The following is a 54,847-nucleotide window of genomic DNA, read 5'->3' on the forward strand; positions in this document are numbered from 1 at the left end:
ATTGCGAGCCACGGGTTTTTCCTGATCATCGACATGCGTAGTGAACACATGGTGAATGGTTGACCCCAGCTGAAGGGTGCACAGGTGAAAGAGACCGTGGCCTTCAATGGACGTTTCCTCTTGCAGCTCCCGCGCAGCCGCTGCAACAGGCGACTCGCCCGGTTCGATAGCGCCGCCGGGGAAGTTCCACTTCCCGCTTTTTTTTCGTACCAGCAAGATCCTGCCACTGCGCAGGCAGAGGACCGTTGCCCTGTCTTTGATCTTGGCTCCGCGCGCCTTCTTGTCCCGCATACACACACTCAGCTCGTCAGTAGGTCCATGTCCGTATCGGTGCAGCCAATAGAGACTTGCTTCCTGAAGACTCACTTCGGTGACGACTCGTTCACCCTGAACGGCACAAATCACAGGCTGAGCACGTTATTTTCACCTCATTTTCACGCCTGCAGAGGGACAATTAAGCCATCCCCATGTGAAACACCTCTAGCCCGACTAGCAGCGGGCTTTCTTTTGCCTCCAAGAAATAGAAGTCGCGGGCCTTGCTGGCATGGCGTGCCCTGAGGTGATCCAGAAGCGTCAGAAACGAACGAGGTATGATCACTAACCTTGTACGTGCAAGCGACGAATAGAGCTGATGCACAATGGCTGGCCATTGCAGAGGAGACAGCATCATGAGGCCATGGATCGGGATCATCATCGCAGCGATGATAAGCGGATGTGGAACCGTGCGTACGGTATCGAATGAGTCAAAGGCAGTGGGCGATCTGGCTGAGTGGAACTCCTATTGCCCAGCCATTCCACGGATGTATAGCGGTGTAGCCTACCAATTTTGCAATTTGACTGGCCCTGAGAGAACTGGAGCCCATTCAGATCCGTACCAGATTCTGGTCGATATGGCGATGTCGGGCATTGCGGACACCGTTATGCTGCCCTACACCAGTTACCAGCAATACAAACTCGGCAACATGGTTGTGCCTAGCATAAACCCACAAATGCCCCAGGCACCGGCTCAAACCAGCCTTGCGCAGGAGTGAGCGGTGCGCCAGGCGAACGGCCGTAGTACAACACTGCGGCCATCTCGACGCTGGATAGATCAGGATCTGCCGCGGATGGCCTCGAGGCGATCCCGACCAGCCTGTGTGATGGCGTTCTCCCCTTCATCGCTGATGCGATACCGGCCAGACGCCATCTTGGCGATTGTGAACTGGACCAGACCGCTTTCGGATAGGGCTTCGCCCGCTTCGAAGCTCATCGCCTGTTCCAGGTCGAAGATTTTGATTTCTCCGATTTTGTAGCGGGCGAAGGCTACCAGAGCGTTATCCAATGCTTGTTGGCTGATCTTTCGAGCGACTTCCATTCGACCTCCCAGGTCATGAGAGTCCCGGTCCGTGGGATTGGCGACAACGCACCGGGGGGGTTGTTGAAGGCGGACCGTACTATGCAACCAGGGAAGTCGCTACTGGCTTTCCATCCATGCTGGATGGGTGGGCAGGTCATGGAGCACAACGGGCTGTCAAAGCAATACATCGGCTTTTGTGCCGAACGAATGCCTGTAGCCCCGGCAGAACGCCCCCCACTCTTCGCCATCCCAGCCTGACCGACGCTTGACCTGCCGCAAGTCATGGCGGGCGGCCTGTTTGGCGCTGAAGCGCTTTCTGGCCTTTTCCAGGTCTAGCAAGGCGACAGCCACGCCTGGCGCCCTGAAATCGACGAAGACATGTTTCAGATACAAGCAACCGTGCTGCCACTTTCCAAGATTCAGCTTGCCAAGTGCTCGGCCATAGGCTTCAAGAATTTCGAGATAGCGATGATGCCCTAGCGTTTTTTCCAGCTGCCGGGCACGGAAGTCTTCGAGCGACACATAGCCCTCCAGCGCCGCCGTGACCATCACGGCCTGCCACTCTCCCTGGTGTTTATGAATATGGCTGTACACAAGCTCGGGCGTACCAACCCCCAGCGCTGTGGCAGCACGCACAGCCTTTGCCTCGCGTGCAACGGTTGGGTGGCCGAAAGGGTGGCGCAGGCTTCGATAGACATGCCCGACCTGCTGCTTTTTGTAGAAGGTCAGCCCACCCAGCTCCACCCGCAATACACCGCTCTCACCTCCCCTGCGGACATTAGGCGGCTCTACCCACACGCCTGGAGCGTTGAGAACATCAGCCAGCAGTAACTCGCCAAGCTTCACATCGGTTGGATTTGCAGTCACGGAACACCTTAACGCCTGGCGCCAATTTGGCTGAAATATCTTGAAAACAACAGTGAAAGTATATGGAAATCGAAGGGAAATCAGGGTGGCAGAACTGACACAACACCTATCCATTCGGCCAACACTTACGAGCTGCGGCTGGAGAGCTCGTGGCCTGTGCAGCATGCGCTTGCTTGCGAGCGATGAAGCCAGACCAGGCCCTGGAGGTTCGATCGCGGCCAAATCACATCGTTCAGGTGGCGTGCCTATCCGATCCGCCTCGCATCGCGGCGCACGGCTTGCGGGGGCACACCAAAACCTCGGATAAATACCTCACGCATGTGTCGACGATCCCTGAACCCGGTTTCCCTTGCGACCGTGTCCAGGCTGTGGCGACTCTGTTCGATCATTAGCCGAGCGGCCTCCAGCCGTAGGCTTTCCACCGCTTTTGCAGGGGACTGCCCGGTTTCGGCGGTGAACACCCGGGTGAATTGCCTTGGGCTCAGGTGCGCAACCTCTGCGAGCTCTTCAACACTCAACGCCCTGTTCAAATGCTTGCTTGCATAGTCCAGAGCGCTTTGAATGCGATCAGACTTGGGCGCCAGGGCAAGCAACTCAGAGTGCTGGGATTGCCCCCCCGACCGGCGCTGGTGCATGACGAGCCTATGAGCTACCGACTTGGCAACCTCCGCCCCCAAATCCTTCTCCACCATCCCCATTGCCATGTCCAGACCTGCGGTCATTCCCGCAGAGGTCCAGACAGGGCCGTCCACAATGAAGATCCGATCCTCTTCCACCTCAATGCTCGGGTGCATGCTTTGAAGCGCTTTGGCATAGGCCCAGTGGGTAGTCGCGCGCCGGTTATCGAGCACACCTGCTTGAGCCAGGACGAAAGCGCCGGTGCAGATGCCCGCGATGCGCCTGGCGCTCTGGGCAAACCCCTGCACGCTCGACAGCACCTGGGCAGAGGGTGGCGTAAGCGGCGTGAGTGTCCCAGTGATCATCCAGCTATCTGCAAGCCCTGGGGCATCCAATGCCAGCGTGTCGATGTGCATGCCCAGGGAGGACCGAATGATCCCGCCCGATACCGAATAGTTCTGGATCCGGTACACAGGCTCGCCCGCGACCAGGTTCGCGAACTCAAAAACCGCCTGGGTGGCCAGTGACATGACCTGAAATCCGTCTGTGACCAAGTAGCCGATTCGATGCATGACCCTGCTCCATTAGCAATGTCCTAAAACATGACTATAAGCGTCATTTAAGACAAATCTGTTTTTTTGCATCATGGCTCCACACCCAACCCACGGAGCTGGACCATGACCCAGGAATACAAAGGCACCGCCCTGATCACAGGCGCATCCACCGGCATCGGCGCCATTTTTGCAGACCGCCTGGCCCAACGTGGCTATGACCTGGTACTGGTCGCCCGCAATCGTGACCGCCTGAACGCGCTTGCCAGCCGCATCACCAACCAGACTCAGCAGAGCGTTGAAGTCTTCCCCGCTGACCTGGCCAACCCAGCGGACCTGACGCGAGTTGAACGCAAATTGCGCGAAGACGCCAGCATCAACCTGTTGGTCAACAACGCCGGCATCGGCACACACACCCGTTTGCTGGACAGCGACGTCGAGCGCATGGCCGAGATGATCAGCCTCAACGTTACTGCACTCACTCGGCTGACTTACGCCACAGTTCCAGGCTTCATCGCTCGCCAACAGGGCGCGATCATCAATATTTCATCGATCGTCAGCCTGGCACCGGAAATGCTCAATGGCGTGTACGGCGCAAGCAAAGCGTACGTCACGGCCTTCACACAGTCACTGCACAAAGAGCTGGCAGACCAGGGCATCAAGGTTCAGGCGGTGTTGCCAGGCGCTACGGCTACCGACTTCTGGGAGATCGGGGGGCTGCCCGTCGAGAACCTTGATCCCAACATCGTGATGTCGGCAAGCGACCTGGTAAGTGGCGCCCTTCAAGACTTCGACAACGGTGTGCTGATCTCCATCCCGGCCATGCAGGACATACAGCATTTCGAGCGGTACGAAAGCAGCCGCACGGCGCTGTTCGGACACCTCTCCAGCAATAAACTCGCCCCGCGTTACGGCGTTTGATCAATCCATTGAAAGGAAACAAATCATGAAAACCAGCGCCAACACCCTCTTCATTACTGGCGGTACCTCGGGCATCGGCCGCGCGCTGGCCGAAGCGTTCCACCAGCGTGGAAACAAGGTCATCATCGCGGGCCGACGCCAATCGTTGCTGGATGAAATCGCCAGCTCCCATCCCGGCATCGACACCGTTCAGCTGGATATCAATGACCCCCAGCAAATCAAGGATGTGTCACAGGAGGTTATCCGTCGCCATCCCTCGCTGAACGTCATCATCAACAATGCCGGCATCATGCCTTTCGACTACCCAGGCTCCGGCGATCTTGACGATGAGCAGGCTGTACGGCTGCTGCAGACCAACCTGTTGGGCCCGGTGCGTGTTAGCGCCGCGTTTGTCGAACACCTCAAGCGCCAGCCTGATGCCTTCATCATCAACAACAGCTCGGTGCTGGCCTATCTGCCACTGGCGGCGACAGCCCTCTACTCGGCAACCAAAGCCGCGATTCACTCCTACTCGCTGTCGCAACGTTTTGCCCTGCGCGCTACCAGCGTCAAGGTGCTGGAAATAGCACCGCCGTGGGTCGACACCGATCTGATCCACAAAAGTGGTGATGAACGCGCCATGCCGCTGGACGACTTTATCCAGGAAACCCTGGAAAAACTGGAGACAGCAACAACCGAAGTACTGGTTGACCGCGTCGTGCCACTGCGCGCCAACCAAGGGCCAAACGAGCACGAACTGATCAACCAGTTCAACCAGGCGCTGGCCGACAACCCTATCCCTGTGGCCTGAACAGGCACGCATTGGACAACCTGGAAGGAAGCAAAATCATGACCCGAATTGCTGCTTTGCCCCTTGACCAAACGCCAGCCGCTGCGCGCACTGCCCTTCAGGGCATTGAAAAAGGCTTGGGTTTCCTCCCCAACGCTTTCGCTACCCTGGCTCACTCACCAGCAGCCTTGGCAGGCTATCTCGCGCTGTCACAAGCGCTGAGCAGGAACAGCCTCACACCGGCCGAACGTGAAGTGGCGGCACTGGCGGCTTCTGAAGTTAATGGATGCGACTATTGCGTCGCGGCTCACAGCTTCTTCGGTGGGAAGACCGGACTGAGCGCTGATGACCTGCTGGCAGCGCGGGCCGGCACGCTGAATGCAGTCGCTGCACTGGCTCGGGCTACAACGCTCAGCCGCGGCCAAGTGAGTGACGAGCAGCTCTCGAACGCACGGGAAGCAGGGTTGGACGATGCAAAAATCGTCGACGTGATCGCGCAGGTCTCGCTGCTGACGTTGACGAACTACCTGAACAACGTGGCGCAAACAGACATCGACTTTCCACCGAAAGCGACCTGATCTGCCCCCTTACTCAAGCGACCTCTGCGCCCCCGCCTGAGGCGATCAGCCACTGCACCAAGGCTGGTTGCCTTACGCGCCCTCCCCCTCAGACACCGCCATGAAGCACGCACGCTCTACTGTAGGAGCGGCCTTGCGTCGCGACCGGACCGCAAAGCGGTCCCCGGCTCACCAGCCCCGTTCAGCAATGCCAAACTCAAGAAAAAAATAAGCACTCCTGACAAAATTTCCCCGTTCGCCTGCCAGCAATACTTCACCAAGCCAATCTTGCCGAAGGTTCACGGCTTTATCAGCGGCTCAATGCCGATCCATTTCTTCACCGGGTGATAACACAACTGCAGTGGCGGAATCGCCACTGTGCGCCCCTGCACCTGCAAACTGCCCAGGTGAATGGTCCACTTGGAATCAGCCTTCAGCTTGTCCGTCTGGAAGATCACATACGCCGAGCCGTAGCGGTTGTTGTTGGTGAGCTTGGGAATCATCCGGTGCACTTCATCGCTGTTGATGTCGTACGGGGACGGCCTGGCAGCCCGCTCATTCACTGAGGGATAGTCGTGGATATCGTTGAGGCCCACGTACACCTCGGGCCGCGCATTCAGACGCGAGCCGTCTTCGAAAATGATGTAGGCCTGGCGGCTGTCGTACAGCACCGGAATCGGCGATTCACCACGTTTTGAGTCGGTGGACGGGCGCTGGCGGTCCTTGTTGTAGGCGATCATCTGCACGAAGAATTCTGGGCGCGGGTATTCCTCGCCTGGGTACTGCACGTGCAGGCCTTGCTCGTAACGCTTTTCACCCCATTGTTCTTCGGTTCTGGCCTGGGCCGCGGCGCGCCGGTCGCGCTCAGCTACCTGCAGGCGGTAATCTGACAGTTCGGTTCGGGCCTCGGCCGTCTCGCCCTGGGCGACCACCACGCGGTACTGCTGTCCGCCAGCGACCAGCACCAGCGCGATCAACCACCAGCACCAGGCAGGCACAGCGGCCAGCCAGTTCATGCCAGCGCTCCGCCGAGCTCTACCCAGCGCTCGAGCAACTTGTCCAGGCGGTGCGGGTTTTGCCCATAGCTGTTGCCCGGAAAGCTGGCCCAAATGTTCGAGCACTTGGCGATCGCCTCCTGGATGCGGTCGGCTTTAACATCGTCGAGGGCGCGGCGCTCCCTGATCTGCTGCAGCGCTACCCGGTCCTGGTTTTCCGGAGCGAATCCGCCGGACAGCCTCAGGCTCACGCGGTAAGCGTCCCAGTAGCGCTCGAGCAACTGATACCGTCCGGCGGCCGTGCTGGTGACCGGCTTGCCGTTTATGGGAAAAGTCAGCTTGCGGCGCGGGTGATCGGCATAGCCTTGAAACAGCCCACCGCCGTACACCACGTTGTAGCCATCATCACTGCCTTTGACGGTAGAGGTGCTTTCTGAAAAGGCGATCAGATCCAGAAACCGGAGCACATTCGCGCCTCCGGCCTGGGATTCGGTGAGTCTGGCCATGGTTCTCCAAGCAAAAAGAAACCCGCACTTGGCGGGCATGAATGTGTCTTTTAGGCTGCTAAATCGTCAAATCTGCATTGACTTATGTGCGAGGCAGGATATGAAAAAAGGATTGTTGGTACTCGGGTTTGGGATCTGTTTGCTAGGCGGTTGCTCTCATTTCTCCAATAGCACTTATGGGAGCCCTACCCGCGCACACAATATCGCGTGCGATGACACCCCGCCGAATCAACCTGGTTGTTACAACCGCCAGTACCAAGAAGGCATTCTCAACAAGCTGGTTGATTCCTTTAGCGAAGGACGTTGATGCCTGCTCTATAGTTGATCTTGCGGCCGGCACACCCTGGGTTCGCTTCGATCAGGGTCCACGACTTGAAGCACCCTTTCGGCAGACGCCTGAAAGCAGCTGGTGTAACAGAGGAAGATCGGAAGTCGCTACCTGGTCACAAGAACGGAAGCGTGACCAGTCACTATTCTGGCGCGGAGCTGGGGCAGTTGATAGAGGCGGCAAACAAAGTTTCAGCGACGGACTCGCGTGGGCCGGTACTGACCATTTTGAAGAGGAGGCAGGCGTAAAAACCTGAGAAGTCACGCAAAAGTCACGCACATGAAAAAGGCCACTCCTTTCGGAAATGGCCTAAGTCATTGAAATATATGGTCGGGACGGAGTGATTCGAACACTCGACCCCTTGCACCCCATGCAAGTGCGCTACCGGGCTGCGCTACGCCCCGACTGGGCTTGAAGCATGTTCTCAATACTGCCGAGAACGTTGAAGAATGTACCCTAACCCTCTGATAAATGAAAGCTTTTTCTCAAAAAATTTTTCACTCACCCGAAAAGCCACAGCTCACTTCTTCAACACCACCAGCACATCCTCCAATTCGACAATCATCTGCCGGATCAGCTGCTTGTACTGGCTCGAATCATCTTTAGCCTCATCACTGGAGAGCCGCAACCGCGCCCCGCCAATGGTGAACCCCTGCTCATACAGCAGCGCGCGAATCTGCCGGATCATCAGCACGTCTTGCCGCTGATAATACCGCCGGTTCCCCCGCCGCTTCACAGGGTTGAGCTGGTCAAACTCCTGCTCCCAATACCGCAGCACGTGTGGCTTTACGGCACACAACTCGCTCACTTCGCCAATGGTGAAGTAGCGTTTGCCCGGTATGGGGGGCAGTTCGTCGTTATGGCTTGGTTCCAGCATAGGCCTCAACCCGGGCCTTCAACTTCTGCCCTGGACGAAAGGTGACGACGCGCCGTGCGGTGATCGGAATTTCTTCCCCTGTCTTGGGGTTGCGGCCCGGCCGCTGGCGTTTGTCGCGAAGGTCGAAGTTGCCGAAACCAGACAGCTTGACCTGCTCGTTCTCTTCAAGTGCGTGCCGAATTTCTTCGAAAAACAGCTCGACCAGCTCCTTGGCCTCACGCTTGTTAAGCCCCAGCTCCTCGTACAGCCTTTCGGCCATCTCAGCTTTCGTCAGAGCACCCATGCCGTTATTTCCTTAACGTGGTGTTCAACCTTTGTTCGAGCGAGGTGAGGATGTTTTGCAGGGTAGTGTTCACCTCATCGTCGTTAAGAGTGCGCGATGGATGCTGCCAGGTCAAGCCGACGGCCAGGCTTTTTCTATCAGGATCAATACCTTTACCCTGGTAGACATCAAACAGCCTGAGGTCTGTGAGCCATTCGCCTGCATTGTCACGAATTAATTCAAGCACCGCGCTGGCTGCTACGTCACGGCCGGCGATCAAGGCCAGGTCACGACGGGTTTCCGGGAACTTGGACAGTTCGCTGAATTTCGGCAGGCGGCCTTCGACCACGTCGCCCAGCACCAGCTCGAACAGGAACACCGGGCGGTCCAGGTCCAGGGCTTTGGCCAGCTCTGGGTGGATGGCGCCGAGGTAACCGACCAGTTTGCCGTCGCGCTCGATGGCGGCGGTCTGGCCTGGGTGCAGGGCTGGGTGCTTGCCGGCGCTGAAGGTGAAGTCGCTCAGGGCACCGGAATAACCCAGCAAGGCTTCCACGTCGGCTTTAACGTCGAAGAAATCGACGCCGTCGCGGCCGTTGGCCCAGCCTTCTGGCAGGCGGCTGCCGGTGACCACGCCAGCGATCATGGGCTGCTGTTGCAGGTCACCCAGCTGGCCGACGAAACGCAGGCCGCTTTCGAACAGGCGCACGCGGTCTTGCTGGCGGTTCAGGTTGTGCTGCAGGGCTTTGACCAGGCCCGGCCACAGCGAAGCACGCATGGCGGCCATGTCGCTGGAAATGGGGTTGGCCAGCAGCAGCGGCTCTACGCCCGGGCTGAACAGTTCGAACAGTTTCGGGTCGATGAAGCTGTAGGTGATGGCTTCCTGGTAACCGCGGGCAACCAGCAGGCGGCGCAGGGTCGGTAGGTCACCGCGGGTTTCCGGCTTGCCCTGTGGCGCCAGGCGCGCTTGCGGGTAGCGGACCGGCAGGTTGTTGTAGCCGTACAGGCGGGCCAGTTCTTCGATCAGGTCCACTTCCAGGCTGATGTCGAAGCGGTGGCTTGGCACGGTGACGGTCCACTCCCCTTCGGCTGCCTTGCTGGTGGTCAGTTCCAGGGCGTTGAGCAGTTGCTCGACCTGGGCTGGGTCCATTTCCATGCCAAGCATCTGGGTGATGCGTTCGGCGCGCAGGGTAACCGGGGCCACCTGCGGCAGGTGCTGCTCGCTGACGGCTTCGACGACCGGGCCGGCTTCGCCGCCGACAATGTCCAGCAGCAGCTGGGTGGCGCGTTCCATGGCTTCGCGGGCCAGGTGCGAGTCGACGCCGCGCTCGTAGCGGTGCGAGGCATCGGTGTGCAGGCCGTAGGAACGGGCTTTACCGGCAACGGAAATCGGCTCGAAGAAGGCACTTTCCAGGAACAGGTCGCGGGTTTTTTCGGTGTTTACACCGCTGTGCTCCCCCCCCATGACGCCGGCGATGGCCAAGGCACGGGTGTGGTCGGCGATCACCAGGGTGTCGGCGCGCAGGGCCACTTCCTGGCCGTCGAGCAGAACGAGCTTTTCGCCCTCTTCGGCCATGCGTACGCGAATACCGCCGTTGATTTCTGCCAGGTCGAAGGCGTGCATCGGCTGGCCGAGTTCGAGCATCACGTAGTTGGTGACGTCTACGGCGGCGTCGATGCTGCGCACGTCGCTGCGGCGCAGGCGCTCGACCATCCACAACGGGGTTGGCTTGCTCAGGTCGACGTTACGGATAACGCGGCCCAGGTAGCGCGGGCATGCAGCCGGGGCGCTGACTTCAACCGGGCGCACTTCGTCGTGGGCCGGTGGTACGGCCGGCACTACCGGGCGGGTCACCGGGGTGTCGTACAGGGCGCTGACGTCACGCGCCAGGCCGGCGATGGACAGGCAGTCACCGCGGTTCGGCGTAAGGCCGATTTCGATGCTGGCGTCGTCCAGGCTCAGGTAGGTACGAATGTTCTCGCCTACCGGGGCATCGGCTGCCAGTTCCAGCAGGCCGTCGTTTTCTTCGCTGATTTCCAGCTCGGCAGCCGAGCACAGCATGCCGAAGGACTCGACGCCACGCAGCTTGGCCTTCTTGATCTTGAAGTCGCCAGACAGCTCGGCGCCGATCATGGCGAATGGCACCTTGATGCCTGGGCGGGCGTTAGGGGCGCCGCACACGACCTGGAAGGTTTCCTGGCCGTTGGTTACCTGGCACACGCGCAGCTTGTCGGCGTCCGGGTGTTGTTCGGTGGCCAGGATCTCGCCTACCACGATGCCGCTGAACTGGCCGGCAGCGGGGGTAACGCTGTCGACTTCAAGGCCGGCCATGGACAGGCGGGCAACCAGTTCGTCACGAGAGACTTGCGGGTTTACCCAACCGCGCAGCCACTGTTCACTGAATTTCATGCTGTTCTCCTGAAAGTTGCGTCGATTGGGCCTAGCGGAATTGCGCCAGGAACCGCAGGTCGTTGTCGAAGAACAGACGCAAATCGTTGACGCCATAGCGCAGCATGGCCAGGCGCTCGGCCCCCATGCCAAAGGCGAAGCCCTGGAACTCTTCCGGGTCGATGCCAGACATGCGCAGCACGTTCGGGTGCACCATGCCGCAACCCATCACTTCCAGCCAGCCGGTTTGCTTGCACACCCGGCAGCCGTTGCCGGAGCACATCACGCACTGGATATCGACTTCGGCGGACGGCTCGGTGAAGGGGAAGAACGATGGGCGGAAACGCACCGCCAGTTCTTTCTCGAAGAACACGCGCAGGAACTCTTCGATGGTGCCCTTGAGGTCGGCGAAGTTGATATCGCGGTCGATCAGCAGGCCTTCGACCTGGTGGAACATCGGCGAGTGGGTGATATCCGAGTCGCAGCGGTAAACGCGGCCCGGGCAGACAATGCGGATGGGCGGCTGGGTGGACTCCATGGTCCGCACCTGCACCGGCGAGGTGTGGGTACGCAGCAGCATGTTGGCATTGAAGTAGAAGGTGTCGTGCATCGCCCGCGCCGGGTGGTGGCCGGGGATGTTGAGCGCTTCGAAGTTGTGGTAGTCGTCTTCCACCTCAGGGCCTTCGGCAATGCCGTAGCCAATGTGGGTGAAGAACTGCTCGATGCGCTCGAGGGTACGGGTGATCGGGTGCAGGCCACCGGTGGCCTGGCCACGGCCTGGCAGGGTGACGTCAATGCATTCGGCAGCCAGGCGAGCGCTGAGCTCGGCTTCTTCAAAGGCAGCCTTGCGGGCATTGAGCACAACGGTAACGCGCTCTTTGGCGTCGTTGATCAGCGCGCCGACTTTCGGCCGCTCTTCGGCTGGCAGGTTGCCCAGGGTCTTCATCACCTGGGTCAGCTCGCCTTTCTTGCCGAGATAGTTAACCCGGATCTGTTCCAGGGTAGTGATGTCTTCAGCGCGCTCCACGGCCTCTAGGGCTTGGGAGACCAGCGCATCCAGGTTTTCCATGTACAGACTCCAGATACGAAAATAGGGGAAGAGCTTTGAAGGCTCTTCCCCTATCGATGACGTTCAATGCCCGGCGCCGCGAGCGCCGCCGGGTGATTGTCGCGGGTACTTAAGCCAGAACGGCTTTAGCTTTCTCGACAATCGCAGCAAACGCCGCTTTTTCGTTCACTGCCAGATCGGCCAGAACCTTACGGTCGATTTCGATCGAAGCCTTTTTCAGGCCAGCAATCAGACGGCTGTAGGACAGACCGTTGGTGCGGGCACCGGCGTTGATACGAGCGATCCACAGTGCGCGGAACTGACGCTTCTTCTGGCGACGGTCGCGGTAGGCGTATTGGCCAGCCTTGATGACCGCTTGCTTGGCTACACGGAATACGCGCGAACGTGCACCGTAGTAACCTTTAGCCAGCTTCAGAATTTTTTTGTGACGCTTACGAGCGATAACGCCGCGCTTAACACGAGCCATGAGTAACTTCCTCTATCTTAACCAGAATTAACGTACGCGCAGCATGCGCTCGACTTTCGCCACGTCGGACGGGTGCAGCAAGCTGGCACCGCGCAGTTGACGCTTACGCTTGGTCGACATTTTGGTCAGGATGTGGCTCTTGAAAGCGTGCTTGTGCTTGAAGCCCGAAGCAGTCTTCAGGAAGCGCTTCGCAGCACCGCTCTTGGTTTTCATTTTTGGCATGTTGGAACTCCGCATTCGATAAAATTACACATAATCATCAGGCCTGCCGTGCCCGGGAGATTATTTCTTTTTCTTGGGGGCGATGACCATCATAAGCTGGCGTCCTTCCATCTTAGGATGCTGCTCAACGGTGCCGTATTCGGCGAGGTCGGCTTCGACCCGCTTCAACAGCTCCATGCCCAGCTCCTGGTGGGCCATCTCACGGCCGCGGAATCTCAGAGAGATCTTGGCCTTGTCCCCATCGGTAAGGAAACGTACCAGGTTGCGTAGTTTTACCTGGTAATCCCCATCCTCCGTCCCTGGACGAAACTTGATTTCTTTGATCTGGATCTGTTTCTGGTTTTTCTTGGCTTCGTTAGCCTGCTTCTTCTTCTCGAAGAGGTGCTTGCCGTAGTCCATCACCTTGCAGACAGGTGGTACTGCGTCTGCAGAGATTTCTACCAGGTCCAGCTTCGCTTCATCAGCGATACGCAGCGCTTCATCAATCGAGACGATGCCAACTTGCTCGCCGTCTGCGCCAATTAACCGAACCTCGCGGGCCGAGATATTCTCGTTGATCGGGGCCTTCGGTACAGCACGCTTATCGTTTCTCATTTCACGCTTAATAGTCATTACTCCGATTCTTGGCGACCACGCCGGGAAACCGCTTGATTCAGCAGCTCAACGAACTGGGCGACGGGCATGGAGCCCAGGTCAGCACCTTCGCGAGTGCGCACAGCGACGGTTTGCGTTTCGACTTCGCGGTCCCCTATAACCAAAAGGTACGGGACCTTGAGCAAAGTATGCTCGCGGATTTTAAAGCCGATCTTCTCATTTCTCAAGTCCGACTTGGCACGGAAACCGCTACCGTTCAGAGATTTCTCCACCTGAAGGGCGAAATCGGCCTGTTTGTCGGTGATGTTCATGATCACCGCCTGGGTCGGTGCGAGCCAGGCCGGGAACACGCCAGCGTAGTGCTCGATCAGCATGCCGATGAAGCGCTCGAACGAGCCGAGGATGGCACGGTGCAGCATTACCGGGCGCACGCGGCTGTTGTCTTCGGCGATATAGCTGGCATCCAGGCGCTCTGGCAGGTTCGGATCGTACTGCAGGGTACCGCACTGCCAGTTACGGCCAAGGCAGTCACGCAGGGTGAACTCGATCTTCGGACCGTAGAAGGCACCTTCGCCTGGCTGGTATTCCCACTCCAGGCCGGATTCGTTGAGGGCGTCGGCCAGTGCACCTTCGGCACGGTCCCACAGCTCTTCGGAACCGACACGCTTGGCCGGGCGGGTGGACAGCTTCATGGCAATGTCGCTGAAGCCGAAGTCCTTGTACACGTCCAGGGTCAGCTTGATGAAGTCGGCTGCTTCTTTCTTCACCTGTTCTTCGGTGCAGAAGATGTGCGCGTCGTCCTGTACGAAGCCACGTACGCGCATGATGCCGTGCAGGGCACCGGATGGCTCGTTACGGTGGCAGGCACCGAACTCGGCCAGGCGCAGCGGCAGGTCGCGGTAGCTTTTCAGGCCCTGGTTGAACACCTGCACGTGGCACGGGCAGTTCATCGGTTTTACCGCGTAGTCGCGGCTTTCCGACGAAGTGGTGAACATGTTCTCGGCGTAGTTGGACCAGTGGCCGGAACGCTCCCACAGAATACGGTCGACAACCTGCGGGGTCTTGATTTCCTGGTAGCCGTTTTCGCGCTGCACGCCACGCATGTACTGCTCGAGCACCTGGTAGACGGTCCAGCCGTTGGCATGCCAGAACACCATGCCTGGGGCTTCTTCCTGCAAGTGGAACAGGTCGAGCTGCTTGCCAATCTTGCGGTGGTCGCGCTTTTCGGCTTCTTCGATGCGCTGGATGTAGGCTGCCAGCTGCTTCTTGTCCGCCCAGGCGGTGCCGTACACGCGCTGTAACTGCTCGTTCTTGGCATCGCCACGCCAGTAGGCGCCGGACAGCTTGGTCAGCTTGAAAGCCTTGAGGAAGCGGGTGTTGGGCACGTGCGGGCCACGGCACATGTCAACGTATTCTTCGTGGTAGTACAGGCCCATGGCCTGTTCGTCCGGCATGTCTTCGACCAGGCGCAGCTTGTAGTCTTCGCCACGAGCGGTGAAAACGTCGATGACTTCGGCGCGCGGGGTGACCTTCTTGATCACGTCGTAGTCTTTGTCGATCAGCTCCATCATGCGCTTTTCGATGGCGGCCAGGTCTTCAGGGGTGAAGGGGCGCTCGTAGGCGATGTCGTAATAGAAGCCTTCGTCGATCACCGGGCCGATCACCATCTTGGCGGTCGGGTACAGCTGCTTCACCGCGTGGCCGACCAAATGGGCGCACGAGTGGCGGATGATCTCCAGTCCCTCTGCATCTTTAGGGGTGATGATCTGCAGTGTGGCGTCGTGGCTGATCAGGTCGCAGGCGTCGACCAGCTTGCCGTCGACCTTGCCGGCCACGGTGGCCTTGGCGAGGCCTGCACCAATGGATGCGGCGACATCGGCTACGGATACGGCGTGATCAAACGAACGCTGACTGCCATCGGGAAGAGTAATAACGGGCATGGCGCCTCCTCTCCTAGTGGTGACCCCTACCAAAGGTCACGTGGGTTGGGATGAGCCAGTACAAGATCCGACCTGCCTTCCTGCAAAGGAAGCCTGCCTCACAGTGGCAGAAGCCTTTCGGCTTGCGAGGGACGAACCAGAGTGACTGGAAAGAAAAATGGCTGCGCCAGGCAAAGGCGCGAACACAAGCCGAGCATGCTAGCACGCGGGTTGCACCGCAGGCAGAAATATTTGGAAATTACAGGGTCGGGGTGAACTAACCCGGAAAAAGCCCTATCAGACTTTGGGAAGCAACCTACTCTTGATGAGACCTTAACCCAAGGAGTAACTGGTTATGCGAGTTCCGTCTCTTCTGGCCCTGGCGGCCACTGCTGCCCTGCTGCTGCCGGTAGCCGCGAACGCTGGCAACTTCCCACCGGGGAAAGAGGCCGGCTACATGGCCCAGTGCACGCAGGTGGCCAGCGGCCAGGGCGTTGATGCTGCAACTGCGAAGAAACACTGCGACTGTGGCGCCCAAGCCATCAAGAAGAACTTCACCGATGCCGAAATTGCCGACCTGGACAGCAAGGATGGCGTGGACGCCAAGCTGATGCAGAAAGCGCAAACGGTTGTGAAACAGGCCTGCGCACCGAAGAGCTGAAACCTTAAAGCCAAAGTCGGCCGGTAAATCTTTGAGCTGGATCAATATCCGGCGAAGGTAAAAGGCGCTAGATGCGCAGAAATGGACTATGATACGTCCCGTGCTCCGTAGCCTCGGCCGCATTGCACCACCGAAAAACTAAATGTTCTGGAGATTCACCCATGTCCAATCGCCAACAAGGCACCGTCAAATGGTTCAATGATGAGAAAGGCTACGGCTTCATCACCCCAGCAGGCGGCGGCGACGACCTGTTCGTTCACTTCAAAGCCATCGAATCTGACGGCTTCAAGAGCCTGAAAGAAGGCCAGACTGTTTCCTTCGTCGCCGAGCGCGGCCAGAAAGGCATGCAGGCTGCACAGGTTCGTCCGGAGTAATTCGGATAGCTGTAAAAAACCCGCCCTTGTGGCGGGTTTTTTTTGGGCGCGCCCCAGGGGCCGGGGGTAGCTGAATCAGCCGCAGTTGACGCGGTTGACCACACCCTGCTCATTGACGTTAAGGTTCAAGCGCTCGGACCGGTACTCCAGGGTTACCACGTCGTGCGGCTTGAGAATACGCGCTATTTGCGAACCACTGGCCTTGCGCGCCTGCTCCAGCAACTCGGCACTGGCTTGCTTGCCCATGGCAAAGTCTGCGCCGCTGGCATCGCAGCGGCCGTCGTTGCCGGCCGGCGCAGCCGGTGCAGCCCCACTGGCATTACCACCAGCATCGCCACCAGTGCTGCAACCAGCCAGGACAGCAGCCATCGCCAGGGTTGCCAGGTAAGCACGGGTACGGAACATGAAGCCTCCTAAATCGGTATGGGAATGTCTGATCCGACAGTTCCGCTCATCATTTGTTGCAAAACCGGTCAAGTCTGCCTGAACTCGATCAACGAGGGGGAAAAGCAATCGTGACCGGATTTTGCACAACCCGCTGCGTTTGCCATATGCTTAGCGCGCACGGTCACTGGCGCAAAGCCATGATTTGCTGCAAGAAGTGGAGTGCATCCCGCCTCCATCGAACACCAGGGTCAGGTGTTCACCCCTTCGTTCCGGGCCCCTAGCGAGAGCTTTTCATGAGCAGCCACACCATCGATGCCGATATCAAGGTCAAGTGGGCCGAGGGCCAGAGTGCGTACAGCCCTGGCACACCAGAGGAGTTGCTGTTGATCGGCATCGACCTGCTGGTGCGCGACCGCGGCCCCGAAGCAGCACGCAGCTTCATCGAGCAGGTGCTGGAGCGCTACGCCCCGCGCGCAGCTATTGCAGCCGCGCCAACCGGGCGCTAAGCAGGTCGAACAGGCCTTGGGCGTCACCCTGCTCCACCCACAGCACATTGGCCGGCTGCTTGAGCACGCCGTGCCAGTCAGCGACGGTCTGACCAAAGGTCGGGCCTTCGCGGCTGTCGATGCTCAGGTGAATGCGCCGGCCGCTGAACAGTTCGGGCTTGAGCAAGTAGGCGATGACGCTGGCGTCATGCACCGGACCGCCGGGCATGCCGTACAACGCCATGTCGTGCTTGATGTACACGTTGAGAATGTCCACCACCCGCTTGCTGGCTTGTGTATTCACCGCGGCCAACTGCTGCAGCCGGGCGTCGCTGGTCAGCAGCTTGTGTGTGACGTCCAGCGGTAGATAGGTCAGTTGCACCCCGCTGGCCAGAACCACCTGGGCTGCATGGGGGTCGGCGTAGAGGTTGAATTCTGCCGCCGGGGTGATGTTGCCGCCGTTGAAGTGGGCGCCGCCCATGACCACCACCTCCTTGATGCCCTTGGCAATCTCCGGGCGCTGGATCAGCGCCAGGGCCAGGTTGGTCTGTGGGCCGAGCATGGCCACGGTGATGCTGTGCGGCTTGGCGGCCGCCAAGGTGTCTACCAGGTACTGCACGGCGTTGCCGGCGGCCAGCGGGGCCTTCGGCTCATGCACTTGAACGCCGGCCAGGCCTTCTTCGCCGTGCACTTCTGCGGCATAAACAGGGGCGCGCACCAGCGGGCGGCCGGCCCCCGCGTAAACCGGGATGTCTTCGCGGCCAGCCCATTCGCGCGCCAGGCGCGCGTTGCGGGAGGTTTTATCCAGGCGCACATTGCCGGCCACGGTGGTGATGGCGCGAACATTGAGTTCTTCTGGCGAGGCCAGGGCCAGGAACAAGGCGACCACGTCGTCAGCACCGGGGTCGGTGTCGATGATCAGGTCGATGGGGGCAGCCTGCAAGCTGGTGGCAGTGAGCATGAAAGCGAGTCCTTGAAGCCAGGGCTTGAGCATGGAATGGCACTCCTGTTGCCTTCGGTGAATAACGGCAGACGCGCCGGGTGGCACCGGCGGCTGGTCAACGGCTCAGAACGTGACGCCGGAAACCAGCGCGATATTGCTGTAGGGCTGGCACTCACCGGTACGCACCACCGCCCGGGCACTGCGCGACAGCACCTTGAATGCTTCATGGCTAAGCCATTCGCGCTTGCCCAGCTTGCCCTTCAGGCGCTCGAGCTCGACCAGCGCTGGCGGCACCACTTTCTGCATTTCCTCGGCCAGCACATGCCGCTCTACCTGAAGCTCGCTCAGCACGGCCCGCAACACACTGGCGAAGTCCGGCAAGCCAGGGGTGATCGCCAGGTCGATCATTTCCACGCCTGGCGGCACCGGCAGGCCCGCATCGCCGATCACCAGGATATCGCCATGGCCCATGCCGGCGATGGTGCGCGAAAGGGCAACGTTCAGCAGCGGGGTTTTCTTCATGGCACCAGCTCCGCCAGGTAAGGGATTGATGGCTGCGCGCCAGCGCGTGTCACCGACAGCGCCGCAGCACGCTGGCCGAAGGCGATGGCCTCGCCCTCCTCCAAACCACGCACCAGGCCCGCAGCGAAGCCGCCAATGAAGGTGTCGCCAGCAGCAGTGGTGTCCAGCGGCTGCACCACCGGTGCGGGGTAATGCTGGTGCCCCTCGGGCGTTACCAGCAACGCCCCTTGCGCGCCCAGCGTGACGATCACCTTGCCCGCCCCCGCCTGCAGCAAGCGCTCTGCGGCAAGCTGCGCGCTCGCCTGGTCGGTCACCGCAATGCCGGTCAGCGCTTCGGCCTCGCTTTCATTGGGGGTAAGGTAATCGATGAACGCAAACCATTGCGCAGGCAGCGGGCCGGTGGCAGGCGCCGGGTTGAGGATCACCTGCTTGCCCAGATCGTGCGCCCGCTTCAGCGTCCAGGCCACTGTCTCGACCGGCACCTCCAACTGGCAGATGACCACCTGCGCAGCCTGCAACAACGCCTCGAAGTGCTGCACCGACTGCGGCGTCAGCAGGCCATTGCCGCCGGGGATGACGACAATGCAATTCTGGCTGGCGGCATCCACGGTGATCAGGGCTACACCGCTGGACACGCCCGGGCAGGTACTGACGCCCTGGCAGTCGATGCCTTCTGCGGACAATGCCTGGTGCAACTGGCGGCCATAATCGTCATCGCCGACATTGCCAATCATCGCCACGCTGGCGCCCAGGCGCGCAGCCGCTACGGCCTGGTTGGCCCCCTTGCCGCCCGGCACCGTGAAAAAACGCTCACCGGGCAGGGTTTCGCCGGCGCGAGGCAAGCGCTGGGCGCGGACCACCAGGTCCATGTTGAGGCTGCCGACCACCACAACCTTGGCATTCATGACAGTTCCTTAGCGTTAGCGGTAATCGTTGAACAGGTCCGGGCGCGGCCCGGTGGATTCGCGCAAGACAATGCGCGGGGCGACGATGCGCTGCTCCGCCACGCCTTGCCGGGGTGTGCCGATGCGCGCCAGCAACAGCGAGGCAGCGCTCTCGCCTAGTTCGCGGATCGACTGGCCCACGGTGGTCAACGGCGGGTACACGTAGCGGCTGAGCTCGATGTCGTCGAAGCCGATCACCGACAATTCGCCGGGCACGTTGATATTGCGTTCGGCGGCAGCGCGCAGCACGCCGAAACCGATCATGTCGTTGCCCGCAAAAATGGCCGTAGGTCGCCGCCCCTGCAACACTTGCGCAGCGGCGGCATGGCCGCCCGGGCTGGTGAAGTCGCAGTGCAGCACACGGTCACTGTGCACCGGCGCCTGCGCCTCGGCCATGGCCCGATGAAAGCCGCGCAGGCGCAGCTGGGTTACCCCGGTATCGGCGGGGCCGCCGATATAGGCGATGTCGCGGTGCCCCAGGGCCAGCAGGTGCTGGGTCGCCAAGTAAGCGCCGTGCTCATGGTCAATGCGCACCAGGTCAGCGTCCACCCCTTCCAGCTCGCGGTCGACGATCACCATGGGCGTACGTACGCCGGCCAGGCTCTGCAGCAGGTCGCTGTCCTCGCCCACCGACGCCACCACCAGCCCGTCAATACGCTTTTCCAGCAACACGCGCAGGTAACTGCGCTGCTTTTGCGGGTTGTCATCGGAGTTGCACAGAATCACGCAATAGCCGTTACGCTCACAGGCATCCTCGATGCCCCGCGCCAGCTCGGCAAAGTAAGGGTTCACGCTGCTGGGCACCAGCAGGCCGATGGTCGCCGTGCTACGAGCCTTCAACGAACGCGCCACGGCACTGGGCACGTAGTCGAGTTCGACAATCGCGGCCTCCACTTTCTGCCGCACCTGCTCGCTGACCGGTCGGGTCTTGTTCAATACATGGGACACCGTGGTGTAGGAAATACCCGCCAATGCCGCGACATCTTTGATGGTTGCCATGTTGTCAGTTCCGCCGGCCTGCACGCCGGCTACGGTAAGTGTCGAGCACCACGGCAATGACGATCACCGCCCCGGTGATGATGCGCTTGGTCGGTTCGCTGGCACCGATCTGCGCCAGCCCCGCGGCCAGCACGGAAATGATCAGCACGCCGAAGAAGGTGCTGATGACCGAGCCACGCCCGCCCATCAGGCTGGTGCCGCCGATCACCACGGCGGCAATGACCTGCAGTTCCAGGCCAGAGCCGGCATTCGGGTCGGCCGCTTCCAACCGGGAAATCTGGAACAGCGCAGCCAGCCCGGCCAGCAGGCCCATCAGCGCGAACACCAGCACTTTGTAGGGCCGTGGGTCGATACCTGCCAGGCGCACGGCCTCTTCATTGGTGCCTATGCCGATCAGGTAGCGGCCGAACACCGTGCGGGTCAGTACCAGGTGGGCCAGCACGATCACCAGCAAGCCGATGATGAACGCTGGCGAGATGCCAAAGGCGACCGGGTCGGAGAACCAGGCATAGGCATCGCCGATATAGGCGGTGCGCGAGTCGGTGAACTGGTAGGCCAGGCCACGGGCCATTTCCAGCACGCCGAGCGAGACGATGAACGACGGGATGCGCCAGGCCACGGTCACGCTGCCAGTGATGCTACCGGCCAGCGCAGCCACGGCCATGCCCAGCAGCGCGGCGGGTAGCACGCCCCAGCCCCAACCGAGCATCGCCACGCTCACCGTAGACGCGGCCAGGGCCAGCACCGACCCCACCGACAGGTCGATACCGCCGATGATCAGCACGAAGGTCATGCCGACCGCCAGTACCATCAGGTCCGGGATCTGGTTGGCCAATGTGCTGAAAGTGTTGTACGACCAGAAGTGGCTGCTGAGGAACGAGAACAGCACGATCATCGCCAGCAAGGCGCCGGCCAGGCCCAGGTAGGTACCCAGGCCATAATAGGAACCGTTGCGGCGCACGGCGGCGCCTTGGCTGTCGAGCGGTGTGGTTTTCATACGTCCATCCTGGGGGCTGCCTCATGCAGCAGAGCGTCACGTTTCTGATAACCGGCAAAGGCTGCCGCCAACAGTTGATCCTGCGTCCAGTGCTCACGGTCGAAGGTGTCGATCAGGCGGCCGGCAGACAGCACGGCGATGCGGTCGCAGATCAACATCAACTCGCGCAGGTCGCTGGACACCACCACCAGGGCCTTGCCTTGGCGTGCCAGCTCGGCCAGCAGGCCGTAAATGTCGAACTTGGCACCGACATCGATGCCCCGGGTGGGCTCGTCGAACAGCAGCACCTGGCAGTTGCGCTCCAGCCAACGGCCGATCACGACCTTCTGCTGGTTGCCACCCGACAGCTCGCCCACCACCTGGTGCGCACCGGCGCTGCGAATACGCATGGCCTGGATCTGGCGCTCGGCCAAAGCCCTTTCCGCCTCGCCGTCGAGCACGCCGGCCCGTGACACGGCGCCAAGGTTGCCCAAGGCAATGTTGGCGCTGATCGACTGGCTCAGCAGCAGGCCCTCGCCTTTGCGGTCTTCGGTGATCAAGGCTATGCCTGCGCGCACGGCCGCCTTGGGCGAATCGATGGTCACCGGCTGCGGTGGCTGGCCCAATGCGATGCTGCCGCTGTCAGCACGGTCGGCGCCGTAGATCAGGCGCAACAACTCGGTGCGGCCCGCGCCGATCAGGCCGGAGATGCCGAATATCTCCCCCGCCCTGACCTCGAAAGATACCTCGCGCACCTTGTCGCTGCGGGTAAGCCGCTCGACCTTGAGCAAGGGTGCGCCAAGCTGCCGCCGGCCCAGGTCGATGTGTTCGCCCAGTTCGCGGCCCACCATGAGGTTGACCAGTTCGGCGCTGCTGTAGCGCTGGATGGGCTCGTCACACACCTGCCTGCCGTCGCGCAGTACGACGATCCGCTGGGCCACGCGCTGCAGTTCTTCCAAGCGGTGCGAGATGTAGACGATGGCCACCCCGCGCGCGCGCAGGCGGTCGATCTGGGTAAATAACAGTTCCACCTCACGCGCGGTCAGCATCGCGGTGGGTTCGTCGAAGATCAGCACGTGGCAGTCGCCGATCAGGTTACGGGCGATTTCGACCATTTGCTGGTGGCCGATACCCAGTTCGCCGACTGGGGTATCCGGGTCGATGGCATCGAGCCCGACCCTGGCCATGGCCGCCGTGGCCAACTGGCGCAGGCGTTTGTGGTTGATCCAGCCAAAGCGGCTGGGCAGGTTGTCGAGAAACAGGTTTTCCGCCACGGTCAAGGTTGGCAGCAGGTTCAGTTCCTGCATGACCATGCGCACGCCAAGGCGCTCGGCCTCGCTGCGGCTGGCGGGGGCGTAGGCCTGGCCGCGGTAGGTCATGTGCCCGGTGGTGGGGGTTTCCAGGCCGCTGATCAACTTGGACAGCGTGCTCTTACCCGCACCGTTTTCGCCGGTCAGGGCCAGCACTTCGCCGGCACGCAGATTCAGGCTGACCTCGCCCAGCACCGGCTGGGCGTAGGTCTTGCCAAGGCCGCTGGCAGCGAGCACCACTTCATTGGCCGATGCAGGCATGGCCGGTTCTCCTGGCAGGGTCGGGGCTACTTGGTAACGAGCTTGACTGGGGTCTGGATGACGTTGTCGGCAGCCACGTCAGGCTTTTCGCCTTTGACCATTTTCAATGCTGCCTGAATACCGAATACGGCTTGCTGGCTGGCGGCCTGGTCAAGGGTGGCGAGCACGCGGCCATCGGCCAGCATGGGCTTGATGGCGTTGATATTGTCATAGCCGACCACTTGCACCTGGCCCGCCTTGCCGGCGGCACGCACAGCCGAAACCGCACCCAGCGCCATGCTGTCGTTACCGGCCAGCAGCGCCTTCAGGTCGGGGTATTCGTTGAGCATGGAAGCGGCGACGGCGTTGCCTTTGTCGATCTCCCAGTTACCGCTTTGGACCGAGACGATGTTCATTTTGGCGGCTTCCATGGCGTCCTTGAAGCCTGCGGTGCGCTGCTGGGCGTTGGTGGTGGTTGGCACCCCTTCGATGATGCCCACCTGGTCACCGGCCTTGAGCTTCTGTTGGGCCAGGTACTCGCCCACCATACGCGCGCCTTTGCGGTTGTCAGGGCCGACGAAGGGCACGCTGATGCCTTTGCTCTTGAGCAGGTCGGGGTCCAGGCGGTTATCGATGTTGATCACCACCACGCCTTTGTCCATGGCTTTCTTCACCGCTGATACCAGCGCCTTGGAATCGGCCGGCGCGATCACCAGCGCCTTGGCGCCGGCGTTGACCATTTGCTCGACGATGCGGATCTGTTCGCCAGTGTCGGTTTCGTTCTTGATGCCGTTGGCAATCAAATCAAACTCAGCGGCGTGGCTTTTCTGGTAGTCCTTGGCACCGTCTTCCATGGTGCGGAAGAACTCGTTGGCCAGCGATTTCATGACCAGGGCGACCTTGGGCTTGTCTTCGGCGTGGGCGGCAGAAAACGGCAAGGCAAGGGAGAGTGAGGAAACGACAGCGAGGGCCAGCAGACGACCGGGGAACGGCAGCTTCATGGACGATGACTCCGAATCTTGTTTTTTTATCGGATCGCAAACGTTTGCGGTACGTAACTATGGAAACAGTACCAGGGTTTGTCAAATCCGTTTTTCAGGTCAGCGGCCGAAACCGTTGGCGCTGATTATCCAGAATCTTTCCGCAAAACCGAACACCTTTTCCTACGCCTGTTCGGATTCTCGAATGGAACACTACCCCCGCAACGCCCCCCCTGGGTCGCGCCGGGCTGCGCTGCACCTGCGCCAACCTGCGCTGCGGCCGTGGTTTCGGGGCTGCTGCGCACAGCACTGCAACACATGGCGGTGCCTGCACCACTGCGCGCGCAAGCTGGTATGAAAGATGCCTTGCAAGCTGCGCGATTCAAAAACCATCTCATTTGGAAGAGAGCACAAGAACGATGAATGCCGCACTGAAAACCTTTGCCCCCAGCGCCCTCGCCCTGCTGCTGGTCCTGCCCACCGCCGCCTCGGCCAAGGAAGCCGAAACCCGGCAGAAACTGGCCAACGTGGTCATCCTCGCCACCGGTGGCACCATCGCCGGCGCTGGCGCCAGCGCCGCCAACAGCGCCACCTACCAAGCTGCCAAGCTGGGGGTGGACAAGCTGATCGCCGGCGTGCCGGAGCTCGCCGACATCGCTAATGTGCGCGGCGAGCAGGTGATGCAGATCGCCTCGGAAAGCATCAGCAACGATGACCTGCTCAAGCTGGCCAAACGCGTCGCCGAACTGGCCGACAGCAAGGATGTGGACGGTATCGTCATCACCCACGGTACCGACACCCTGGAAGAAACCGCCTACTTCCTCAACCTGGTCGAGAAGACCGACAAGCCAATCGTGGTAGTCGGCTCGATGCGCCCGGGCACCGCCATGTCCGCCGACGGCATGCTCAACCTCTACAACGCAGTGGCCGTGGCCGGCGACCAGCAGTCGCGAGGCAAGGGCGTGCTGGTGACCATGAACGACGAGATCCAGTCTGGCCGTGACGTAAGCAAGGCCGTCAACATCAAGACTGAAGCGTTCAAGAGCGCCTGGGGGCCAATGGGCATGGTCGTGGAAGGCAAGTCGTACTGGTTCCGCCTGCCGGCCAAGCGTCACACGGTCAACTCCGAGTTCGACATCAAACAGATCAGCAGCCTGCCACAGGTGGACATTGCCTATGGCTATGGCAACGTGACCGACACCGCCTACAAAGCGTTGGCGCAACATGGCGCCAAGGCGCTGATCCACGCCGGTACCGGCAATGGCTCGGTGTCTTCACGGGTAGTGCCGGCGCTGCAGGAACTGCGCAAGGAGGGTGTGCAGATCATTCGCTCGTCGCACGTCAACCAGGGTGGCCTCGTGCTGCGTAACGCCGAACAGCCAGATGACAAGAACGACTGGGTGGTGGCACACGACCTGAACCCCCAGAAGGCGCGGATTCTGGCCATGGTGGCGATGACCAAGACCCAGGACAGCAAGGAGCTGCAGCGGATCTTCTGGGAGTACTGATACCCCAGCAACCTCAGCAGCCACAGGCTGCTGAGGCCCGCTTCACGGTTGCCTAAAGGGCCATGACCATTTCGTGCCAGGCCATGCCACCGTGGTCGGAGGGCGAAGGCCGCACGTACTGGTAGCCCATCTTGCGGTACAGCTCGACATGCTGCTCCTTGCACATCAGGTGAATGGTCTGCTTGCCTTGCGCCTTGGTCCGCGCAATGAATTCATCCATCAGCCGCTTGGCGTAGCCTTTGCCCTGGTGCGCAGGGTCCACCACCACCGACATGATCACCACATTGGCTGCCTGCGGGTCATGCCCGACCAACTCTTTGAACGCCTCGTCAGCCATCACCACGGCATGGGCACAGCCGCTGTTGATGAATCCCACGATGCCGCCCTGCTCTTCGAGCAACAGGAAGCCCTGTGGATACTGGCTGATACGGGTGCGGATCTTTTCCAGGGTGGCCGCCTCGTCGCCCTCGTAGGCACTCACCTCAATCTGGTAGCAGCGCTCGGCGTCGGTCATGACGGGCTGGCGGAATTGCAGGTTGCTCATGGGCAGGCTCCGGGTAACAAAATGGCAAGCCGGCCATTCTAAACCGCTGGCTGGCATGCGCGCAGCCGTTGCAAGGCACTTTGGCCACAGCGCTCTGCCACCGCGAAGCAGTACGGCTCAACCGTACAGGTAGTCGATATCCTTGTAGGCCAGCGGCGGCACCTGGCCCATCAGGAAGTCACGCAGCTTGTGCATCTGCCGCGCCTTGGGGCTGGCCTTGAGCCAGGTCATGTAGTACCCGTCGCCGGTGGCCACGGCATGCTTGAATGGCGTAACCAGGCGCCCGGCCGCCAGGTCGGCACTGGCCAGTACCAGGTCGACGACCGAAATGCCCAGGCCCTGCTGGGCAGCCGAAATGCCCTGGTCCAGCGTGTCGAATACCTGCCCCTGGTCGATACTGATGTGCAGCGCGTCCATCCGCGCCAACCAGCGCCGCCAGTCGCGCCGGTCGGGGGAAGGGTGCAGGAACTCGCACTGCGGCAGGTCGCTGAGGGCTGGCTGCGCTTGCGCCATGTAATCGGGGTGGCATACCGGTATCAGCCACTCGTCGAACAGCTTGAAGCTGTCGATGTCGGCAGGGAAGCGCCCGCTGGCCAGAAGAATGGCGCAGTCGTAAGGCTCGGAATAGAAGTCGACGCTGTCGATGTCCATCCACACGCTCGACAGCTGCACACTGCAGTGGTCTTCGTGCTTCTTGAACGCATCCAGCGCCCGCAACAGCCAGCGTACGGTCAGCGTGGAAGGCGCCTTCAGGCGCAAGCCATAACGGTCCTGGCGCAACAACGCGCAGGCATTTTCGATGATCTTGAAGCCCACTTTCAGTTCCTGGGCCAGCACACGGCCATGCTCGGTCAGGCTCAGCTTGGGCCCACGGCGCTCGAACAGGTCGCAACCAAACATGGCTTCGAGGGTCTTGATGTGGTGGCTGACCGCACCCTGGGTCAAGGCAAGCTCTTCGGCCGCACGGGTGAAGGAGCCATAGCGTGACGCCACCTCGAAGGCACGCAATGCGTGCAGGGCCTGGATGCGTTCCGACATGGCGATATCCCGAGCATGAGTGAGACTAATAGTAGGTCATAGTTCCACGCGTTTTACAACGTGAAGTGCGTCTCGGAAAATGCAGGTAAAAAACAAATATAACCAAGATCCTGCCTGCATATGACTGGAACGTTCATTTAAATTCACGCCTGGGGAAATCATGTTTACGGGATATGGAAATTGCTATCGCCTGGATGCGCTAGAGCTCGCCGCTGAACATGGTCATGACATGCAACACTGGACGTACACCACCGTAGAACAATTTCGCACCATTCTCGCCAACCCCGAATTTCCGTGCCTGTTCGGCCGCAAGGCGGTAAACGGCGAAACCTGTTACATCCTGTTCGCACGCGCCGAGCAACTGGCGGATGATATCGCACAGGGCCTGGCCGATTATGTGCGCCTCATCGCACCTATCACACCCCGGCAGCGCATCGGCAGCCCACTGGTGGTGTTTCTGCAGACGGCAGCCGACAGCAGCCTGAGCGAACAGCAGGCGCTGGCCTGGAAGGTGCTGCGCGGGGTGCATGCGCGCGACCCCCACCCCTGGCCACAGGGCATACCGACCGACCCCGCCGATACCGGCTGGTCGTTCTGCTACGCCGGCATGCCGCTGTTCATCAACATGAACTTCCCCGGCCACCAGCGCATGAAAAGCCGCAACCTGGGCCAGCACATCACCTTCGTCATCAACCCCCGGGAAAACTTCGACGAAGTGGCCGACACCAGCAGCGAAAGCGGCCGGCGCATCCGCGCGCGCATCCGCGAGCGGGTACACCACTACAACGATGGCGTCGTGCCCGACACCCTTGGCGCTTTTGGCGATGCCGACAACTACGAATGGAAGCAGTACCAGCTGCAGGAGGCAGGTTCGCTGAACCCGTCGCGCTGCCCGTTTCATACCCACACCGCACACCAGCCGACACCCGACATACTGATCGAGAACTGACCGTGAATACCGCACTCACCGCCACTTATGCCCTCACCGTCCTGCTGCTGATCGCCACGCCCGGCCCAGTGGTGGCACTGATCGTCAACACTGCGGCCGCTTCGGGCTCGCGCAAGGCCATGTTCACCGCCGTCGGCACCAACTGGGCGTCCCTGGTGCTGATTGGCGCAGCCGCCTGGATCATCCTCACCAGCGCGGCCATCGACAAGACCTGGCTCAACATCATGAGCCTGCTGGGCTGCCTGTTCATCGGCCACATTGCCGTGGGTACCCTGCGCGAGGCGCTGCAGGCGCCGGCTGCTGCGGCCTCGAACGAGGCCCCGAACGAGGCGGCCAAGCCCGGCCGTGGCGGGCTGCTGCAAGGGTTCATGGTGGGCATTTCCAACCCGAAGGACATCATCTTCTTCATCGCCTTCTTCCCGCAGTTCATCCAGATCACCGAGTCGTTCGGCAAAAGCATGGTGGTCCTGTCGCTGCTCTGGGTGGCCATCGACTTCGCTGTGCTCAGCCTGTACATCTTCGCCATCGGCAAGATCGCCTCGCAGCGTAGCAACCGGGTCATCAGCCTGGCGTCCGGAGTGGCGCTGCTGCTGATCGCCGCAGGCGGCCTGCTGTACAACCTGAAAGAACTGGCGGCCTGAAACTGCTGTGCACCCTACGGCGCCATTGAAGGAGCATTCATGAACCCCACCCACACCAGCCCGCCTCCTTCGCCGCTACCACAGGACTACCAGCGCTTTCTGCTGCGCGGCAGCCGCCGCGCGCCACACACCATGCATGTGCACGAAACCAGCTACCGCTCCGGCACCATCAACACCGATGCCCTGGGCCTGCGCTACAGCCATTGCGCCGGCAAGCGCTTTTCTGCGGGCGAGCGCGGCGGCGCTTCACGCATCAACTTGCTGGTGGGTGGCTCGACAGCCCTGGGCATCGGCGCCAGCTCCGACGAGCACACCGTGGCCTCGCACCTGTCGATGCTCACCGGCGAAGTCTGGCTGAGCCTGGCCGGTTGCGGGCTCAATGCCAGCCAGGAGCTGCTGTTGTTCCTGACCCACCAGCATCGCCTGGGCCAGCTCGGCCACGTGGTCGTGCTCAGCGGCCTGAACAGCCTGGCCCACGAAGCCCTGTGCGAAGTGCTTGCCAGCCCCGCAGCGGCCCATGGCAAGGCTTACCAAGACTTTCTCAACAGCTTCAGCGAAGGCCTGCAGCCTGCCACCGCCGCCCGCCGGCAATCGTTGTGGCGGCGCATTGGTCAAGCCTTGGCGCCGCCGCCGCCAGCCGAAGCCGTGGGCAGTTGGCCGCTATCCGCCCCGGAGAAGCGCCTGGCCCGCGCCGCCGACACCATTGGCCGCACGCTGCGGCAGTGGGACCGGTTGCTGGCCGACAGCCATGCCACCCTGACCTTCATCCTGCAACCGTTGCTGCCCTGGTGCCGGGAAACCCTGCCTGCCGGTGAACAGGCCATGTTGGCGGCACTGGAGCAGCAGCCGGGCAACTTCGACCGGCTGCTCGACGGCGCGTTCGACAGCCAACTGCACTCGGCGTTTTTTCGCCGCATCAAGAGCCAGGCCGATCCGGTCCCCTGCTACGACATGAACGGCATGCTCAGCAGCTCGCCCGTGTTCGGGGCAGATTTGTTCATCGATCGCCTGCACCTGAACGACCTGGGCAACAATGCCTTGGCCAAGGTGATCACCGCCAAGCTGGGCCTGGCCCAGGAAAAACACGCCCAACGTAATGTCACCCCTATCAGACTCGTCTGACATTTGCACAGCGGCCTTTCGGCCAGGCCCCTTGGCTGGCTAGAATACGTGGTCGTTCCGATTTCCCCGAGGCGCAATGCTTGACCGCCATGACCGTCGAAACCGTGCACTCTCACCTGGCCGCCCATGGGGTTCACCTGTGAGCCTGGCCATGCGCCTGCCCGCGCTGCTGGTTGCGTTACTGCCGCTGGCTGCCCAGGCGCTGGAGGTTAATATCGACCCGCATGCCGACCTGCTCTACCGCCAGGCGTTGCCATTGCTGGAACAGGCCGACAATCAGGAAGAAGGCAGCAGCACCCTGCGCACGTCGCTGGGCGCCGACCCGGAGCTCAGCCGCCAGGGGCAGGCAATGGCTCACACCTTGCCTACAGCGGTGGCCCTGTTGAAAAAGTCGGTCGAGCTGGGCCACCCGGTCGCCCAGTACCGGTTGGCCCTGTACTACATGACCTACCTTCCCGCGGCGCAGATCCCTGAAGCTGCCTGCCCGTTGCTCGAAGCCAGCCTAAAGCAGGGCTTTGCCGCACCCGCACCGGCCATCGCCACCTGGTGCCAGCCCTACAATGCCAGTAGCGATTACCGCACAGCCCTGGAGGCCATCCCCAGCATGGCCACCGTGTACGCCCCCTATTACCCGCAGCCTGCCACCCAGCTGGCCTGCCGACGCAACCAGCCACAAGGCCTGGAAATGCTGTGGGGCCGCCAGCGTGACTACCAGGCCGAGGTGTACCGCCTGCTCAGCGAACTGGACCCACAGCACCGGTTGAGCCTGCTGCAGAAGGCGGTCGACATCAATGGCTGCGTGACAGCGCAGCAACACCTGACCCGACACCCCTAGCCGGTGCCCGGGGGCATTACGGGCGCCCATGCCAAAAGCGCTGTCGACCAGCAAGATCGTTCAAGCCAACCCCCTGCCCGTCTGGCATGCTGGCCTGCCCTGTAAACGCATTGCAGACACCATGCCCACCATTGCTCGCCAAGCCTTTCTCCACGGCGCCATCGCCATCCTGCCGCTGTCCCTTGCCGTCGCCCCTTGGGGCCTGCTCGCCGGGTCGATGGCCATCGAGGCCAACCTAAGCCCTTGGCAGGGCCAAGGGCTGTCGGCCATCGTCTTTGCCGGCGCCGCGCAACTGGTGGCCATCGGCATGCTCAAGGGCGGCGCGAACCTGGCATCGATACTGCTGACCACTTTGCTGTTGACCTCACAGCACCTGCTGTATGGCCTGTCGATGCGCCCAGTGCTGTCCAACCAGCCGCTGCGCTGGCGGCTGGGCCTGGGTTTTCTGTTGACCGACGAATTCTTCGCCCTGACCAGCCAGTACGACCAGCAGCAGTTCAACCGCTGGTACGCGTTAGGGGTGGGCCTGACCTTCTACGTTGCCTGGAACCTGTTCACCCTGGCCGGCATCCTGCTGGGCCAGAGCATTCCACACCTGAACCAGTACGGGCTGGACTTTTCCATCGTCGCCACCTTCGTGGCCTTGATCGCGCCACTGGTGCGCAACCTCGCCACGCTGGCGTGCGTAGCCGTGTCGCTGTTCTGCTCGGTATTGTTCAGCTACTGGCACTGGGAGACCGCCCTGGTCGCCGCCGGGCTGCTGGGCATGAGCGCCGGTTTCATCTGCCAGAAATTTGCCGGAGCACGCACATGACCTGGGTGCTGATTTTTGCCATGGGCGCCATCGTGTTTCTCAATCGCTACGCGTTTCTGGAACCGCGCCTGCCCTTACGGCTTAGCTCCAACGCGCGGCAATTTCTGGGCTTTGCCGTGCCGGGCATGCTCACGGCTATCTGCGGCCCCATCATTTTCCTGCCCGAGCACCAGCTCGAACTGAGCCTGCTCAACCCCTACCTGCTGGGCTCACTGGCGGCCATCACCTTGGTGCTGTTGACCCGCAGCGTAGTGCTGAGCATGCTGGTGAGCATGTTGATCTTCTTCCTGTTGCGCAGTTGGCTGGCATGAGCGGGGCACTGCGCGAGCAGACACACCTTTGGCAGGCGCCAGCGCTGGGTGACGTCGAGATGCTGCACGCGCGTTACGTTCAGCAGCGCTTTGCCCCGCATGTCCACGAGGGTTATGTGTTCACCGTGATCGAGTCCGGGGCCCAGCGTTTCTGGCACCGCGGCAGCGAGCACCTGGCCCCGGTCGGCAGCATGGTGTTGATCAATCCGGACGAACTGCACACCGGCGTCACCGCTCACGAAGCAGGTTGGCGCTATCGCGGTTTCTACCCCGATCATGAACGGGTCACAGGGGTGCTCGAGGAACTGGAGCTGGGGCGTCACGGCATGCCCAGCTTCAAGGCCAGCGTGATCCAAGACCCTGCGCTGGCCGTTGCATTCAGCCAACTGCACCAGTTGTCAGAAGCCGGTGCCAGCGCCCTGCAGCAGCAAACCGCCTGGCGCCAGGCGGTGCTGGCGCTGGTGCAGCGCCATGGGCAATGCGCGGCGCCTTCGGCCCCGGGCCAAGAGCCCCTGGCAGTGGCCCGCGCGCGCGAACTGCTGGAAAGCCGGCTGGCCGACCCGCCTTCGCTGGAGGCGCTGGCAGCGGCGGTCAACCTGTCGCCATTTCACTTCGCCCGGGTGTTTCGCCAGGCTACCGGCCTGCCGCCGCATGCCTGGCTCAAACAGCGGCGCCTGGCCCGTGCACGGGAAATGCTGAAAAGCGGCCTGGTAGCGTCGCAGGTCGCGTTCGACTTGGGCTTTGCCGACCAGAGCCACCTGAGCCGGCAGTTCAAGCAGGCCTACGGCGTGCCGCCGGGCGTTTATCGCAGCGCCTGGAGGTCAGGCTGAGCTGTGGCACCTCGCCACAGGCAGGCCGCCTAGCCACTGCTACACTAACAGGGCTGAACGGAGGATCCTGCCATGTCCCAAAGAGAGCTCACCACCCTACTGTCGCTGATGAACCAGCGCCAGGCCTGCCTGAGTAGCGCGTGCAAGGAGATTGCCGACTGGATCGACCGGCAGGGCGATGTGCCCGCCGCAGGCAAGATTCGCGCGAGTTTACGGGCGCTGGAAGCCGACGAGGCGCAAGTCCGCAAGACCTTGACCTCGCTGACCCTCGACCGGCCACTGCCCAAGTTTCGCAGTTGACCGGCGCGCCAAGGCTGCCTTGCTGGAACCTGTCAGTGCTGCATGTGCATGTGGTCGTGGCCGCCGCCCGCCTCGGCGGTGAGCGCGCGCACTTCAGCCTGCACTTCCAAGGTTTCCTTGGCGCCTGTGGCGTCTTCGATGGTCAGGCTCAGCGGTACTTTTTCGCCTTCCTTGACCTGGCCGTTCAGGCCCATCAGCATCACATGCAGCCCATTCGGGTCCAGCGTAACGGCTTTGCCCGCGGGTAGCTCGACAGCCTTCACCTCACGCATGCCCATCACATCGCCGTTCATGGTCATTTCGTGTACCTGAACGGTCTTGGCAACTGGCGACGCCACGCTCACCAGCTTGCTGTCGCTGCTGGCGGTCAGGGTCATGAATGCGCCGGTGGACTGCTGGTGCGGCACGCTGGCACGCACCCAGGCTTCACTCACGGTGGTCTGGGCCAGGGCCGGCAGTGCCAGCCCGGCAAGGGCCAGGGCAGTCAAGCCGCGTTTGATCGGTTGCATCAACATTCAGCAGATCTCCATCAGGGTGACCAGGTCTTCGGCGCATTCCTTGGCTGTCAGGGAATGGCCCAGGCTCAGGCGCAGGGTGCCACGTGTATCGTAGACGTAGCTGGTGGACGAATGAGAAATGGTGTAGGTGTCCCCGGCCGGGACTTTCTCGTAGAACACCTTGAATTCCTTGGCTACTGCGGCAATTTCTTCGGGGGTGCCGGTCAGTGCGATGAACGTGGGGTCAAAGGCCTTGACGTAGGCATCGAGCACCTCGGGGGTGTCGCGCTCCGGGTCCAGGGTGATGAACACCACCTGGAACAGGTCGCGGTCGCGGCCGCGCAGCGTCTTGCGTATCTGCGCCGCACGCGCCAGCGTGGTCGGGCAGATCGCCGGGCACTGGGTGAAACCGAAGAAAATCATGGGCATGCTGCCGTAGAAGCTCGACAGGGTACGCACGTTGCCTTGCGGGTCCTTGAGGCTGAACTTGCGCCCGAGGATCTCGTTGCTCATGTTCTTGCCGTACTTGAACTCGAGCCCCCGCGCCGGGCTGCAGCCCGCCAGCAGGCCGAGCCCGAGAACGCCCATGCCGGCGACGACTGCCCGCCGGCTATATAGATCATTCATGAAACCATCCTTTACAGGGAAGGTGCCGGCCCTCGGGACGGGCCGGTCGAAAAAACCGGGGCATTCTGGCATGACACCCAGAGGGGTTCTACCCGACTTGGGCAGGTAAGGCCTGCAGCCCTTGAAATACGGGCTGCGGCCTGTTGTCGCAGGGCTTGAAAACGTAACACTTTATTGCTAAGTGTGCGGACTTTAGCGGCCTGTTCAGGCGCGGCCTCGTGTCGCGATCGGGCTGCAACGCAGCCAGAGCAAGCATGAGCCAAGGCAACGGTGCTGCTGCAGCCCAGCAGCTGCCGGAAGGCTTAGTAGTAGGCGTTTTCTTTCTGGCTGTGGTCAGTCACGTCACGCACGCCCTTCAGCTCCGGGATACGCTCGAGCAGGGTGCGCTCGATGCCTTCTTTCAAAGTTACGTCAGCCTGGCCGCACCCTTGGCAACCACCGCCAAACTGCAGCACAGCAATGCCGTCGTCCACTACATCTACCAGGCTGACCTGGCCGCCATGGCTGGCCAGACCAGGGTTGATCTCGGTCTGCAGGTAGTAGTTGATACGCTCGTTGATCGGGCTGTCTTCATTGACCATCGGCACCTTGGCGTTCGGCGCCTTGATGGTCAGCTGGCCACCCATGCGGTCGGTGGCGTAATCGACCAGGGCATCTTCCAGGAACGGCACGCTGACCGCATCCAGGTAAGCGGTAAAGCTCTTGAGGCCAACGGCGGTGTCGTCAGGCTTCTCTTCGCCCGGCTTGCAGTAGGCGATGCAGGTTTCGGCGTACTGGGTGCCCGGCTGGGTGATGAAAATACGAATGCCGATGCCAGGCGTGTTCTGCTTGGAGAGCAGATCGGCCAGGTAGTCATGGGCGGCGTCGGTAATGGTTATAGCGCTCATGTAGGTTCCTCACAGACTTGCCGCCAAGTGTACGCCAACCGGCGCATCGAACAAAGTCCTAGTATTTGACTCGGGAAAGCGCATAGGCCGGCTCGCCCCCTCGCGGCGCCGCCAGCCACGCCTGCATGCGCCGGTACAGGCCACGTTCCAGCCAGCAATAGCTGAACCACGACATTAGTCCAATGGACGGCACGCACACGGCGAATACCCAGTAAGGATTCAACTGCAGCCGCTGGCTGGCGAACCAGCCGGCATACAGCACCAGCACATGGACCAGGTACACGGAATACGAGCAGTCGCCCAGCGCCTTGAGCAGCCGGTTGCCTTTGAACATCGGTTCCAGGGCGATGAAGGCCAGCACGATCATTGCGCTCGGCACGCCCCAATGCAGCAAACGCTGCGATGCATCGAGGTGATAGATGGCCAGGCCTGCCGCCCCCAGCAACAGCAACGCCAGCACCCGGCCCTGGCGGATCAGCCCATGGCGGTACAAGACCCCAAGGCCGATGCCGAGCAGGAACTCATAGATGATGTCGTTGTTGTAAAAGCGGCTGAGCAAGCCAAACCGCCCCAGCACCTCGCTGACCAGCAGCAAGGCGCCAGCCACCAGCAACAGGTGGTGCCGTTTGCGCACAAGGAAAGCCAGGCCGAACAGTAGGTAGAAGAACATTTCGAAGTTCAGCGTCCAGCCCACGTTCAAGGTGGGATACAGGCCATAACCGCCGGGGTTCTCCGCCGGGATGAACAGCAGCGACAGCAGCAGGTGATGCCAACTGAACACCTGGTGCGGCATCCATTGGCTAAACGCCAGCAACAGCAAGGCCATCAGGGCCGTATAGAACCAGTAGGCGGGAACGATGCGCAGCACCCGGTTGAGCAGAAACTGGCGCGGCTCGACCGGCTTGTCGCAGGTCGACAGGTAGATGACCAGCCCACTGATCACGAAGAAGATGTCCACGCCCACGGCGCCCCGGTCAGTGAGCAATTGGCCGACGGGGCCCGTGGCATGGAAATCGAAGAAGATCTGCATGAAATGGTGGCAGACCACCACCCAAGCGGCGAACGCCCGCAATGCCTGAAGCGAATACAACATGAAAGAACCTGCGCTTTTCGGTGCATTGAGGCCCGTATCGGCTGCGTGAGCACCGATACAGGCCACCTAACCCTTTCCGACCGCAGGTGTATCGGAAAGGTCAGCCAAACCGATCAGAGGTTTTCGTAGCGGTTCATGTCCAGCACCCCGGCCTCGAGCGGCTCGGTTTCCTTGATGAAGCTGTTCAGGTCATGGAAGTAGCGCCAGAACTCTGGGTGGCTGCGGCGCACGCCCCAGCGCATGACAATGCGTTCGAACTTCGCCGCATCGTCCTTCGCGTACTCCATGTCCTCGACGAATTCCGGCACATCCTTGGTCGGGATGTTGAACATGAAGTTGGGGTAACTGCTGAGCACACCGGGGTACAGGGTCAGGGTGTCCAGGCCAGGCTGGTAGCGATAGGCCTCGCCAAGCAGGAAGGCCACGTTGCTGTGCGCGCGGTTGCGTAGCAGGCTGTACACCTGGCGCTGGCCGCCCTGCCCTTCGATGCGCAACATCGTCGCCTCGGGCAGCTGGTTGATCACCTTCAGCCCGGCCGCCGGGCGCGAGACCAGGCGGCTTAGCGACTGCTCGGCATTGCGGAACTCTTCGCTCATTTGCGGCCGCGAGCAGAAGGCGCCCTGGCAGCGGTTGATCGGGTCGGGCGCGGCATTCAGGCTGCCGGTGCGCTGCAACAGCTTGAGGCCGAAGTCGCGCGTGGGGTTGCGCGGGTCAAGCTTGATACCGCTCGGCGTGTCACTGTCGATGTCCTCGTAGTCCAGCCACATCTTGACCTTGCCGCTGTTCTGGTACCAGTCGCCAAGAATCGCCTTGCGCTGGTCTGCCGGCATCAGGCGCAGGAAATTGACCTCGGCACCGTTGCGGATCAGGTCGAAGTACAGGCGCGTCTGCAACTGGTGGGACACGTTGCCATACACATCGAAATTGACTGCCAGCTGGTAATAGGTGCGTTCGAGCAGCGGGTAGTCGAACAGCCAGACGGTAAGGGGCACGTCGCCGACCAGGCCCTTGGTGACCGAGGCGCTGTCGAAATGACGGAATATGCTCAGCAAGGCATTGTCGTTACCGGCCCACAGCGTCGCCCAGCCTGGGGCCGGCAGCTCGGCATAGGCTTCCCGGCGCAGCTTTTCATACGCGTTGCGCTTGTCGCGGTACGCGTGCCACAGGCTCAGCACACTGCCCACGTCGTCGTTCTGGCCTGGCATGGCCAGCAACGGCGTGGCTTCGCCGCGGTAGTGCGCATCGGTGATGTAGCGGTCGTGCGCGGGCTCCTGGAACAACGCCCAGAAGTTGTCGCGAATCACGTCGGTGGCGATCTGCCCCCGGCAGACAGGCCCGCGGATGAAGGTGCGCACGAAGTACTCGGCGTTATCCAGCATGAACTGGTAGCGCGCCACCGCCGGGATGGCCTCGAAGGTTTCGAACGGGTTGGCGCGGTGGCGTGGGCCATAGCCGGGCAGCGCGCTGGCATGCCAGTCACCGGCATAGAACAGCTGCTTCACCCGCTTGAGCTTTTGCGGCCCCATTGGGTAGGTGATGTGCGTCTTGTGCACGATCACGCCCTGCACCGGGATCAACCGGTAGTAGAAGTCGGTACCGGGCGGGTCGTTGGGCCGCCGCGTGGCGATGATGTCTGCTGGCTGGCCGCTTGGCGTACGCGAGCGCACCCACTGGAAGAAATGGCCCTGCTCACCCCCTGTAAAATAGATATGCGCCAGGAAAAGGTGCTCGTACAGCCAGCGGCCAACCAGTGCTTCGGTGGAGCCCGGGCGGTTGAGCAGTTCCTCCCATTCGGCGATTTGCCGGGCTTCGGCAGCGCTGGGTTGGATCGGCTGGTATTCGACCGGCGCGCCGGCGGCCAGCCAACGGCGCATGGTGTCGTATTCCTGGTCCGTCAACCCGGTCACGGCCAGCGGCATGCCTTCCCTGGGATGGGCGCCGGCGTAGGCATCGAACTCATGGGGCAAGGGGCACATGTTGTTGCGGTTCAGGCCCAGGACGATCTCGTCAGGCACCTTGGCATTGGGCGTGAGTGGCGTCTTGTGCCCCAGTTCGAGCATGCGCGCCATCAGCGCGGCCTGGCTGCCCTGGTTGTCGAGCACCGAGTAGAAGCCTTTCTTGCGCCACTCGCTCTCGCTGTGGGCGTCGTAGAACAGCCGCGTGGTGGGCACTGCCTGGCTGCGCTCGCCCTGGTACACCGGAACCTTGCTGGCCCCGCGTACTGCGCCTTCGGGGCTTTCCAGCTTCAGTTGGCAGGCGGCATCGTTGCAGGCGTGGCAGGCCACGCATTTCTCGGTGAAAATGGGTTGAACGTCCCGGGTGTAGGATATGGCCGGGCTCGACTGGGGAGCTTGCCCAAGCACCGCGCCACTGAGGAGCAGGGCGAAAGCGCCGGCAAGGATACGTTGCACCATGTGCGGAAAGTCCTGGTTCTTGAAGCCATCACGATTTGTTGCCTGGTCGTCCTTGGCCACCGTTTTTCACCGGCTAGGCCAACATGAGCAGAATTCATGGAAATGGGCGATGCACCTAAAAACCGCGCAGCTTTGTTATGATTCGGCCCCTTCTGATATTCGCCCGACCAGGTAGTTCCTATGTCCGACCGCAGCGCTCGTCTCCAAGCACTCCAGAACGCCCTCAAAGAGCGCATCCTGATCCTCGACGGCGGCATGGGCACTATGATCCAAAGCTACCGGCTCGAGGAACACGACTATCGTGGCACGCGTTTCGCCGATTGGCCAAGCGATGTCAAGGGTAACAACGATTTGTTGCTGCTCAGCCGCCCAGACGTGATCGCTGCCATCGAGAAAGCCTACCTGGATGCGGGCGCGGATATTCTCGAAACCAACACCTTCAATGCCACGCAAATCTCCCAGGCCGACTACGGCATGGAATCGCTGGTTTACGAGCTGAACGTCGAAGGTGCGCGCATTGCCCGCCAGGTGGCCGATGCCAAGACGCTGGAAACCCCCGACAAGCCGCGCTTCGTTGCTGGCGTGCTCGGCCCTACCAGCCGCACCTGCTCGATTTCACCGGACGTCAACGACCCTGGCTACCGCAACGTCACCTTCGACGAGCTGGTGGTCAACTATGTGGAGGCCACCCGTGGCCTGATCGAAGGCGGCGCCGACCTGATCCTGATCGAGACCATCTTCGACACCCTCAACGCCAAGGCGGCGATCTTCGCCGTGCAACAGGTGTTCGAGGAAGACAGCATCGAACTGCCGATCATGATCTCCGGCACCATTACCGATGCCTCCGGGCGCACCCTGTCGGGCCAGACCACCGAAGCGTTCTGGAACTCGGTACGCCACGCCAAGCCGATTTCCGTGGGCCTGAACTGCGCCCTGGGCGCCAAGGACCTGCGCCCGTACCTGGAAGAACTGTCGACCAAGGCCGACACCCATGTCTCGGCACACCCCAACGCCGGCCTGCCCAACGCCTTCGGTGAATACGACGAAAGCCCTGCCGAAATGGCCGCGGTGGTCGAGGAGTTCGCCGCCAGCGGGTTCCTCAACATCATCGGCGGTTGCTGCGGTACCACCCCAGGCCACATCCAGGCGATTGCCGAAGCGGTCGCCAAATACCCGCCACGCGAGATTCCGGAAATCGCCAAGGCCTGCCGCCTGTCGGGCCTGGAGCCGTTCACCATCGACCGCCAGTCGCTGTTCGTGAACGTTGGCGAGCGTACCAACATCACCGGCTCCGCCAAGTTCGCCCGGCTTATCCGTGAAGAGAACTACACCGAAGCCCTGGAAGTCGCCCTGCAGCAGGTCGAAGCCGGCGCCCAGGTGATCGACATCAACATGGACGAAGGGATGCTCGACTCCCAGGCCGCCATGGTCCGCTTCCTCAACCTGATCGCTGGCGAACCGGACATCTCGCGCGTGCCGATCATGATCGACTCGTCGAAGTGGGAAGTGATCGAGGCGGGCCTGAAGTGCATCCAGGGCAAGGGCATCGTCAACTCCATTTCCATGAAAGAAGGCGTGGAGCAGTTCAAGCACCATGCCCGCCTGTGCAAACGCTACGGCGCCGCCGTGGTGGTCATGGCCTTCGACGAAGTGGGCCAGGCCGACACGGCTGCGCGCAAGAAGGAAATCTGCCAGCGCAGTTACGACATCCTGGTCAACGAAGTGGGCTTCCCGCCGGAAGACATCATCTTCGACCCGAATATCTTCGCCGTCGCCACCGGTATCGAAGAGCACAACAACTACGCCGTCGATTTCATCGAAGCCTGTGCCTACATTCGCGACCACCTGCCGCATGCGCTGAGCTCGGGCGGTGTGTCCAACGTGTCGTTCTCGTTCCGTGGCAACAACCCGGTGCGTGAGGCGATCCACTCGGTGTTCCTCTACCACGCGATCCAGAACGGCCTGACCATGGGTATCGTCAACGCCGGCCAGCTGGAAATCTACGACGAAATTCCCGCTGCGCTGCGCGAAAAGGTCGAGGACGTGGTGCTCAACCGCACCCCGCACGGTACCGACGCCCTGCTGGCAATCGCCGAAGACTACCGCGGCGGCGGCGCCACCAAGGAGGTGGAAAACGAAGAGTGGCGCTCGCTGCCGGTGGAAAAACGCCTGGAGCACGCGCTGGTCAAGGGCATTACCGCATTCATCGTCGAGGACACCGAAGCGTGCCGCCAGCAGTGCGCACGCCCGATCGAAGTGATCGAAGGCCCGCTGATGAACGGCATGAACGTGGTCGGGGACCTGTTCGGCGCGGGCAAGATGTTCCTGCCCCAGGTGGTCAAGTCGGCCCGGGTGATGAAGCAGGCAGTGGCGCACCTGATCCCCTTCATCGAGGCCGAGAAAGGTGACAAGCCCGAAGCCAAAGGCAAGATCCTGATGGCCACGGTGAAAGGCGACGTGCACGACATCGGCAAGAACATCGTTGGCGTGGTGCTGGGCTGCAACGGTTACGATATCGTCGACCTTGGCGTGATGGTGCCGGCCGAGAAAATTCTGCAAACCGCTCGCGACGAAAAGTGCGACATCATCGGCCTCTCCGGCCTGATCACGCCGTCGCTGGACGAGATGGTCCACGTTGCCCGCGAAATGCAGCGCCAGGGCTTCACGCTGCCGCTGATGATCGGGGGCGCCACGACGTCCAAGGCGCATACCGCCGTCAAGATCGAACCGAAGTACAGCAACGATGCCGTGGTCTACGTCACCGACGCCTCGCGCGCGGTTGGCGTGGCTACCCAGCTGCTGTCCAGGGAGCTCAAGCCAGGTTTCATCGAGCGGACCCGCCAGGAGTACGTGGAAGTACGCGAACGCACCGCCAACCGCAGTGCCCGTACCGAGCGCCTGAGCTACGCCCAGGCAATCGCCGCCAAGCCGCAATACGATTGGGCCGGCTACCAGCCAGCGGTACCCTCCTTCACCGGCGTGAAGGTGCTGGAAGACATCGATCTGCGCACCTTGGCCGAATACATCGACTGGACACCGTTCTTCATTTCCTGGGACCTGGCCGGCAAGTTCCCGCGCATCCTCACCGACGAGGTGGTCGGCGAAGCGGCCACGGCGCTGTACAACGATGCCCGCGAAATGCTCGACAAGCTGTTCGACGAAAAGCTGATCAGTGCCCGGGCGGTGTTCGGCTTCTGGCCGGCCAACCAGGTCGCCGATGACGATATCGAAGTCTACGGTGCAGATGGCCAGACCTTGGCCACCCTGCACCACCTGCGCCAGCAAACCATCAAGCCGGACGGCAAGGCCAACTGGTCGCTGGCCGACTTCGTCGCGCCCAAAGGCAGCGGCGTGACCGATTACGTGGGGGGCTTCATCACCACGGCCGGCATTGGTGCCGAGGAAGTGGCCAAGGCGTATCAGGACAAAGGCGACGACTACAGCTCGATCATGGTCAAGGCCCTGGCCGACCGCCTGGCCGAAGCCTGTGCCGAATGGCTGCACGAACAGGTGCGCAAGGAACACTGGGGTTATGCCCGCGACGAGCAACTGGACAACGAAGCGCTGATCAAGGAGCAGTACCGCGGCATCCGCCCGGCACCGGGCTACCCGGCCTGCCCGGACCATACCGAAAAAGAGACCCTGTTCCGCCTGCTCGATGGCACGGCCATTGGCGAAACCGGGCCAAGCGGCGTGTTCCTCACCGAGCACTTCGCGATGTTCCCGGCCGCGGCGGTCAGTGGCTGGTACTTCGCCCACCCGCAGGCGCAGTACTTTGCCGTGGGCAAGGTCGACAAGGACCAGATCGAGTGTTACAGCGCGCGTAAAGGCCAGGATGTCAGCGTCAGCGAGCGCTGGCTGGCCCCTAACCTGGGTTACGACAGCTGAGTCTGCCGGGGCCGCCTTGCGGCCCTTCGCGACACCCGGTTGCGGCTGCCCGGGCCCGGTTGCTTCGGCAGGCGCGGGCTCGGGTCGCGAACGGGTTGCACGGTAGCGGCAAACCCCACCTACACTGTCCCTGATTGCCTCTGATTATTCAGGAGCCACCATGGACGATTCCAGCCAAGGCAAACCGCCGACCTTCTGGCAGATGCTGCACAGCATCCTCGCCGCCGCCTTCGGCGTGCAAAGCGGCAAGAACCGCGCCCGCGACTTCACCCATGGCAAGGCAAGCCATTTCATCGTCATGGGCACACTGTTCACCTTGGTGTTCATTGCCGTGCTGATTGGCCTGGTGCAACTGGCGCTACACCTTACCGCGCGTTAATCACGGGGCCGCAAAGCACAACACCTGCGCAATGGCTGCCGCAGGCGCCGTGGCTGCATCACGGTCGGAAGGTTCAAGTCACTGGTGGCTGACCCAGTAAACGGCGGTGACGACCACCAGCACGATCAGGCAGAGGATCGCCCAGGCATCGACACTGCTGTCAGCTTTGCGGACCTTGGTTGAGTTTCCCATTGCATTGCCTCTTGTAGTGGTTATGGGAATGCACTTCACAACCAGCAGTTAAGACGAGCAATGCCCTTCTCTCAAGCAGGGTCTTTCAATATTCGACCGGCGACGTCAAAAACGGGTATTGGTAACTGGCAGGCCGCCCTTCGGCGCTGTAACGCTGAAAATCCACGCCATAGTCGTCCCGCTCCAGCAGTTTCAGCCAACGCCTGGCCTTGGCCGGGTCAATCACCTGCATGACCGGCGCCGTGTGTACACGCAAGCCATCACGGTTCAGCGCCAGCCCCTGGGCATCATCGTGCAGCATCACCATGGCCCAGCCACCGAGGGTGAAATGCCCACCCAACAGCACGCTCAGGCGGCCGTCGATGCGCGCACGCAGCGCCTCGGGCGAGCTGTTCACAGCACCGAACAGCACGTCACGCCCCGGCGTATGGCCGGCTTCCTGGAAAGCTTGCATGGCGCCGAAGGCCATTTCGTCATTGGCCGACCACACCAGGCCGATGTTCGGGTAACGCTGCAGCAGCAGCTGCGCCTGCTCGTAGGCCCGCTGTCGGCTCCAGCCGCCATACACCACCTGACGCAGGCGCACCTGGGGGAAATCGGCCAGCGCCCTGCGCATACCCTGCTCGCGCAGTTGCGAGGCCGGCGTGGTCTTGACGCCGACAAACGCCAGCAACTCTACCGGGCCATGGCCACGTGGCAATCGCGCGACCATCTGATGCAACATCTCGAAACCCGCCTGTTCGTCATTGCTGGTCAGTGTGCCCAGTGGCGCGGCAAACTTGTCGGGCTGGGCCAGGATGCTGCGCTCCTGGCTGGCCGTGAGGCCATTGTTCACCAGCAGCAGCTTCACCCCAGTGCCGCGCGAAAGGCGCAGGATTTCCGGCGCCACGTATTGCTCGTTGACCACTATCAGGTAATCGGGCCGCTGCGGCGCGGTGAGTATCGCCCTTGCCTGGGTCAACGCCTGGTCGGCACTGCGCTCGGTGTATTGCACGCGCAGGGTCATGCCCAGCTCCTGGGCGGCGGCCTGCATGAACCGGCTGTAGCTGTTCCAGAACGTCTCACTGGACAGCCCCGGGTTGAGGAACACCACCGAAGCCGGTTGTGCGCTCGCCGCCAGCGGCAAGGCAAGACAAATGCTTTGGCACAACGCCTTCAACATGGGCTGGCATCCCTGTAACGCAAACCGCGGATTATACCCGCCGCGCCGGTATACTGGGCACAAATGGCAGTCAGTCTCACATAGTCCATTTGGTTCTTTTCATATGCAAAAACATCACTTTAGCGCATAAACGCAACCTGCTATCGTTCCCCGGCTCCGTACCGGAGTGCGCGGCCGTGCGCGCGAATAGCTGCATGCCTGAGACAGGACTTTTATGTACGTATACGACGAGTACGATCAGCGGATCATCGAGGACCGCGTCAAGCAGTTCCGTGATCAGACCCGCCGCTACCTGGCCGGTGAGCTGAGCGAAGAAGAATTCCGCCCTCTGCGCCTGCAGAACGGCCTATACATCCAACGTTTCGCGCCGATGCTGCGTGTCGCCGTGCCGTACGGCCAGCTGAACGCCACCCAGGTTCGCACCCTGGCCAAGATCGCCCGCGACTACGACAAGGGCTACGCCCACATTTCCACCCGGCAGAACGTGCAGTACAACTGGCCGGCGCTGGAAGATGTTCCAGACATCCTTGCCGAGCTGGCCAAAGTGCAGATGCACGCGATCCAGACCAGCGGCAACTGCCTGCGCAACACCACCACCGACCAGTTCGCCGGGGTTGCTGCAGACGAGGTCATCGACCCACGGCCATGGTGCGAAATTGTGCGCCAGTGGACCACCTTCCACCCGGAATTCGCCTTCCTGCCGCGCAAGTTCAAAATTGCCATCAATGGCTCGCAGGAAGACCGTGCCGCCATCGAAGTGCACGATATCGGCCTGGAGCCGGTGCGCAATGCGGCCGGTGAGCTGGGCTTCCGCGTATTGGTAGGCGGCGGCCTGGGGCGTACCCCGGTGGTCGGCTCGTTCATCAACGAATTCCTGCCGTGGCAAGACCTGATCAGCTACCTCGACGCCATCCTGCGCGTGTACAACCGTTACGGTCGCCGTGACAACAAGTACAAGGCGCGGATCAAGATCCTGGTCAAGGCCCTGACCCCGGAAGTGTTCGCCGAAAAGGTCGAGGCCGAAATGGTCCACCTGCGTGGCGGCAGCACTACCCTGACCGAAGCCGAAGTGCAGCGGGTATCGCGCCACTTCGTCGACCCCGAATACCTGGCCCTGGACAACGTCGACTTCGCCGCCCAGGACGCCGAGTACCCTGGCTTCGCCCGCTGGCGCTCGCGCAACACCCGCGCTCACAAGCGGCCGGGTTACGTGGCCGTTACCCTGTCGCTCAAACCCACCGGCGTGGCCCCGGGTGACCTGACCGACAAGCAGCTGGACGCGGTGGCCGACCTGGCCGAGCGCTACAGCTTCGGCTTCCTGCGTACTTCGCACGAGCAGAACATCATCCTGGCCGATGTCGAGCAGCGCCAACTGCACGCGCTGTGGCTGGAATTGCGCGAAAGCGGCTTCGCCACCCCGAACATCGGCCTGCTGACCGACATCATCTGCTGCCCGGGCGGTGATTACTGCTCGCTGGCCAATGCCAAGTCGATCCCGATTGCCGAGTCCATCCAGCGCCGCTTCGACGACCTGGACTACCTGTTCGACATCGGCGAAATCGACCTGAACATTTCCGGCTGCATGAACGCCTGCGGCCACCACCACGTGGGCCACATCGGCATCCTCGGCGTGGACAAGAAAGGTGAGGAGTTCTACCAGGTGTCGCTGGGCGGCAACGCTGCACGCGGCGCAAGCCTGGGCAAGATCCTCGGCCCGTCCTTCGCCCAGGATGACATGGCCGATGTGATCGAAAAGCTGATCGCGGTGTACGTCGAGCAACGTACCGAGGAAGAGCGTTTCATCGACACCTACCAGCGTATCGGTATCGACCCCTTCAAGGAACGCGTCTATGCAGCGAATCATTAAGAACAATCAGATCGTCGACGAAACCTGGCACCTGCTGCCCAAGGAAACGTCTTTCGACGAGCTGACCAACTGCGACGACTACATCGTTCCGCTGCAGATGTGGCGTGACCATGCCCATGTGCTCAAGGCCCGCGACGGCGGCCTTGGCGTGTGGCTGGACAGCGACCAGGAAGCCGAAGAAATCGGTGAAGACGTGCAGTACTTCCAGGTCATCGCCTTGAACTTCCCCGCCTTCACCGACGGGCGCAGCTACTCCAACGCGCGCCTGCTGCGTGACCGCTACGGCTTCAAGGGCGAGCTGCGTGCCATTGGTGACGTACTGCGCGACCAATTGTTCTACATGGCCCGTTGCGGTTTCGATGCATTCGCCATCCGTGCCGACAAGGACCCGGAAGACGCATTGCAGGGCCTCAAGGACTTCTCGGTGACCTACCAGGCCGCTACCGACGAGCCGCTGCCGCTGTTCCGTCGCCGCTGATTGCCACCTGCAACACCACGGCCCGCCGCAATGGCGGGCCGTTTCATTTGTACCCGCCGGTACCGCTCAACCCTGCCCCAGCTTCCTCCCAGCCCACCCACGCCTGCGCCCTTTTTTGCCTGGGGATCAAATGTCCTTGGTCGAACCCCGCCTTAATCAAATCGCATCAAACTTGCACACTGCTCCACACTCAAACAACGGACGGGGCTGCCCCCCTGGCTGAATTCCAGCCCCTTCCCTCACCTAGCAGGAGCCACCTCATGAGCATTCCATCTTTTGGTCTCGGTACTTTTCGCCTCACAGGCCAGACGGTCATCGACTCGGTCAAGGCCGCCCTCAAGCTGGGCTACCGGGCCATCGACACCGCGCAGGTCTACAAGAACGAAGCAGAGGTCGGCCAGGCCATCGCCGAGAGCGGTGTACCACGCGGTGAGTTGTTCATTACCACCAAGATCTGGGTCGACAACTATGCCCATGACAAGCTGCAAGACAGCTTGAAGGAAAGCCTGAAAAAACTGCGCACCGACTACGTGGACCTGTTGCTCATCCACTGGCCAGCCCCGGGCAACGGCGTTGACCTGCCCGCCTACATGGCCGCCTTGGCCGAGGTCAAGAAAGCGGGCCTGACCCGCCAGATCGGGGTGTCGAACTTCAATATCGCGTTGACCGAGCAAGCCATCGAGGTGGTGGGCAAAGGCGAAATCGCCACCAACCAGATCGAGCTCAGCCCGTACTTGCAGAACAGCAAGCTGGCTGCCTATCTCGAGGCGCAAGGCATCACTGTCACGTCCTACATGACCTTGGCCTACGGCAAGGTGCTGAAGGACCCGGTGCTGACCGAGATCGCCACCAAGCACAAGGCCACCGTGGCCCAGGTTGCCCTGGCCTGGGCACTGCAACTGGGCTACGCGGTGATCCCCTCGTCGACCAAGCGCGAGAACCTGGCCAGCAACCTGTTGGCCCGTAGCCTGAAGCTGGATGACCAGGACATGGCACGCATCGCCACGCTGGAACGCAATGGCCGTGAAGTCAGCCCGCCGGGCCTTGCCCCTGATTGGGACTGAGACACTCTGCAGGGGGGCATGGGACCGAGCGCCACTTTGCACGGCCAAGCCGTGTACAGTACGCCTACAACAATGCCCACAAAGGAGCCCGGCCCATGAGCGTAACGCTGTCCCCCCTGCACATCGACTGCGATTTCGATTCTGGCAATATCCAGGTACTGGATGCCAGCAACCCGGCGCAGGTGCGCCTGGCCATCCGCCCGGACACCCACAGCGACCATTACCAGTGGTTCCACTTCAGGGTCAGCGGGCTGACGCCGGGCCAGGTCCACCGCTTCAGCCTCGACAACGCCTCTGGCGCTTCGTACAAGCATGCCTGGAGCGGCTACAACGCCGTTGCCAGTTACGACCAGCAACGCTGGTTCCGGGTACCCAGCCAGTTCGATGGCAGCGCGCTTTCGTTCGAGCTCAAGGCTGAGCAGCCACAGGTCTGGTTCGCCTACTTCGAACCTTACCCGCGCGCTCGCCACAACCAGTTGATCGAGCGGGCCCGGCAACTGCCCGGTGTCGAATTGCTGGCCAGCGGCCGCAGCGTGCAAGGCCGGGACATTCCCCTGCTACGGGCGGGTGATGGTGCCGAGGGCAAGCGCAAGCTATGGCTGATCGCCCAGCAACACCCCGGCGAGCACATGGCCGAATGGTTCATGGAGGGCGTGATAGACCGCCTGCAGGCTAACGACACGGTGATTCAGCAACTGCTGGGCAAAGCCGATCTGTACCTGATCCCCAACATGAACCCCGACGGCGCCTTCCTTGGCCATCTGCGCACCAACTTCAAAGGCAAGGACCTCAACCGTGCCTGGCAGGACGCCAGTGTCGAACTCACCCCGGAAGTGTTCTTCGCCCAGGCGCAGATGAAGCAATATGGTGTGGACGCCTTCATCGACGTGCACGGTGATGAAGAAATCCCCCATGTATTCACGGCGGCGTGCGAGGGCAACCCAGGCTACACACCCCGGCTGGCAAAGCTTGAGGCGCAGTTCCGCAGCACCCTGTGCAGCCTTACCCCCGACTTCCAGACGGTACATGGCTACACCCGCGACGAGCCTGGCCAGGCGAACACCACCCTGGCCTGCAATGCGGTGGGCATGGCGTACGACTGCCTGTCGCTGACCCTGGAAATGCCATTCAAGGACCATGATGATGCGCCCAACGCCGCCACCGGCTGGTCGGGCGCGCGCTCCAAGGCACTGGCCGGCGCCGTGCTGGAGACGCTGGCAGGCATGCTTGGCGACTTGCGCTGACCCCGCGGCTGGCGCATGCCTTCAAAACTGCACATCCAGGATCACACTGTCGGTATAGCTGGCCGCGGGCGGCGTGGCCTGATCGGTGTAGACCTTGGCGTTGTAGTTGAACACCTGGCTGCCGGTGCCGGTACCGGCACCGGGGTTCACATCCGCATCAGTGCTCGCGCGGCGTGCCGCACCAACTGCGCCCCACCGCACCGTACCGGCCCCCTTGAAAATGTCGTATGCCAGGTAATTGCTGGTGGTAGATTTCATGCGCCGCCTGCCATTGGCCACGTTCTGCCCGTCGTCCAGGCCAACCGTGTAGTTGCTGCCCTTGGTGCACGACACACTCAGGCTCTGGCTGACCGTGGCGAACCCTGCCACCACCGGGGCACTGCCGAAGTTGATGTTGGGCGTGGTGATCTGGCAATCGTTGGTCACTGTCAGGCTCACGGTCAGGGTTTTGCTGCCTGAACCGATGTCGCGCCCAAGGCAGGCGCCGAGCAAGCCAATGCCCGAACAGTAGTCCCAGCTCCAGGCAATGGTCAGGGTTTCCTGGTACAGGCCAGCGGCGACATTGCTGCCCACCTGGGTGCGCATGTACAGCGGCACCGATTTGGGGGTGGTGCCGCCGAGCAAACCCAACAGGTCGAGAATGCCGGTACGGGCGAAGTCATAGGCCACGCCGCGGGCAATCGGGTAATTGGTGGTGTTGTCGCCGTACACCGTGTAAGGAATCACATCCCCCGTCGGGCCTACCAGGCCGCTGCTGGGCGACGTGATAGTGAGATAGAAATGGTCGCTGTTGCTCAGCACGCTCAGCAGCGACCCTGTGCACTGCAACCCCGAGTTCAGGGTCGAGGCGTTCTGTGCCGTGGTGCGCACCTGCGTGGAATTGAGGCTGCCGAACGCGGCCGGCAGGGTCGCCACCGATGAGCACAACCCCCAGGCGGCCCCCATGGGCAACCACAGCAAGCTTGCCAGCAGGCCCCGCTGCCAGGCCGTCATCGGCACACCAACGGCCCAAGCAACGGGATCGAACCTCGCGCTTCGGGGAAGTCGAACTCGACCTGGCAGCGCCCGCCCCCCTCCAGCGCGACCTGCAGGCGGTTGCGTGGCGACAGGTTCTCCAGGTACACCAGCCCGTCCCAACCGACCACAGCCTGGCTGCCCGATTGCTCGTGGGTCACCCGGCTGCCCAGTTTCAGCGGCTGCTGGCTGGCATCAACCAGCTCGATGCTCGCCGCCAGTACCCGTTTCAGCGGGAACTCCAGCAGGTAGCCACTGCCGCGGCGCACGGCCACACGCTGCTCCACATTCGGCGCCAGCACATCGGGCGGCAGGTCCATGGGGTCGATCTCGTACTTGCCGCGGTAGTAACCACTGCTGTACGGCACCAGCAGGTGGCCGCCGGCGTCGGTACGGCCGACCTCCTGGTTTTCATAGCGCACCGGTACATCGGCATAGCCGTCGGTACTGACCACGACGAAAGCGTCGTCGATCCGGTTGGCGGCGAACAGCCCATCCATCCATACCAGCGAACCACTGGCATCGGCCCAGCGGGTCGTTGCGCCGCTGCTGCCATATACGCCGGCCTGTAGCTGTACCGACTGCAAGCGCCAGGTCACATCGGCCTGGCGATAGGCATCGCGGTCGCTACCCTGGGCATAGCCGAGGTTATAGCCCACGCCGCTGCCTACCGGCACGGCGCGCCCGTAATTGACCCGCTGCAGGGTTTCACCGGTGTTGCTGCGTTCCAGGCCTAGCGCCAGCGTGCCATGGGTGTCGAACGGAATCACCAGTTGCGCCTGCACGGCCCACTGCCCGCCAGCGATTTCGCGGTTGGCCGACAGGTACACACTGCTGCTGCCTGACAACGGCCTGCTGTAGCTCAGGTTGATCAGCCGGGTACGCGTGCCGTCTGCAGCGCGCACGTCGAAGTAGCCGGCACCGACGTTGCCGTACCTGTCAAGGCTGAGGCTGAGGCTGACCTGCTCGCTGCGTGTGCTTGCCTGTATGTCCGGGGTGTCGACCCGGCTCAGGTCGGCATAGTCGGCACGGCGTTGCAGGCGCTGGTAGCTGAAACCGAAGCGCTGGCTGTTGTATTGGTAACCCAGCGCGACCTGCTGCCCCTGATCGCCGTCGAAACGGCTCTGCGCGAGCGCGGCATTGAGCACACCGAAGTTGCCCAGCCGCAGGTTGCCACCCAGGCCACCCAGCATCAGCGAGGCAGCGGTTTCAAGGTGGGTTTCCACGGTGAACGTGTCGCTTACCCCATGGCGCAGGCTGGCGCTGGCCGCCCCCGCGCCGTAGGCAAAGTCCCGCACACCGTAGTCACGCCTCAGGCTCCCGGCCGCTATCGAATAGTCTGACAGGCCTTTTTGCAACAGGCTGCTGGTGACGTAGAACGGCAAGGTGGTGGAAACCTGCCGGCCCAGGGCGTCGGTGGTGACCACCACCGCTTCGCCGGCACCGTTGATGAACGGCACATTGGTCAGCGTGTAGGGGCCTGGCTGCAATTCGTTGGAACTGGCCTTGTAGCCGTTGATGAACAGGTCGAGCGAGGTCGGTACCGCGGCTTCGCCGGCAAACGCCGGCAAGGGGTAAGTGACCAGGTCCGGCCGCGCGGCGAAGTCGCGCGACAGTTGCACGCCGCCCACCCGTACCGAACGGGTCCAGGGCAGTGCCCCGGTAACGAAATCGCCGGCCTCGTAGGTCAACAGGCGCTGCTCGTCGGTGAAGCGCCAGGTGGTGTCGTAGCGCAGAAAGCCCCGCCTTGCCGGGTCGGCCTGCGCGCCATTGAACGATTGGCGCCATTGCCCGGTGCTGGCGAAGGTGCCCCAGCCGTCGAACACGCGCAGTTCGTTCCAGGCCGCCAGGTAGGTGCCGCCGTCATCGGTGTCGTTCAGGTACAGGTCGTAGTTGAACAACGCGCCGAAGCTGCTCCGCGCATCGCTGGGCGGGTACAGGTTACGATCGCCGACCTGCTGCTCGGGCAACCAGGCCGGCGGCACTTGCAGCAACAGCCGCAGGTTCCGGCTGTCGTAATCGGCGTGCAGCCCGCTCACCGCGTCGAGGGCGACCTCGCCCTGGGGGTCGCCGGGCAGTGTCACACCCGCCGCACGCAACACGGCGCTGTCCAGGTACAACTGGCCGGCCCGCTGCTGCACCGGCACCAGCTCAGCCTTGGGCATGCGGTTCACCATCAGGTCGAGGAACAGCGTGGCGTCGGCAATGGCGGACAGCTCCGAGGGCGGCGGCGGCAGGTCGTCGGCCAGCGCCAGCGCTGGGCCAAGCACGGCCAACTGCAGGCACCCGCGGCGCAACCTCAGCGCTAGCCATTTCACACACGGTATCCAACCATTGCCGGGTCCTCCTTGGCCCCTGCGCTGCATTCTGGTGCTGGTTCACTGCCCCTGGGGTAGGGTGCCGGCCGTGGCCTGGCCGTTGACCCGGCCTTGCAGCACACTGCCTGTATTGAGCGCCACGGGTGCCGGCCAACGCATACTCGCGCCCGGCAGCACATAGCCCAGCAAACCTTCGGCCAGCGCCTTGCGCTGGCCGCCCTGCTGCAGCACCACGTCGGTCAGCCGTGCATGCACCGGGCCGGTATTGCGCAGTTCCACATAAGGCTTGCCCTGCACCGTGACAGGCCGCCAGCTCAACTGGGGCTTGCCCACGCTGGCGGCGGTGCGCCCGCCCTCGGGGTCCGCCTTGCCCCACAGCCCTTCGCCGTAGACGAACAGCGGTACGGAATAGCGCATCTGCAGCCGAATGGCGGCCGTGGTGCCGGGGCCGGCCTTGTCGAGCGGGATGGCCGGCGGAATTTCGTCGATGATGATGCGATAGGCCTTTTCCTGGCCGGCAGGTGAAGGGCCTGTGCGGGTCAGGCGGATCAATTGCTTCTGCCCAGGAGGAATATTGGCCACCGGGGGGCTGCCGATGATCTCGCGCTGGGCCTGGAACTGCTCCTGGTAACGCCCTTGGTGCCAGGCAAACACCCGCACCTGCAAGTTGGCAGCCTCGGTACCGCGGTTCTCCAGCCACAGTGCGCCGGCCTTCTGGTCGGCCTCCAGCACCGGGTCGATCGGCCAGATCAACACCGAGGTGGCTGCACCAGCCGGCAGGCTTGCCAACCACCACAACCCGATCAGCCCTTGCGCCCACTTCGCGCCTACTGCCATCAAGCTCTCCTTAGCACTGGTCATTGGCGCCGCTGGCGTTCACCAGGTCACCATCACTTGCACAACATCGGTATAAGTCCCTGCCGGCAGCTTGCCGGTCAGCTGAACCCGCCCATACACCGGCAGCTTGATCGCCGTGGCGTCGCTGTAGCTCACGGTGGCGCTCTGCCCTATGCCCAACGGCTGGCTGTAGGCGGCATCCCGGTACAACTGGTAGGCCAGGACCTGGCTGCCGCTGGTGTTCTTCAGATAGCGCGTGCCGCTGGTACTGTTCTGGCCACCGCCCAGGCTCATGCTCACCGCCACACCCGGGGTGCACTGGAAGGTCACCGTGGTGCCGCCCAGCGAGGTACTGAGCACGCTGGTGGACAACGCCGACTGGGTGCCATAGTTCAGCACCCCATACTGGCTGACACCGCCCACCACCAGGCAACCGGCAGCGACCTGCGCCGCGACCGTGAAGGTGCTGGTAGTGGCCGCATCCAGTGGCGCCGCCAGTAGCGCACCAAGGCCAGCCAGGCCCACCGTCAGCCAATGGCGCATGGCTCAGAACGACAACTCGACGGCTACCGTGTCGGTGTACACCCCAGCTGGCAACCCGGCCTTGCCACGCGCCTGGCCGTACAGGTTGACGGTTTGCGCCACACCGGTACTGGTTGGCAGGGTGATGGTGCCATCGATGGCCAACACGGTGGTGCGCCCGGAGTCGGTATAGAAGTCGTAGGGCACGAAATTCCCCGCGCCATCAGCCAGTGCACGGGTGCCGCCGGTCGATTGACCATCATGCGACCCTGCACGCACGCGAATCGCCGGCACCGTGCCCGCTGAGCACAGAATGCTCAGCGCGCCACCGCTACCCAGCACCTGTGCGTTGGCCGTGGTGAACAAGGCATCCTGGGTGCCGAAATCCAGCGAGCCGAAGTTCAACCCCGAGGTGCCTGAACTGCCATTCACCTGGCAGGCCGCCGTCAAGGTCAGCGTCGAGTTGATGGTCCCGGTCACCGTGGCGGCCTGGGCCTGCGTGGCCAGGGCCAAACCCAGGCCGGCGAGGATGCAGCATGAAAGGTTCGTTCGCATCGGAGTCTCCTTGCGTGGTTACCAGTCCAGGGTCACCCGGAGGGTGTCGCGGTACAGCCCGGCTGGCAGCGCACGCGGTTGCGCCACCACCACGCCGTAGATGGGGATCGGTATCTGTTGCGTGCTGCTGATGACGAAGGCCCGTGCCTGGCCGATGCCGTAACGGCTGTTACCGCCCGGGTCCACTGCCAGCTGATAGGGAATCAGCTGGCTGCCGTTGCTGAGGCGACGAATGCCGTCGTCGCCATGCATGCCACCATTGATGCGCACGTTGAATGCACGCACTTCGGGGGTGCAACTGATTTGCAGGCTGCCCTCGCCGCCCGCTTCATCCACCCGGCTACGCAGCGGCTGGTCCCAGTTCGGGCCCCGCTCGCCGAAGTCCAGCAAGCCCGGGTTGGCCAGGGTCGCCGGTTGCGCTTCGTTGCTGCTGATCTGGCAGGCGGCGCTGATCACCAGCCGCGCCTGAATGAAGCCAGTGGCGCTGCCATGCGCTGCACCGCCTGGTACCAGTAAAGGCCCCAGGGTCAACAGCAGGATCGAGGTGCGGTTCATGGCTGCGCGTCCTTGTGCATGGCAGCATCCTCACCAAGTGACCGTGACTTTCAACAGGTCGGCGTACAGGCCGGCTTTCGGCACCCAGGCCAGCGTGTCGATTCGCGCATACAGCGGCAATTCGGCCGAGCCGCTATCGGGCACCCGGGCCGCCTGCGCAACGTTCACTGGCAGTGGCTCGCGCCAGGCCGCGTCGCGATAGAGCCGATAAGGAATAGGCCGGCCCGGGGCGTCGTCGCTGGCCAGGAAACGCACGTCGCCAGTGCCGCCGTGCTGGCCGCCGTCGACCTGTACTTGA

59 protein-coding genes, 1 tRNA gene and 1 pseudogene (2 of these 61 only partly in view) are annotated in these 54,847 nt (G+C 62.1%); 23 read left to right on the forward strand and 38 right to left on the reverse strand.

Annotation, left to right across the window (positions count from 1 at the left end; translation table 11 throughout):
- Positions 1-291, reverse strand: the 5' portion of a protein-coding gene (locus AACG97_RS17260) for an NUDIX domain-containing protein (protein ID WP_009685866.1). Its footprint begins 108 nt before the window's first position; only the first 291 of its 399 coding nucleotides appear in the window; its start codon is at positions 289-291; its stop codon lies beyond the left edge, outside the window.
- 377 nt (positions 292-668) lie between these two features.
- Between AACG97_RS17260 and AACG97_RS17265 the strand changes: the two genes are divergently transcribed.
- On the forward strand, positions 669-1,031 hold the full coding sequence (locus AACG97_RS17265) for a YceK/YidQ family lipoprotein (RefSeq protein ID WP_197885139.1): 363 nt from the start codon (positions 669-671) through the stop codon (positions 1,029-1,031).
- A 59-nt stretch (positions 1,032-1,090) separates the two neighbouring features.
- On the opposite strand, the gene AACG97_RS17270 is transcribed toward AACG97_RS17265, so the two are convergent.
- The 3 genes from AACG97_RS17270 to AACG97_RS17280 form a co-directional block, all read right to left on the reverse strand.
- On the reverse strand, positions 1,091-1,354 hold the full coding sequence (locus AACG97_RS17270; RefSeq protein ID WP_009685869.1) for a hypothetical protein: 264 nt from the start codon (positions 1,352-1,354) through the stop codon (positions 1,091-1,093).
- Positions 1,355-1,510: 156 nt separating this feature from the next.
- Positions 1,511-2,203, reverse strand: coding sequence for a lipopolysaccharide kinase InaA family protein (locus AACG97_RS17275; protein WP_223809599.1), 693 nt, complete (start codon positions 2,201-2,203; stop codon positions 1,511-1,513).
- A 245-nt stretch (positions 2,204-2,448) separates the two neighbouring features.
- Positions 2,449-3,393, reverse strand: coding sequence for a GlxA family transcriptional regulator (locus AACG97_RS17280; RefSeq protein WP_197885138.1), 945 nt, complete (start codon positions 3,391-3,393; stop codon positions 2,449-2,451).
- Between the two features lie 105 nt (positions 3,394-3,498).
- Between AACG97_RS17280 and AACG97_RS17285 the strand changes: the two genes are divergently transcribed.
- The 3 genes from AACG97_RS17285 to AACG97_RS17295 are packed head-to-tail and all read left to right on the forward strand — an operon-like array spanning position 3,499 to position 5,640.
- On the forward strand, positions 3,499-4,293 hold the full coding sequence (locus AACG97_RS17285; protein WP_182366152.1) for an SDR family NAD(P)-dependent oxidoreductase: 795 nt from the start codon (positions 3,499-3,501) through the stop codon (positions 4,291-4,293).
- A gap of 25 nt (positions 4,294-4,318) precedes the next feature.
- Positions 4,319-5,083, forward strand: coding sequence for an SDR family oxidoreductase (locus AACG97_RS17290; RefSeq protein ID WP_197885137.1), 765 nt, complete (start codon positions 4,319-4,321; stop codon positions 5,081-5,083).
- A gap of 38 nt (positions 5,084-5,121) precedes the next feature.
- Positions 5,122-5,640 (forward strand): carboxymuconolactone decarboxylase family protein, encoded by a 519-nt coding sequence (locus tag AACG97_RS17295; protein ID WP_029884929.1) that lies wholly within the window; start codon positions 5,122-5,124, stop codon positions 5,638-5,640.
- A 278-nt stretch (positions 5,641-5,918) separates the two neighbouring features.
- Here the strand turns inward: AACG97_RS17295 and AACG97_RS17300 are convergent, their stop codons facing one another.
- Together AACG97_RS17300 and AACG97_RS17305 are read right to left on the reverse strand one after the other, a co-directional pair.
- Positions 5,919-6,635 carry a hypothetical protein gene (locus AACG97_RS17300; RefSeq protein WP_225786098.1) on the reverse strand — a complete coding sequence of 239 codons (717 nt, stop codon included), beginning with the start codon at positions 6,633-6,635 and terminating at the stop codon, positions 5,919-5,921.
- The gene (locus AACG97_RS17305; RefSeq protein ID WP_125854534.1) at positions 6,632-7,120 is read right to left on the reverse strand and encodes a glycoside hydrolase family 24 protein; all 489 of its coding nucleotides are present in this window, start codon (positions 7,118-7,120) and stop codon (positions 6,632-6,634) included. Before AACG97_RS17305 ends, AACG97_RS17300 begins: the two co-directional genes overlap by 4 nt.
- A 327-nt stretch (positions 7,121-7,447) precedes the next feature.
- Between AACG97_RS17305 and AACG97_RS17310 the strand changes: the two are divergent.
- Positions 7,448-7,696 (forward strand): annotated as a pseudogene (locus tag AACG97_RS17310) (tyrosine-type recombinase/integrase); the annotation flags it as partial.
- Positions 7,697-7,775: 79 nt separating this feature from the next.
- Here the strand turns inward: AACG97_RS17310 and AACG97_RS17315 are convergent.
- From AACG97_RS17315 to thrS, 9 genes are all read right to left on the reverse strand, one after another.
- Positions 7,776-7,852: transfer RNA gene (locus AACG97_RS17315), tRNA-Pro, on the reverse strand.
- A gap of 116 nt (positions 7,853-7,968) precedes the next feature.
- Positions 7,969-8,325 (reverse strand): MerR family transcriptional regulator, encoded by a 357-nt coding sequence (locus AACG97_RS17320; protein WP_009685877.1) that lies wholly within the window; start codon positions 8,323-8,325, stop codon positions 7,969-7,971.
- On the reverse strand, positions 8,306-8,608 hold the full coding sequence (gene ihfA / locus AACG97_RS17325; RefSeq protein WP_003250679.1) for an integration host factor subunit alpha: 303 nt from the start codon (positions 8,606-8,608) through the stop codon (positions 8,306-8,308). Before ihfA ends, AACG97_RS17320 begins: the two co-directional genes overlap by 20 nt.
- A gap of 4 nt (positions 8,609-8,612) precedes the next feature.
- Positions 8,613-10,994, reverse strand: a complete 2,382-nt coding sequence (gene pheT / locus AACG97_RS17330) for a phenylalanine--tRNA ligase subunit beta (RefSeq protein WP_029884927.1) — start codon at positions 10,992-10,994, stop codon at positions 8,613-8,615.
- 31 nt (positions 10,995-11,025) lie between these two features.
- Positions 11,026-12,042 carry a phenylalanine--tRNA ligase subunit alpha gene (pheS, locus tag AACG97_RS17335; RefSeq protein WP_009685880.1) on the reverse strand — a complete coding sequence of 339 codons (1,017 nt, stop codon included), beginning with the start codon at positions 12,040-12,042 and terminating at the stop codon, positions 11,026-11,028.
- A gap of 109 nt (positions 12,043-12,151) precedes the next feature.
- Positions 12,152-12,508 carry a 50S ribosomal protein L20 gene (rplT, locus tag AACG97_RS17340; protein ID WP_003250671.1) on the reverse strand — a complete coding sequence of 119 codons (357 nt, stop codon included), beginning with the start codon at positions 12,506-12,508 and terminating at the stop codon, positions 12,152-12,154.
- 27 nt (positions 12,509-12,535) lie between these two features.
- Entirely contained in the window at positions 12,536-12,730 is a 195-nt protein-coding gene (gene rpmI, locus AACG97_RS17345) for a 50S ribosomal protein L35 (RefSeq protein ID WP_003250667.1), read from the reverse strand.
- A gap of 60 nt (positions 12,731-12,790) precedes the next feature.
- Positions 12,791-13,342, reverse strand: a complete 552-nt coding sequence (gene infC / locus AACG97_RS17350; protein WP_012052879.1) for a translation initiation factor IF-3 — start codon at positions 13,340-13,342, stop codon at positions 12,791-12,793.
- Positions 13,342-15,264, reverse strand: a complete 1,923-nt coding sequence (thrS, locus tag AACG97_RS17355; protein WP_054904111.1) for a threonine--tRNA ligase — start codon at positions 15,262-15,264, stop codon at positions 13,342-13,344. The genes infC and thrS overlap by 1 nt, the downstream gene beginning before the upstream one ends.
- Before the next feature lie 334 nt (positions 15,265-15,598).
- Between thrS and AACG97_RS17360 the strand changes: the two genes are divergently transcribed.
- Complete coding sequence (locus tag AACG97_RS17360; RefSeq protein WP_054904112.1) at positions 15,599-15,904, forward strand: hypothetical protein; 306 nt, start codon at positions 15,599-15,601, stop codon at positions 15,902-15,904.
- A 161-nt stretch (positions 15,905-16,065) separates the two neighbouring features.
- Entirely contained in the window at positions 16,066-16,278 is a 213-nt protein-coding gene (locus AACG97_RS17365) for a cold-shock protein (RefSeq protein ID WP_003250656.1), read from the forward strand.
- Positions 16,279-16,353: 75 nt separating this feature from the next.
- On the opposite strand, the gene AACG97_RS17370 is transcribed toward AACG97_RS17365, so the two are convergent.
- Positions 16,354-16,683, reverse strand: coding sequence for an I78 family peptidase inhibitor (locus tag AACG97_RS17370; RefSeq protein WP_054904113.1), 330 nt, complete (start codon positions 16,681-16,683; stop codon positions 16,354-16,356).
- Positions 16,684-16,958: 275 nt separating this feature from the next.
- On the opposite strand from AACG97_RS17370, the gene AACG97_RS17375 reads away from it, so the two are divergent.
- Positions 16,959-17,171: a hypothetical protein gene (locus AACG97_RS17375; protein WP_054904114.1), complete on the forward strand. Its 213-nt coding sequence runs from the start codon at positions 16,959-16,961 to the stop codon at positions 17,169-17,171.
- On the opposite strand, the gene AACG97_RS17380 is transcribed toward AACG97_RS17375, so the two are convergent.
- The 7 genes from AACG97_RS17380 to AACG97_RS17410 form a co-directional block, all read right to left on the reverse strand.
- Positions 17,143-18,144, reverse strand: a complete 1,002-nt coding sequence (locus AACG97_RS17380) for a nucleoside hydrolase (protein ID WP_197885135.1) — start codon at positions 18,142-18,144, stop codon at positions 17,143-17,145. The genes AACG97_RS17375 and AACG97_RS17380 overlap by 29 nt on opposite strands.
- Positions 18,145-18,216: 72 nt before the next feature.
- Positions 18,217-18,615, reverse strand: coding sequence for a D-ribose pyranase (gene rbsD, locus AACG97_RS17385; RefSeq protein WP_009685887.1), 399 nt, complete (start codon positions 18,613-18,615; stop codon positions 18,217-18,219).
- Entirely contained in the window at positions 18,612-19,520 is a 909-nt protein-coding gene (gene rbsK / locus AACG97_RS17390; protein ID WP_009685888.1) for a ribokinase, read from the reverse strand. Before rbsK ends, rbsD begins: the two co-directional genes overlap by 4 nt.
- A gap of 15 nt (positions 19,521-19,535) precedes the next feature.
- Positions 19,536-20,558 carry a LacI family DNA-binding transcriptional regulator gene (locus AACG97_RS17395; RefSeq protein ID WP_047149978.1) on the reverse strand — a complete coding sequence of 341 codons (1,023 nt, stop codon included), beginning with the start codon at positions 20,556-20,558 and terminating at the stop codon, positions 19,536-19,538.
- A 4-nt stretch (positions 20,559-20,562) separates the two neighbouring features.
- Complete coding sequence (locus AACG97_RS17400; protein WP_047149979.1) at positions 20,563-21,555, reverse strand: ABC transporter permease; 993 nt, start codon at positions 21,553-21,555, stop codon at positions 20,563-20,565.
- Complete coding sequence (locus tag AACG97_RS17405; RefSeq protein WP_009685893.1) at positions 21,552-23,105, reverse strand: sugar ABC transporter ATP-binding protein; 1,554 nt, start codon at positions 23,103-23,105, stop codon at positions 21,552-21,554. The genes AACG97_RS17400 and AACG97_RS17405 overlap by 4 nt, the downstream gene beginning before the upstream one ends.
- Positions 23,106-23,131: 26 nt before the next feature.
- Positions 23,132-24,085, reverse strand: a complete 954-nt coding sequence (locus AACG97_RS17410) for a sugar ABC transporter substrate-binding protein (protein ID WP_197885134.1) — start codon at positions 24,083-24,085, stop codon at positions 23,132-23,134.
- A 398-nt stretch (positions 24,086-24,483) separates the two neighbouring features.
- Here AACG97_RS17410 and AACG97_RS17415 point away from each other — a divergent pair, with 398 nt between their 5' ends.
- The gene (locus AACG97_RS17415) at positions 24,484-25,572 is read left to right on the forward strand and encodes an asparaginase (RefSeq protein WP_009685895.1); all 1,089 of its coding nucleotides are present in this window, start codon (positions 24,484-24,486) and stop codon (positions 25,570-25,572) included.
- Positions 25,573-25,624: 52 nt separating this feature from the next.
- Here the strand turns inward: AACG97_RS17415 and AACG97_RS17420 are convergent, their stop codons facing one another.
- Together AACG97_RS17420 and AACG97_RS17425 are read right to left on the reverse strand one after the other, a co-directional pair.
- On the reverse strand, positions 25,625-26,116 hold the full coding sequence (locus AACG97_RS17420) for a GNAT family N-acetyltransferase (protein WP_009685896.1): 492 nt from the start codon (positions 26,114-26,116) through the stop codon (positions 25,625-25,627).
- A gap of 117 nt (positions 26,117-26,233) precedes the next feature.
- Entirely contained in the window at positions 26,234-27,154 is a 921-nt protein-coding gene (locus AACG97_RS17425) for a LysR substrate-binding domain-containing protein (RefSeq protein WP_029884919.1), read from the reverse strand.
- A gap of 160 nt (positions 27,155-27,314) precedes the next feature.
- Here AACG97_RS17425 and AACG97_RS17430 point away from each other — a divergent pair, with 160 nt between their 5' ends.
- The 8 genes from AACG97_RS17430 (at position 27,315) to AACG97_RS17465 (ending at position 32,956) form a co-directional block, all read left to right on the forward strand.
- A complete protein-coding gene (locus AACG97_RS17430; RefSeq protein ID WP_047149980.1) occupies positions 27,315-28,103 on the forward strand; it encodes a YqcI/YcgG family protein in 789 nt (262 codons plus the stop codon).
- Between the two features lie 2 nt (positions 28,104-28,105).
- On the forward strand, positions 28,106-28,744 hold the full coding sequence (locus AACG97_RS17435) for a LysE family translocator (protein WP_115294176.1): 639 nt from the start codon (positions 28,106-28,108) through the stop codon (positions 28,742-28,744).
- Between the two features lie 39 nt (positions 28,745-28,783).
- Positions 28,784-29,866: a hypothetical protein gene (locus tag AACG97_RS17440; RefSeq protein WP_009685900.1), complete on the forward strand. Its 1,083-nt coding sequence runs from the start codon at positions 28,784-28,786 to the stop codon at positions 29,864-29,866.
- Positions 29,867-30,005: 139 nt separating this feature from the next.
- Positions 30,006-30,701: a hypothetical protein gene (locus tag AACG97_RS17445; protein WP_047149981.1), complete on the forward strand. Its 696-nt coding sequence runs from the start codon at positions 30,006-30,008 to the stop codon at positions 30,699-30,701.
- 121 nt (positions 30,702-30,822) lie between these two features.
- Positions 30,823-31,515: an AzlC family ABC transporter permease gene (locus tag AACG97_RS17450; RefSeq protein ID WP_197885148.1), complete on the forward strand. Its 693-nt coding sequence runs from the start codon at positions 30,823-30,825 to the stop codon at positions 31,513-31,515.
- The gene (locus AACG97_RS17455; RefSeq protein ID WP_009685903.1) at positions 31,512-31,826 is read left to right on the forward strand and encodes an AzlD domain-containing protein; all 315 of its coding nucleotides are present in this window, start codon (positions 31,512-31,514) and stop codon (positions 31,824-31,826) included. The genes AACG97_RS17450 and AACG97_RS17455 overlap by 4 nt, the downstream gene beginning before the upstream one ends.
- The gene (locus AACG97_RS17460) at positions 31,823-32,656 is read left to right on the forward strand and encodes an AraC family transcriptional regulator (RefSeq protein WP_225786096.1); all 834 of its coding nucleotides are present in this window, start codon (positions 31,823-31,825) and stop codon (positions 32,654-32,656) included. The genes AACG97_RS17455 and AACG97_RS17460 overlap by 4 nt, the downstream gene beginning before the upstream one ends.
- Before the next feature lie 72 nt (positions 32,657-32,728).
- Positions 32,729-32,956, forward strand: a complete 228-nt coding sequence (locus AACG97_RS17465) for a hypothetical protein (RefSeq protein WP_029884913.1) — start codon at positions 32,729-32,731, stop codon at positions 32,954-32,956.
- Between the two features lie 32 nt (positions 32,957-32,988).
- On the opposite strand, the gene AACG97_RS17470 is transcribed toward AACG97_RS17465, so the two are convergent.
- The 5 genes from AACG97_RS17470 to AACG97_RS17490 form a co-directional block, all read right to left on the reverse strand.
- Positions 32,989-33,471, reverse strand: a complete 483-nt coding sequence (locus AACG97_RS17470; protein ID WP_197885130.1) for a copper chaperone PCu(A)C — start codon at positions 33,469-33,471, stop codon at positions 32,989-32,991.
- Positions 33,472-34,080 (reverse strand): SCO family protein, encoded by a 609-nt coding sequence (locus tag AACG97_RS17475; RefSeq protein ID WP_009685906.1) that lies wholly within the window; start codon positions 34,078-34,080, stop codon positions 33,472-33,474.
- Positions 34,081-34,382: 302 nt separating this feature from the next.
- Positions 34,383-34,967: a Fe-S biogenesis protein NfuA gene (gene nfuA / locus AACG97_RS17480; RefSeq protein WP_003250416.1), complete on the reverse strand. Its 585-nt coding sequence runs from the start codon at positions 34,965-34,967 to the stop codon at positions 34,383-34,385.
- Between the two features lie 58 nt (positions 34,968-35,025).
- Positions 35,026-36,060: an acyltransferase family protein gene (locus tag AACG97_RS17485; protein WP_197885128.1), complete on the reverse strand. Its 1,035-nt coding sequence runs from the start codon at positions 36,058-36,060 to the stop codon at positions 35,026-35,028.
- 113 nt (positions 36,061-36,173) lie between these two features.
- Entirely contained in the window at positions 36,174-38,474 is a 2,301-nt protein-coding gene (locus tag AACG97_RS17490; RefSeq protein ID WP_232555039.1) for a fatty acid cis/trans isomerase, read from the reverse strand.
- Between the two features lie 180 nt (positions 38,475-38,654).
- Here AACG97_RS17490 and metH point away from each other — a divergent pair, with 180 nt between their 5' ends.
- Entirely contained in the window at positions 38,655-42,362 is a 3,708-nt protein-coding gene (gene metH / locus AACG97_RS17495; RefSeq protein ID WP_197885127.1) for a methionine synthase, read from the forward strand.
- 160 nt (positions 42,363-42,522) lie between these two features.
- The gene (locus AACG97_RS17500) at positions 42,523-42,741 is read left to right on the forward strand and encodes a DUF2970 domain-containing protein (RefSeq protein ID WP_009685910.1); all 219 of its coding nucleotides are present in this window, start codon (positions 42,523-42,525) and stop codon (positions 42,739-42,741) included.
- A 277-nt stretch (positions 42,742-43,018) separates the two neighbouring features.
- Here the strand turns inward: AACG97_RS17500 and AACG97_RS17505 are convergent, their stop codons facing one another.
- Positions 43,019-44,095: an ABC transporter substrate-binding protein gene (locus tag AACG97_RS17505; protein ID WP_009685911.1), complete on the reverse strand. Its 1,077-nt coding sequence runs from the start codon at positions 44,093-44,095 to the stop codon at positions 43,019-43,021.
- Positions 44,096-44,309: 214 nt separating this feature from the next.
- On the opposite strand from AACG97_RS17505, the gene AACG97_RS17510 reads away from it, so the two are divergent.
- The 4 genes from AACG97_RS17510 to AACG97_RS17525 all read left to right on the forward strand — a co-directional run bounded on the left by AACG97_RS17510 (position 44,310) and on the right by AACG97_RS17525 (position 48,748).
- Positions 44,310-45,962, forward strand: coding sequence for a nitrite/sulfite reductase (locus tag AACG97_RS17510; protein WP_009685912.1), 1,653 nt, complete (start codon positions 44,310-44,312; stop codon positions 45,960-45,962).
- Complete coding sequence (locus AACG97_RS17515) at positions 45,946-46,440, forward strand: DUF934 domain-containing protein (RefSeq protein WP_009685913.1); 495 nt, start codon at positions 45,946-45,948, stop codon at positions 46,438-46,440. Before AACG97_RS17510 ends, AACG97_RS17515 begins: the two co-directional genes overlap by 17 nt.
- A gap of 260 nt (positions 46,441-46,700) precedes the next feature.
- A complete protein-coding gene (gene dkgB / locus AACG97_RS17520; protein ID WP_009685914.1) occupies positions 46,701-47,504 on the forward strand; it encodes a 2,5-didehydrogluconate reductase DkgB in 804 nt (267 codons plus the stop codon).
- A 95-nt stretch (positions 47,505-47,599) separates the two neighbouring features.
- Positions 47,600-48,748: a M14 family metallopeptidase gene (locus AACG97_RS17525; protein WP_009685915.1), complete on the forward strand. Its 1,149-nt coding sequence runs from the start codon at positions 47,600-47,602 to the stop codon at positions 48,746-48,748.
- Between the two features lie 21 nt (positions 48,749-48,769).
- On the opposite strand, the gene AACG97_RS17530 is transcribed toward AACG97_RS17525, so the two are convergent.
- The 7 genes in view from AACG97_RS17530 to AACG97_RS17560 are tightly spaced (at most 39 nt apart) and all read right to left on the reverse strand, a layout consistent with a single transcriptional unit that may run on beyond the window.
- Positions 48,770-49,741 (reverse strand): Csu type fimbrial protein, encoded by a 972-nt coding sequence (locus AACG97_RS17530; RefSeq protein WP_009685916.1) that lies wholly within the window; start codon positions 49,739-49,741, stop codon positions 48,770-48,772.
- Positions 49,738-52,128 (reverse strand): fimbria/pilus outer membrane usher protein, encoded by a 2,391-nt coding sequence (locus tag AACG97_RS17535; RefSeq protein ID WP_082437895.1) that lies wholly within the window; start codon positions 52,126-52,128, stop codon positions 49,738-49,740. The genes AACG97_RS17530 and AACG97_RS17535 overlap by 4 nt, the downstream gene beginning before the upstream one ends.
- Positions 52,129-52,140: 12 nt before the next feature.
- Positions 52,141-52,917 carry a fimbrial biogenesis chaperone gene (locus AACG97_RS17540; RefSeq protein ID WP_115294170.1) on the reverse strand — a complete coding sequence of 259 codons (777 nt, stop codon included), beginning with the start codon at positions 52,915-52,917 and terminating at the stop codon, positions 52,141-52,143.
- Positions 52,918-52,956: 39 nt separating this feature from the next.
- Positions 52,957-53,460 carry a Csu type fimbrial protein gene (locus tag AACG97_RS17545; RefSeq protein ID WP_009685919.1) on the reverse strand — a complete coding sequence of 168 codons (504 nt, stop codon included), beginning with the start codon at positions 53,458-53,460 and terminating at the stop codon, positions 52,957-52,959.
- A 3-nt stretch (positions 53,461-53,463) separates the two neighbouring features.
- Complete coding sequence (locus AACG97_RS17550; protein ID WP_009685920.1) at positions 53,464-53,994, reverse strand: Csu type fimbrial protein; 531 nt, start codon at positions 53,992-53,994, stop codon at positions 53,464-53,466.
- 18 nt (positions 53,995-54,012) lie between these two features.
- Complete coding sequence (locus tag AACG97_RS17555) at positions 54,013-54,549, reverse strand: Csu type fimbrial protein (RefSeq protein ID WP_029886960.1); 537 nt, start codon at positions 54,547-54,549, stop codon at positions 54,013-54,015.
- Positions 54,550-54,579: 30 nt separating this feature from the next.
- On the reverse strand, positions 54,580-54,847 hold the 3' portion of the coding sequence (locus AACG97_RS17560; RefSeq protein ID WP_009685923.1) for a Csu type fimbrial protein. It continues 260 nt past the right edge of the window; 268 of the gene's 528 nt are visible here — the last part of the coding sequence; its start codon lies off the right edge, out of view; its stop codon occupies positions 54,580-54,582.

Source organism: Pseudomonas sp. Nvir (assembly GCF_963778085.1).
Lineage (GTDB): Bacteria > Pseudomonadota > Gammaproteobacteria > Pseudomonadales > Pseudomonadaceae > Aquipseudomonas > Aquipseudomonas juntendi.

Excerpts from the sequence above, each read along its gene's own strand:
- AACG97_RS17265 (WP_197885139.1), top strand. The coding sequence starts at position 669 with ATGAGGCCATGGATCGGGATCATCATCGCAGCGATGATAAGCGGATGT.
- AACG97_RS17485 (WP_197885128.1), bottom strand. The coding sequence starts at position 36,060 with ATGTTGTATTCGCTTCAGGCATTGCGGGCGTTCGCCGCTTGGGTGGTG.
- rbsD (WP_009685887.1), bottom strand. The coding sequence starts at position 18,615 with ATGAAGAAAACCCCGCTGCTGAACGTTGCCCTTTCGCGCACCATCGCC.
- AACG97_RS17370 (WP_054904113.1), bottom strand. The coding sequence starts at position 16,683 with ATGTTCCGTACCCGTGCTTACCTGGCAACCCTGGCGATGGCTGCTGTC.
- rbsK (WP_009685888.1), bottom strand. The coding sequence starts at position 19,520 with ATGAATGCCAAGGTTGTGGTGGTCGGCAGCCTCAACATGGACCTGGTG.
- AACG97_RS17280 (WP_197885138.1), bottom strand. The coding sequence starts at position 3,393 with ATGCATCGAATCGGCTACTTGGTCACAGACGGATTTCAGGTCATGTCA.
- AACG97_RS17535 (WP_082437895.1), bottom strand. The coding sequence starts at position 52,128 with ATGCAGCGCAGGGGCCAAGGAGGACCCGGCAATGGTTGGATACCGTGT.
- AACG97_RS17555 (WP_029886960.1), bottom strand. The coding sequence starts at position 54,549 with ATGAACCGCACCTCGATCCTGCTGTTGACCCTGGGGCCTTTACTGGTA.
- AACG97_RS17500 (WP_009685910.1), top strand. The coding sequence starts at position 42,523 with ATGGACGATTCCAGCCAAGGCAAACCGCCGACCTTCTGGCAGATGCTG.
- rplT (WP_003250671.1), bottom strand. The coding sequence starts at position 12,508 with ATGGCTCGTGTTAAGCGCGGCGTTATCGCTCGTAAGCGTCACAAAAAA.
- AACG97_RS17270 (WP_009685869.1), bottom strand. The coding sequence starts at position 1,354 with ATGGAAGTCGCTCGAAAGATCAGCCAACAAGCATTGGATAACGCTCTG.
- AACG97_RS17530 (WP_009685916.1), bottom strand. The coding sequence starts at position 49,741 with ATGACGGCCTGGCAGCGGGGCCTGCTGGCAAGCTTGCTGTGGTTGCCC.
- AACG97_RS17525 (WP_009685915.1), top strand. The coding sequence starts at position 47,600 with ATGAGCGTAACGCTGTCCCCCCTGCACATCGACTGCGATTTCGATTCT.
- AACG97_RS17360 (WP_054904112.1), top strand. The coding sequence starts at position 15,599 with ATGCGAGTTCCGTCTCTTCTGGCCCTGGCGGCCACTGCTGCCCTGCTG.
- rpmI (WP_003250667.1), bottom strand. The coding sequence starts at position 12,730 with ATGCCAAAAATGAAAACCAAGAGCGGTGCTGCGAAGCGCTTCCTGAAG.
- AACG97_RS17305 (WP_125854534.1), bottom strand. The coding sequence starts at position 7,120 with ATGGCCAGACTCACCGAATCCCAGGCCGGAGGCGCGAATGTGCTCCGG.
- AACG97_RS17550 (WP_009685920.1), bottom strand. The coding sequence starts at position 53,994 with ATGCGAACGAACCTTTCATGCTGCATCCTCGCCGGCCTGGGTTTGGCC.
- AACG97_RS17320 (WP_009685877.1), bottom strand. The coding sequence starts at position 8,325 with ATGCTGGAACCAAGCCATAACGACGAACTGCCCCCCATACCGGGCAAA.
- AACG97_RS17515 (WP_009685913.1), top strand. The coding sequence starts at position 45,946 with ATGCAGCGAATCATTAAGAACAATCAGATCGTCGACGAAACCTGGCAC.
- AACG97_RS17505 (WP_009685911.1), bottom strand. The coding sequence starts at position 44,095 with ATGTTGAAGGCGTTGTGCCAAAGCATTTGTCTTGCCTTGCCGCTGGCG.
- AACG97_RS17290 (WP_197885137.1), top strand. The coding sequence starts at position 4,319 with ATGAAAACCAGCGCCAACACCCTCTTCATTACTGGCGGTACCTCGGGC.
- AACG97_RS17490 (WP_232555039.1), bottom strand. The coding sequence starts at position 38,474 with ATGGTGCAACGTATCCTTGCCGGCGCTTTCGCCCTGCTCCTCAGTGGC.
- AACG97_RS17470 (WP_197885130.1), bottom strand. The coding sequence starts at position 33,471 with ATGTTGATGCAACCGATCAAACGCGGCTTGACTGCCCTGGCCCTTGCC.
- AACG97_RS17430 (WP_047149980.1), top strand. The coding sequence starts at position 27,315 with ATGTTTACGGGATATGGAAATTGCTATCGCCTGGATGCGCTAGAGCTC.
- AACG97_RS17475 (WP_009685906.1), bottom strand. The coding sequence starts at position 34,080 with ATGAATGATCTATATAGCCGGCGGGCAGTCGTCGCCGGCATGGGCGTT.
- AACG97_RS17545 (WP_009685919.1), bottom strand. The coding sequence starts at position 53,460 with ATGCGCCATTGGCTGACGGTGGGCCTGGCTGGCCTTGGTGCGCTACTG.
- pheT (WP_029884927.1), bottom strand. The coding sequence starts at position 10,994 with ATGAAATTCAGTGAACAGTGGCTGCGCGGTTGGGTAAACCCGCAAGTC.
- AACG97_RS17285 (WP_182366152.1), top strand. The coding sequence starts at position 3,499 with ATGACCCAGGAATACAAAGGCACCGCCCTGATCACAGGCGCATCCACC.
- AACG97_RS17395 (WP_047149978.1), bottom strand. The coding sequence starts at position 20,558 with ATGGCAACCATCAAAGATGTCGCGGCATTGGCGGGTATTTCCTACACC.
- AACG97_RS17380 (WP_197885135.1), bottom strand. The coding sequence starts at position 18,144 with ATGCTCAAGCCCTGGCTTCAAGGACTCGCTTTCATGCTCACTGCCACC.
- AACG97_RS17405 (WP_009685893.1), bottom strand. The coding sequence starts at position 23,105 with ATGCCTGCATCGGCCAATGAAGTGGTGCTCGCTGCCAGCGGCCTTGGC.
- AACG97_RS17420 (WP_009685896.1), bottom strand. The coding sequence starts at position 26,116 with ATGAGCAACCTGCAATTCCGCCAGCCCGTCATGACCGACGCCGAGCGC.
- AACG97_RS17295 (WP_029884929.1), top strand. The coding sequence starts at position 5,122 with ATGACCCGAATTGCTGCTTTGCCCCTTGACCAAACGCCAGCCGCTGCG.
- AACG97_RS17425 (WP_029884919.1), bottom strand. The coding sequence starts at position 27,154 with ATGTCGGAACGCATCCAGGCCCTGCACGCATTGCGTGCCTTCGAGGTG.
- AACG97_RS17400 (WP_047149979.1), bottom strand. The coding sequence starts at position 21,555 with ATGAAAACCACACCGCTCGACAGCCAAGGCGCCGCCGTGCGCCGCAAC.
- AACG97_RS17410 (WP_197885134.1), bottom strand. The coding sequence starts at position 24,085 with ATGAAGCTGCCGTTCCCCGGTCGTCTGCTGGCCCTCGCTGTCGTTTCC.
- AACG97_RS17465 (WP_029884913.1), top strand. The coding sequence starts at position 32,729 with ATGTCCCAAAGAGAGCTCACCACCCTACTGTCGCTGATGAACCAGCGC.
- AACG97_RS17440 (WP_009685900.1), top strand. The coding sequence starts at position 28,784 with ATGAACCCCACCCACACCAGCCCGCCTCCTTCGCCGCTACCACAGGAC.
- thrS (WP_054904111.1), bottom strand. The coding sequence starts at position 15,264 with ATGCCCGTTATTACTCTTCCCGATGGCAGTCAGCGTTCGTTTGATCAC.
- AACG97_RS17375 (WP_054904114.1), top strand. The coding sequence starts at position 16,959 with ATGAGCAGCCACACCATCGATGCCGATATCAAGGTCAAGTGGGCCGAG.
- AACG97_RS17540 (WP_115294170.1), bottom strand. The coding sequence starts at position 52,917 with ATGGCAGTAGGCGCGAAGTGGGCGCAAGGGCTGATCGGGTTGTGGTGG.
- AACG97_RS17415 (WP_009685895.1), top strand. The coding sequence starts at position 24,484 with ATGAATGCCGCACTGAAAACCTTTGCCCCCAGCGCCCTCGCCCTGCTG.
- ihfA (WP_003250679.1), bottom strand. The coding sequence starts at position 8,608 with ATGGGTGCTCTGACGAAAGCTGAGATGGCCGAAAGGCTGTACGAGGAG.
- metH (WP_197885127.1), top strand. The coding sequence starts at position 38,655 with ATGTCCGACCGCAGCGCTCGTCTCCAAGCACTCCAGAACGCCCTCAAA.
- AACG97_RS17300 (WP_225786098.1), bottom strand. The coding sequence starts at position 6,635 with ATGAACTGGCTGGCCGCTGTGCCTGCCTGGTGCTGGTGGTTGATCGCG.
- AACG97_RS17460 (WP_225786096.1), top strand. The coding sequence starts at position 31,823 with ATGAGCGGGGCACTGCGCGAGCAGACACACCTTTGGCAGGCGCCAGCG.
- pheS (WP_009685880.1), bottom strand. The coding sequence starts at position 12,042 with ATGGAAAACCTGGATGCGCTGGTCTCCCAAGCCCTAGAGGCCGTGGAG.
- dkgB (WP_009685914.1), top strand. The coding sequence starts at position 46,701 with ATGAGCATTCCATCTTTTGGTCTCGGTACTTTTCGCCTCACAGGCCAG.
- nfuA (WP_003250416.1), bottom strand. The coding sequence starts at position 34,967 with ATGAGCGCTATAACCATTACCGACGCCGCCCATGACTACCTGGCCGAT.
- AACG97_RS17510 (WP_009685912.1), top strand. The coding sequence starts at position 44,310 with ATGTACGTATACGACGAGTACGATCAGCGGATCATCGAGGACCGCGTC.
- AACG97_RS17365 (WP_003250656.1), top strand. The coding sequence starts at position 16,066 with ATGTCCAATCGCCAACAAGGCACCGTCAAATGGTTCAATGATGAGAAA.
- AACG97_RS17450 (WP_197885148.1), top strand. The coding sequence starts at position 30,823 with ATGCCCACCATTGCTCGCCAAGCCTTTCTCCACGGCGCCATCGCCATC.
- AACG97_RS17455 (WP_009685903.1), top strand. The coding sequence starts at position 31,512 with ATGACCTGGGTGCTGATTTTTGCCATGGGCGCCATCGTGTTTCTCAAT.
- infC (WP_012052879.1), bottom strand. The coding sequence starts at position 13,342 with ATGACTATTAAGCGTGAAATGAGAAACGATAAGCGTGCTGTACCGAAG.